General features: G+C 63.5%; 46 protein-coding genes and 2 pseudogenes (2 of these 48 only partly in view). 21 read left to right on the top strand and 27 right to left on the bottom strand.

The window, feature by feature from the left end:
- A protein-coding gene (locus tag X268_RS09600; RefSeq protein ID WP_128924713.1) for a beta strand repeat-containing protein crosses the window boundary here: on the top strand, positions 1-1,792 show its 3' portion. It extends 962 nt beyond the left edge of the window; only the last 1,792 of its 2,754 coding nucleotides appear in the window; its start codon lies off the left edge, out of view; its stop codon occupies positions 1,790-1,792.
- Positions 1,793-1,844: 52 nt separating this feature from the next.
- On the opposite strand, the gene X268_RS09595 is transcribed toward X268_RS09600, so the two are convergent.
- From X268_RS09595 to X268_RS09580, 4 genes are all read right to left on the bottom strand, one after another.
- Entirely contained in the window at positions 1,845-2,477 is a 633-nt protein-coding gene (locus X268_RS09595) for a hypothetical protein (protein ID WP_128924712.1), read from the bottom strand.
- Positions 2,478-2,484: 7 nt separating this feature from the next.
- Complete coding sequence (locus X268_RS09590) at positions 2,485-4,740, bottom strand: xanthine dehydrogenase family protein molybdopterin-binding subunit (protein WP_128924711.1); 2,256 nt, start codon at positions 4,738-4,740, stop codon at positions 2,485-2,487.
- Position 4,741: 1 nt separating this feature from the next.
- Positions 4,742-5,206 (bottom strand): (2Fe-2S)-binding protein, encoded by a 465-nt coding sequence (locus X268_RS09585; RefSeq protein ID WP_128924710.1) that lies wholly within the window; start codon positions 5,204-5,206, stop codon positions 4,742-4,744.
- 82 nt (positions 5,207-5,288) lie between these two features.
- Positions 5,289-6,224 (bottom strand): helix-turn-helix domain-containing protein, encoded by a 936-nt coding sequence (locus tag X268_RS09580; protein ID WP_128924709.1) that lies wholly within the window; start codon positions 6,222-6,224, stop codon positions 5,289-5,291.
- Between the two features lie 339 nt (positions 6,225-6,563).
- Here X268_RS09580 and X268_RS09575 point away from each other — a divergent pair, with 339 nt between their 5' ends.
- The 7 genes from X268_RS09575 to X268_RS09545 all read left to right on the top strand — a co-directional run bounded on the left by X268_RS09575 (position 6,564) and on the right by X268_RS09545 (position 16,336).
- Complete coding sequence (locus X268_RS09575) at positions 6,564-7,325, top strand: alpha/beta fold hydrolase (protein ID WP_245477828.1); 762 nt, start codon at positions 6,564-6,566, stop codon at positions 7,323-7,325.
- A gap of 52 nt (positions 7,326-7,377) precedes the next feature.
- A complete protein-coding gene (locus X268_RS09570; protein ID WP_128924708.1) occupies positions 7,378-8,391 on the top strand; it encodes an aldo/keto reductase in 1,014 nt (337 codons plus the stop codon).
- 47 nt (positions 8,392-8,438) lie between these two features.
- A complete protein-coding gene (locus X268_RS09565; RefSeq protein ID WP_245478016.1) occupies positions 8,439-8,693 on the top strand; it encodes a hypothetical protein in 255 nt (84 codons plus the stop codon).
- Complete coding sequence (locus tag X268_RS09560) at positions 8,690-8,917, top strand: putative quinol monooxygenase (RefSeq protein ID WP_245477944.1); 228 nt, start codon at positions 8,690-8,692, stop codon at positions 8,915-8,917. The genes X268_RS09565 and X268_RS09560 overlap by 4 nt, the downstream gene beginning before the upstream one ends.
- Positions 8,918-9,064: 147 nt before the next feature.
- Positions 9,065-11,995: an ATP-binding protein gene (locus X268_RS09555; protein WP_128924707.1), complete on the top strand. Its 2,931-nt coding sequence runs from the start codon at positions 9,065-9,067 to the stop codon at positions 11,993-11,995.
- Between the two features lie 109 nt (positions 11,996-12,104).
- Complete coding sequence (locus tag X268_RS09550) at positions 12,105-13,739, top strand: thiamine pyrophosphate-requiring protein (RefSeq protein ID WP_128924706.1); 1,635 nt, start codon at positions 12,105-12,107, stop codon at positions 13,737-13,739.
- Positions 13,740-13,837: 98 nt separating this feature from the next.
- Positions 13,838-16,336, top strand: a complete 2,499-nt coding sequence (locus X268_RS09545; RefSeq protein WP_128924705.1) for a GAF domain-containing sensor histidine kinase — start codon at positions 13,838-13,840, stop codon at positions 16,334-16,336.
- 3 nt (positions 16,337-16,339) lie between these two features.
- On the opposite strand, the gene X268_RS09540 is transcribed toward X268_RS09545, so the two are convergent.
- Positions 16,340-17,923: an MDR family MFS transporter gene (locus X268_RS09540; RefSeq protein ID WP_128924704.1), complete on the bottom strand. Its 1,584-nt coding sequence runs from the start codon at positions 17,921-17,923 to the stop codon at positions 16,340-16,342.
- Positions 17,924-18,079: 156 nt separating this feature from the next.
- On the bottom strand, positions 18,080-18,595 hold the full coding sequence (locus tag X268_RS09535; RefSeq protein ID WP_128924703.1) for a YcgN family cysteine cluster protein: 516 nt from the start codon (positions 18,593-18,595) through the stop codon (positions 18,080-18,082).
- Between the two features lie 293 nt (positions 18,596-18,888).
- Between X268_RS09535 and X268_RS09530 the strand changes: the two genes are divergently transcribed.
- From X268_RS09530 to X268_RS09515, 4 genes are all read left to right on the top strand, one after another.
- A complete protein-coding gene (locus X268_RS09530; protein ID WP_128924702.1) occupies positions 18,889-21,177 on the top strand; it encodes a transglycosylase domain-containing protein in 2,289 nt (762 codons plus the stop codon).
- 9 nt (positions 21,178-21,186) lie between these two features.
- Complete coding sequence (locus tag X268_RS09525; protein ID WP_128924701.1) at positions 21,187-21,765, top strand: DUF1214 domain-containing protein; 579 nt, start codon at positions 21,187-21,189, stop codon at positions 21,763-21,765.
- Positions 21,762-22,346 carry a DUF1254 domain-containing protein gene (locus X268_RS09520; protein ID WP_128924700.1) on the top strand — a complete coding sequence of 195 codons (585 nt, stop codon included), beginning with the start codon at positions 21,762-21,764 and terminating at the stop codon, positions 22,344-22,346. Before X268_RS09525 ends, X268_RS09520 begins: the two co-directional genes overlap by 4 nt.
- Before the next feature lie 294 nt (positions 22,347-22,640).
- The gene (locus X268_RS09515) at positions 22,641-22,889 is read left to right on the top strand and encodes a hypothetical protein (protein ID WP_128924699.1); all 249 of its coding nucleotides are present in this window, start codon (positions 22,641-22,643) and stop codon (positions 22,887-22,889) included.
- Positions 22,890-22,958: 69 nt separating this feature from the next.
- Here X268_RS09515 and X268_RS09510 read toward each other — a convergent pair.
- A pseudogene (locus X268_RS09510) lies at positions 22,959-23,167 on the bottom strand (IS5/IS1182 family transposase); the annotation flags it as partial.
- A gap of 422 nt (positions 23,168-23,589) precedes the next feature.
- On the opposite strand from X268_RS09510, the gene X268_RS09505 reads away from it, so the two are divergent.
- Entirely contained in the window at positions 23,590-24,507 is a 918-nt protein-coding gene (locus X268_RS09505; protein WP_164937630.1) for a phosphatase PAP2 family protein, read from the top strand.
- 79 nt (positions 24,508-24,586) lie between these two features.
- On the opposite strand, the gene X268_RS09500 is transcribed toward X268_RS09505, so the two are convergent.
- From X268_RS09500 to X268_RS09485, 4 genes are all read right to left on the bottom strand, one after another.
- Positions 24,587-26,116 carry a serine hydrolase domain-containing protein gene (locus X268_RS09500; protein ID WP_164937629.1) on the bottom strand — a complete coding sequence of 510 codons (1,530 nt, stop codon included), beginning with the start codon at positions 26,114-26,116 and terminating at the stop codon, positions 24,587-24,589.
- A 225-nt stretch (positions 26,117-26,341) separates the two neighbouring features.
- The gene (locus X268_RS09495; RefSeq protein WP_128924696.1) at positions 26,342-27,373 is read right to left on the bottom strand and encodes a methyltransferase; all 1,032 of its coding nucleotides are present in this window, start codon (positions 27,371-27,373) and stop codon (positions 26,342-26,344) included.
- A 233-nt stretch (positions 27,374-27,606) separates the two neighbouring features.
- A complete protein-coding gene (locus tag X268_RS09490) occupies positions 27,607-28,200 on the bottom strand; it encodes a DUF6647 family protein (RefSeq protein WP_128924695.1) in 594 nt (197 codons plus the stop codon).
- A gap of 72 nt (positions 28,201-28,272) precedes the next feature.
- Positions 28,273-28,458: a hypothetical protein gene (locus X268_RS09485; RefSeq protein ID WP_128924694.1), complete on the bottom strand. Its 186-nt coding sequence runs from the start codon at positions 28,456-28,458 to the stop codon at positions 28,273-28,275.
- Positions 28,459-28,527: 69 nt separating this feature from the next.
- On the opposite strand from X268_RS09485, the gene X268_RS09480 reads away from it, so the two are divergent.
- Both X268_RS09480 and X268_RS40005 read left to right on the top strand, forming a co-directional pair.
- Entirely contained in the window at positions 28,528-30,159 is a 1,632-nt protein-coding gene (locus X268_RS09480; protein WP_245477824.1) for a winged helix-turn-helix domain-containing tetratricopeptide repeat protein, read from the top strand.
- Positions 30,160-30,497: 338 nt separating this feature from the next.
- Positions 30,498-30,812: pseudogene (locus X268_RS40005) on the top strand (winged helix-turn-helix domain-containing protein); the annotation flags it as partial.
- A 1,159-nt stretch (positions 30,813-31,971) separates the two neighbouring features.
- On the opposite strand, the gene X268_RS09470 reads toward X268_RS40005, so the two are convergent.
- From X268_RS09470 to X268_RS09450, 5 genes are all read right to left on the bottom strand, one after another.
- Complete coding sequence (locus X268_RS09470; RefSeq protein WP_128924692.1) at positions 31,972-32,742, bottom strand: amino acid ABC transporter ATP-binding protein; 771 nt, start codon at positions 32,740-32,742, stop codon at positions 31,972-31,974.
- Between the two features lie 30 nt (positions 32,743-32,772).
- Positions 32,773-33,468: an amino acid ABC transporter permease gene (locus X268_RS09465; protein ID WP_128924691.1), complete on the bottom strand. Its 696-nt coding sequence runs from the start codon at positions 33,466-33,468 to the stop codon at positions 32,773-32,775.
- Positions 33,465-34,259, bottom strand: coding sequence for an amino acid ABC transporter permease (locus tag X268_RS09460; protein ID WP_128924690.1), 795 nt, complete (start codon positions 34,257-34,259; stop codon positions 33,465-33,467). Before X268_RS09460 ends, X268_RS09465 begins: the two co-directional genes overlap by 4 nt.
- Positions 34,260-34,371: 112 nt before the next feature.
- Positions 34,372-35,274, bottom strand: a complete 903-nt coding sequence (locus X268_RS09455; RefSeq protein ID WP_128924689.1) for an amino acid ABC transporter substrate-binding protein — start codon at positions 35,272-35,274, stop codon at positions 34,372-34,374.
- Positions 35,275-35,398: 124 nt separating this feature from the next.
- Entirely contained in the window at positions 35,399-36,559 is a 1,161-nt protein-coding gene (locus X268_RS09450; RefSeq protein ID WP_128924688.1) for an aminotransferase class V-fold PLP-dependent enzyme, read from the bottom strand.
- Positions 36,560-36,731: 172 nt separating this feature from the next.
- Between X268_RS09450 and X268_RS09445 the strand changes: the two genes are divergently transcribed.
- Positions 36,732-37,523 carry an IclR family transcriptional regulator gene (locus tag X268_RS09445; protein WP_128924687.1) on the top strand — a complete coding sequence of 264 codons (792 nt, stop codon included), beginning with the start codon at positions 36,732-36,734 and terminating at the stop codon, positions 37,521-37,523.
- A gap of 25 nt (positions 37,524-37,548) precedes the next feature.
- On the opposite strand, the gene X268_RS09440 is transcribed toward X268_RS09445, so the two are convergent.
- Genes X268_RS09440 through X268_RS09425 form a run of 4 tightly spaced genes read right to left on the bottom strand, consistent with a single transcriptional unit; the run spans position 37,549 to position 41,695 of the window.
- Positions 37,549-38,727 (bottom strand): MFS transporter, encoded by a 1,179-nt coding sequence (locus tag X268_RS09440; protein ID WP_128929200.1) that lies wholly within the window; start codon positions 38,725-38,727, stop codon positions 37,549-37,551.
- A gap of 55 nt (positions 38,728-38,782) precedes the next feature.
- Complete coding sequence (locus X268_RS09435) at positions 38,783-39,970, bottom strand: MFS transporter (protein ID WP_164937628.1); 1,188 nt, start codon at positions 39,968-39,970, stop codon at positions 38,783-38,785.
- Positions 39,967-41,328, bottom strand: a complete 1,362-nt coding sequence (locus X268_RS09430) for an NAD(P)-binding domain-containing protein (protein WP_128924685.1) — start codon at positions 41,326-41,328, stop codon at positions 39,967-39,969. The genes X268_RS09435 and X268_RS09430 overlap by 4 nt, the downstream gene beginning before the upstream one ends.
- Positions 41,329-41,377: 49 nt before the next feature.
- Positions 41,378-41,695, bottom strand: coding sequence for an ArsR/SmtB family transcription factor (locus X268_RS09425; RefSeq protein WP_128924684.1), 318 nt, complete (start codon positions 41,693-41,695; stop codon positions 41,378-41,380).
- A gap of 262 nt (positions 41,696-41,957) precedes the next feature.
- On the opposite strand from X268_RS09425, the gene X268_RS09420 reads away from it, so the two are divergent.
- Complete coding sequence (locus X268_RS09420) at positions 41,958-42,377, top strand: GFA family protein (RefSeq protein WP_128924683.1); 420 nt, start codon at positions 41,958-41,960, stop codon at positions 42,375-42,377.
- A 140-nt stretch (positions 42,378-42,517) separates the two neighbouring features.
- Here the strand turns inward: X268_RS09420 and X268_RS09415 are convergent, their stop codons facing one another.
- Positions 42,518-44,926 (bottom strand): 3-keto-alpha-glucoside-1,2-lyase-like domain-containing protein, encoded by a 2,409-nt coding sequence (locus tag X268_RS09415; RefSeq protein WP_128924682.1) that lies wholly within the window; start codon positions 44,924-44,926, stop codon positions 42,518-42,520.
- Positions 44,927-45,339: 413 nt separating this feature from the next.
- Between X268_RS09415 and X268_RS40845 the strand changes: the two genes are divergently transcribed.
- On the top strand, positions 45,340-45,654 hold the full coding sequence (locus X268_RS40845) for a YjiS-like domain-containing protein (RefSeq protein WP_128924681.1): 315 nt from the start codon (positions 45,340-45,342) through the stop codon (positions 45,652-45,654).
- Positions 45,655-45,715: 61 nt separating this feature from the next.
- Here the strand turns inward: X268_RS40845 and X268_RS09405 are convergent, their stop codons facing one another.
- The 4 genes from X268_RS09405 to X268_RS09390 all read right to left on the bottom strand — a co-directional run bounded on the left by X268_RS09405 (position 45,716) and on the right by X268_RS09390 (position 48,131).
- A complete protein-coding gene (locus X268_RS09405; RefSeq protein WP_245477822.1) occupies positions 45,716-46,183 on the bottom strand; it encodes a GlcG/HbpS family heme-binding protein in 468 nt (155 codons plus the stop codon).
- Positions 46,184-46,245: 62 nt separating this feature from the next.
- The gene (locus tag X268_RS09400) at positions 46,246-46,839 is read right to left on the bottom strand and encodes a hypothetical protein (protein WP_245477820.1); all 594 of its coding nucleotides are present in this window, start codon (positions 46,837-46,839) and stop codon (positions 46,246-46,248) included.
- Positions 46,840-46,968: 129 nt separating this feature from the next.
- Positions 46,969-47,856, bottom strand: a complete 888-nt coding sequence (locus tag X268_RS09395) for a DUF1259 domain-containing protein (protein ID WP_128924679.1) — start codon at positions 47,854-47,856, stop codon at positions 46,969-46,971.
- Positions 47,857-47,897: 41 nt separating this feature from the next.
- Positions 47,898-48,131 (bottom strand): hypothetical protein, encoded by a 234-nt coding sequence (locus X268_RS09390; protein ID WP_128924678.1) that lies wholly within the window; start codon positions 48,129-48,131, stop codon positions 47,898-47,900.
- A 631-nt stretch (positions 48,132-48,762) separates the two neighbouring features.
- On the opposite strand from X268_RS09390, the gene X268_RS09375 reads away from it, so the two are divergent.
- The 3 genes from X268_RS09375 to X268_RS09365 are packed head-to-tail and all read left to right on the top strand — an operon-like array spanning position 48,763 to position 53,467.
- Positions 48,763-49,041, top strand: a complete 279-nt coding sequence (locus tag X268_RS09375) for a metal-sensing transcriptional repressor (protein WP_128924676.1) — start codon at positions 48,763-48,765, stop codon at positions 49,039-49,041.
- Positions 49,042-49,054: 13 nt separating this feature from the next.
- A complete protein-coding gene (locus tag X268_RS09370) occupies positions 49,055-50,215 on the top strand; it encodes an efflux RND transporter periplasmic adaptor subunit (RefSeq protein WP_128924675.1) in 1,161 nt (386 codons plus the stop codon).
- Between the two features lie 3 nt (positions 50,216-50,218).
- Complete coding sequence (locus X268_RS09365; RefSeq protein ID WP_245477818.1) at positions 50,219-53,467, top strand: efflux RND transporter permease subunit; 3,249 nt, start codon at positions 50,219-50,221, stop codon at positions 53,465-53,467.
- A 54-nt stretch (positions 53,468-53,521) separates the two neighbouring features.
- On the opposite strand, the gene X268_RS09360 is transcribed toward X268_RS09365, so the two are convergent.
- Positions 53,522-56,710 carry an efflux RND transporter permease subunit gene (locus X268_RS09360; protein WP_128924674.1) on the bottom strand — a complete coding sequence of 1,063 codons (3,189 nt, stop codon included), beginning with the start codon at positions 56,708-56,710 and terminating at the stop codon, positions 53,522-53,524.
- Positions 56,707-57,671, bottom strand: the 3' portion of a protein-coding gene (locus tag X268_RS09355) for an efflux RND transporter periplasmic adaptor subunit (RefSeq protein WP_128924673.1). 460 nt of this gene lie beyond the right edge of the window; 965 of the gene's 1,425 nt are visible here — the last part of the coding sequence; the start codon falls outside the window, past its right edge; the stop codon is at positions 56,707-56,709. Before X268_RS09355 ends, X268_RS09360 begins: the two co-directional genes overlap by 4 nt.

Here is a 57,671-nt window from a genome sequence, read left to right as displayed (position 1 = left end):
CAATATCACCATGGACCTCGACGGCATCGAGACCATCACCATCAAAGCACAAGGTGGCAGCGACAACATCGTCGTCAAGAACTTGGCTGCAACCGATGTCAGGCAGGTCAATATCGATCTCGGATCGGGCGGCGCCGGTGACGGTGCGGCCGATAGCGTGACGCTTGAAGCCACAGGCGGCGGCGATGCGATCGAGGTGTCCGGCTCGGGCTCTTCGGTGACGGTCGCAGGGTTGCCTGCCGCCGTCGCCATCACCGATGCGGAAGGCGCGAACGATGCGCTCCTCATTCAAGGTCTCGGCGGCAACGACACGATCTCGGCCGCCACGCTGGCCGCAGGGATCGTGCACCTGACGATCGATGGCGGCGCCGGGAACGATACGATCCTTGGCAGTGCCGGCAACGACACGCTGATCGGCGGCGACGGCAATGATTTCGTCGAGGGCAACCGCGGCAATGACACTGCACTGCTGGGCGCCGGCAACGATATCTTCCAGTGGGATCCGGGTGACGGCAGCGATACCGTCGAGGGCGGCACCGGCATCGATACGCTGCGGTTCTCCGGCGCCAACATTGCTGAGACCATGACCCTTGTGGCGAACGGCGACCGCGCTCTGCTAACGCGCGATGTCGCCAACATCACGATGGACCTGCACGGGGTCGAGCACGTCGATATCCACGCCCTCGGCGGCGCCGACCATATCACCGTGGGGGATCTGACCGGGACCGACGTGACGCGGGTGAACATCGACCTCGCCGGCCCGACCGGAACGCCTGACGGGGCCGTCGATACCGTCTCGGTCGATGCGACCCAGGGCGCCGACACGTTCGGCGTCAGCGGCAATGCCGGCGGCGTGACGGTGTTCGGCCTGCATGCGGCGACCCACCTGACCGCAATGGATGGAGCCGATCAGTTGACGCTCAATGGCCTCACCGGCGACGACATCATCGACGCCAGCGGGCTCGCTGCCGGCGTGCTGCAGCTGACGATCAACGGCGGCATCGGCAACGACACCATCCGCGGCAGCCAGGGCGACGACCTCATCAACGGCGGCGACGGCAACGACGTCGCCTTGATGGGCGCGGGCAACGACACCTTCGTGTGGAATCCCGGCGACGACAACGACACGATCGAGGGTCAGGCCGGCAGCGACACCCTGCTGTTCAACGGCGCCAACATCGCCGAAACCATCAACATCTTCGCCAACGGCTCCCGCGCCGAGCTGACGCGCGACGTCGCCTCCGTGACGATGGACACGGACGGCGTCGAGACGATCGCGTTCAATGCCCGCGGCGGCGCCGACAAGATCACCGTCGGCGACATGAGCGGAACCGACGTGACGCAGGTGAAGATCGACCTCGGCGGCGTCCCCGGCGCCGCCGGCGGCGACGGCGCGGTCGACAACATCGTGATCAACGGCACCGGCGGCGACGACGTCATCACGCTGTCGCTCAACAGCCATGGCGCGCTGGTGATCGACGGCCTCGCGAGCCAGATCGTGATCGAGAATTTCGACTTCAACGACACCATCACCATCAACGGCCTCGGCGGCGACGACGTGATCGAGGCCTCGGGCGTCGGCCCGGGCGGGCCGCACTTCGTGTTCGACGGCGGCGTCGGCGACGACGTGCTCATCGGCAGCGCGGGCAACGATACGCTGCTCGGCGGGCTCGGCGACGACGTGCTGATCGGCGGCGGCGGCATCGACGTGCTGGACGGTGGTCCCGGCGACAACGTCGTGATTCAATCGTTGCTCGCCCAGGCCAGCTTGCACGCGGGCACGCTGGTCTGAGCAGGCCGATCGTGCGGCCGACACGATCGCGCGCCATCGCGGCGCGCGATCGTCAGTTCGGGCAGGGTTGTCCGGCGGCGCCCCACAGGGCCATGTCCTTGACGTGATCCTCGAAGGTGCCCGGCGGCGTCGTACGGCCCGCCCCGGGAGCCCAGCCCCGCGGAATGAAGCCGTTCAGCGAGGCATCGTGCCGCAAATGCTCGACAAGGCCGGCGGCGTCGCGGCCGCCGTTGCGCTTGGGATCCTTCAGCTGCGCGCAGATCTCGGCGCCGGACTTGCCGAACCAGATGAAAGCCACCGGCGCGAGCTGCCAGTCGATGCCGGCGCGCGGCGGCGCTGGTGCCGGCTCGTTCGCCTGGGTCGAGGTCATGTGACAGGTCGAGCACGGGATCGCTTCCGCGCCGATGCGGCTTTCGCCGCCGTGGATGTTCATGCCGTGCACGCGCGGCTTGGTTTCGCCGGCCGGGGTCCAGATCGGGATGGCCTTGGCATCGACATGGCAGTTGGCACAACGTGGATGTGTCACCACGGCCTCGATCCGCTTCCAGGCCTCCAGCCCCACGACACGGCTGACGCTGCCCGGCGGCAAGATATCTTTCGCGGTTTCGTTCTTGGCAGCGACAATTTCCGTGAGGGCTGCAATTGACGACGCGGCGAGCACCACCGCGATCAGAGATCTCTTCATCATCCCCTCACACGAAATCGATGAACTTGTTGAACGGCATCTCGCGGATGCGCTTTCCGGTCGCCGCAAAGATCGCATTGGCGAGCGCGGGCGCGGCCGGCGGAACCGGCGGCTCGCCGACCCCTCTCACCTTGGGATCGTTCTCGAGCCCGCGAACTTCAATGACCGGACATTGATAGATCCGCATCGCTTCGTGGTGATTGTAGTTGGTCTGCTGCGCCGCGCCTTTTGAATAGGTGAGCTCGCAGTTGATGGCGTGGCCGAGTCCCCAAACGATGCCGCCCTGCACCTGGTTCTCGAAGTTGACGGGATCGATCACCTTGCCGACGTCGGCTGCGACCCAGACCTTGTCGATCCGGATGCCGCGGTCCGTCGCCGTCACCTCGACGACCTCTGCGGTCGGCGTCCCGAAGGACTCCACGAACGCGACGCCACGGCCCCTGCCGTTGCCGAGCGGCCCCTTCCAGTCCGACATTTCAGCGACGGTCTCCAGCACCTTGCGATAATGCGGCACGGTGCACATCGAGATGCGCGCCTTCATGGGATCGAGGCCAGCGGCATGGATCAGTTCGTCGATGAAGCTTTCCGTGAAGAAGCCTGATGTCGATGCCCCGACCGACCGCCACGTGGTGCTCGGCGACAGTCCCTGCGCTTCGTAGCTCGTGGCCCGGAAGTTGGGGATGTCGTAGTAGACGTTCCAGAGGCCGGCCGCCAACTGCCCGTCAGGATCCTTCGATGGCGTGCCCGAACGCTCGAGCAGTCCCTTGAGCGGCGCCGTCGAAGCCAGCTGCAGATCGGCCGCGACGATCTTGCCCTTGTCGACGTTGCCTCTGTGCCGGGCGATCGCGATCTGCCGCGGGATGTCCTGGAGAAAATCCTCCTCGCGCGAGAACACCAGCTTGATCGGCGTGCCCTTCATCTGATTGGCGATCTCGGCGAGAACGCGGACGTTCTCGTATTCGATACGGTGGCCAAAGCTTCCACCGGTCCACTGATTGTGAAAGGTGACCTGTTCGGGCTTGAGGCCGATCGCGGTCGCCGCGACCCATTGCACGAAGCGCGGGCTTTGATGGCCGACCCAGATCTCCATCCCCGTATCGGTGACGAGGCCGATCCCGTTGAGCGGCTCCAGCGGCTGATGTGCCACGTAAGGAGCGCGATATTCGGCCTCGACACGCGTGCCCGTCGTCAGGCCGGCTTCGATATCGCCGATCTTGCGCCATTCCTTGCCGAGGAATTCCGGCTTGAACGAGGATTCCAGAACCTTCCAATGATCGGCTTGCTCCGCGGGATAGGCCGACGGCGCCCATTCGCATGCGATCGCGTCGACCGCCCTCATCGCGTACCAGCTGTTGGTAGCGATCACCGCAACGCCGTTCTTGATCTCGAGGATCTTCTTGACCCCCGGCATCGCCCGCGCCTTGCTGGCGTCGTAGGATTTCAGCGGCTGTCCCTTGCCGGGGTTCAGCTTAACGAAGGCGTAGAGCATGCCGTCCATCTTCATGTCGATGCCGAACTTCAGCTCGCCCATCACCTTCGCCCGGATGTCGAGGCGCTGCATCGGCTTGCCCAGCATGCGCCATTTCGAGGGATCGCGCGGCTTGGCATCGAGCACCGGCGGAATTTTTGCGGCTTTGGCCGCCAGCGCGACATAAGCAATTTTGGAGCCGTTGGGCAGAATCACGTGACCGGACTCGGTGCGCAGGTCGGCCACGGCGACACCCGAACGCCTGGCGGCAGCCGCCTTCAGCGTCTCGCGCGCCACGGCGCCCGCAACGCGCAGCTTTTCATAGGTGTCCGGCATCGAGCTTGATCCGCCGGTCATCTGCAGCCCGGACTTGCGCAACCATTCGAGCGTGGCAGCACGCGCTTCCTCAGCCGCCGGGCTCTGGTCCGCCGCCACGAAGGGCGCGAACTCGTCGGCAAAACCGGTGTTGAAGTAGGCGGGGCTCGGACCAGCGAAACGGATTTCGAACTGGCCGGGATCGAGATCCATCTCTTCGGCGATCATGATCGGCTGCACCGAGCCGACGCCCTGCCCGATGTCGGCGTGCTGGGCGATCAGCGTGATCTTGTCCGGACTGATCTCGACCCAGGGGTTGAAGGTCACGGAGTCCGGTCCGAGGCCCGCAGCGAGCGGATTGTCGCTCGCGCTCGGCGCCGCGACTCCGGCATCGCCATAGGCGCCGAAGGCGATGCCACCGGCGACGGCGGCGGAGCCGAAAACGAAGGCGCGACGCGAGAGGCTCTGGATGTGGCCCATCTCACTTCTCCGCCATCTTCTTGGACGCTGCCGCGTGGATCGCCGCGCGAATGCGCGGATAGGTGCCGCAGCGGCAGAGATTGCCCGACATCACCTGATTGATCTGCTCGTCGGTTGGCTTGGAGATCCGTGCAAGAAGTGAGATGGTCTGCATGATCTGGCCGGTCTGGCAGTAGCCGCATTGCGGGACTTGGTGCTCGATCCAGGCCTGCAGGACCGGGTTCTGCTCCTTGTTGTCCAGCCCTTCGAGCGTGACGACCGATTTGCCGGCGACCTCGCCGATATGGGCCTGACAAGAGCGCACCGCCTTGCCATCGATGTGAACGGTGCAGGCGCCGCATTGCGCAACGCCGCAGCCGTATTTGGGACTGGTGATGTCGAGCTCGTCACGCAGCACCCAGAGCAGGGGCATCTCGGGAACGACGTCGACGCTACGCTTGATCCCGTTCACCGTGAGCTCGATCATGAGGATATGTCTCCTAGCGGACTTCGTCGGTACAACAGCACTGCCTGATAGACGCTGAACCGTATTCCCGATTCCTGCGGAATCATGCGCAATCCCTGCGGAGTGCCGTATCGAAACGATCGCTCGTCACGTCGGCCTGGCCGCAGCACAATTCGCGATACTGCCCCGGCGTGAGACTGGCGGCCTTGCGGAACACGCGCGTGAAATTGGCCTGCGAGCCGAAACCGCACTCCAGGGCAATTTCGACCAGGGACAGACGGTCGCGCGCAAGTTCGTGCCGCGCCGCCTGCACGCGGCGATCGGTCACGTAGCGGTGCGGCGACAGTCCGGTCGCCTCGCGAAACAGCCGCGAAAAATGATAGGGGCTGAGGCAGGCCTGAGCCGCCAGATCCTCGAGCCTGATATCGCCGCCGAGAGAGGCCTCGATATAGTCGAGCACGCGCTGAAGGCGTCGCGGATCGAGCGATGGCGCCTTTTCGGGCGCGCGCCAGCGGTCGATCGTATAATTGCCGAGAAGATGCGCAGCAAGCGCGACCTGGATTCCCTCCACGAACAGCGCGTCGGTCGGCTGCCGGGGACGATGAAGCAGGTCGCGAAGCGGCGAGCAGATGTGGAACAGCACCTGGTCCGCCAGACCATGGGCGTAGGCGATCTCGACCTTTGCGGGATCGATATCAAAGTCCGCAAGCGCACTCTGGTCCAACAGCGCCGGGGGAAGATAGAGATGAAGACATTCCATCCTGTCGGAAAGTTCGAGATGACTCTCCTGCGTCCCTACGGGAACGAGGTAGCTCATGCCCGGCCGCGCGAAGCTCTTCTGGACTTCGCCGTTGCCGGCGCGGCAGACCATCCCGCCGCCTGACAGCACCATGACGATTTCGGTACAGGTGGGAACGGGCGTTGCCTGGCGCCCCGCCTCGAACCTGCGATGCTCGATGGCCAGCCCCGGCCAGTCGCTCGCCGCCGCGAGCTTCTCGCTGTTCTGATACTTCTGATCTCCGTGCGTCACGAGCGCCATCACGACCTCCGCTTCAGTTGCGGCGAATCCCGGCCCCCGCATCGCCGGCGAGCGATCACTGCGTCTGGTGCTGAGTTACAGCCCCGGTCCTTGCCACGCCGACCGCGAATTTCTCCCAAGCAGCGATGGCGAAGTCCAGAGGCGGCGCGGTTAAAAGAAGTAAAACGCAGGCGAGCCAAGGACTTGGACGATGCGTTCGATGACGTGGAAGAGCTGATCTCGCCGCGATGAGCAAGATGCGTCGGTCATCGCGCAGGAATCGGAAATACCGCAGTGCCGCCGCGAGCTAGTGGTGGGCTCATCAACGGCAATGCCGCCGTATCGATAATGGAGTCTGGTATGAAGCTGCTCATCTCCGCGCTTGCTGCGATGTCGATCGCAACAGCCCAAGTCGCCACCGCCGTCGCGGCCGAGAGGACCGTATCCATCGTTCTCGTCCACGGCGCCTTTGTCGACGGATCGGGCTGGAAGGACACCTACGACATTCTCTCCAAGGCCGGCTATGAAGTGCTCGTGGTCCAGCAGCCGACGATCTCGCTTCGTGACGATGTCGCGGAGACCGAGCGCGTGATCGCCAAGGCGCGGCATCCGGTCATTCTGGTCGGGCATTCCTATGGTGGAATGGTCATCACGGAAGCCGGCGACAATCCGAAGGTTCGTAGCCTGGTCTATCTCGCGGCATATGCGCCCGAGGCCGGGGAGTCGGTCGCCACGCTGTCGGAAGCCCCCGTGCCGCCCGGCGAGCACAAGGGTCCCTTGGTCACTGAGGGCAATTATCTCTTCGTCGAGCGCGATAAATTCCCGACCTCCTTCGCCGCCGGTGTCGACCAGGCCACGACCCGCTTCATGGCTGCGGCGCAATTGCCGTTTGGATTGCAGGCGGTGCAGACCAAGGTCGAGCGCGTGGCCTGGAAGACAAAGCCGACCTACTACATGGTGACGATGGAGGATCACATTATCCCTCCGAGCCTACTGCGCACCATGGCCAAGCGCTCGGGCGCGAAAGTGGCGGAGATCAAAAGCAGCCACGCGGTGATGCTGTCGCATCCGCGTGAGGTCGCGGCCTTCATCAGAAGTGCGGACACCTCCGCAACCGACTGAGATCGGCGTACCCCGCACGGATGATAATGGCTGTCACCCAAGGACTCGCAACATGGCCCTCAAAGATATTCTGCCGGGACAATTAGGCTTCGGCGCCGCGCCGCTCGGCAACATGTTCCGCGACATCCCGGAGCAGGAAGCATTCGCGACAGTGAATGCGGCCTGGGACGATGGCATCCGCTATTTCGACACTGCGCCGTTCTACGGCGCAGGGCTTGCCGAGATCCGCATCGGCGCCGCGCTCGCCGGCCGGCCGCGCAGTGACTACGTCGTCAGCACCAAGGTCGGGCGACTGATCCTGGACGAGGTCGAGGATGTCAGTGCCCGCGATCTCGGCGAAAAGGGCGGCGTCTTCCGATACGGCCGCCCGAACAGGATCGTGAACGACTATTCGCGGGACGCGGCACTGCGCTCGATCGAGGACAGTCTGAAGCGGCTCCCGACCTCCCCTGTCGATATCGTCTTCGTGCATGACGTCGCGCAGGACTTTTACGGCGACGAGTGGCTCTCGGTGTTCGAAAGCGCACGCAAGGGCGCGTTCAAGGCGCTCGACCGGCTGCGCGACGAGGGCGTGATCAAGGCGTGGGGACTCGGTGTCAACCGGGTCGAGCCGATCGAGCTGCTGCTCGCGCTCGATGAGCCGCGTCCCGACGGCTTCCTTCTCGCGGGCCGCTACACCTTGCTCGACCACGCAAGGGCGCTTCAGCGCGTGATGCCGATGGTGGCGGAACACGAGCTCGCGATCGTCGTCGGCGGCCCCTACAGTTCGGGCGCACTCGTGGGCGGCCCGAACTTCGAATATGCCCCGGCGCCTCCGGAAATCCTCAACAAGGTGGCGCGGATGAAGGCGATCGCCGACCGCTATGGCATCAGCATGAAGGCGGCAGGCCTGCAGTTCGCGCTCGCCAATCCGGTGGTGGCGGCCGTCATTCCCGGTGCGAGCCGCCCGAGTCGCATCGCTGAGGATCGCGCCGCGCTCGAGGAAGCCGTTCCCGCCGATTTCTGGCGCGAGCTCCGTTCGGAAGGGCTCGTCAATCCCGCAGCTCCGCTGCCCGCCGCCGATTGAGATCGCGAGAGCACCGCAGGTTCCACCGAACGACCAAGGAGAACGACATGACCGACGAAGCAGACAACGCCACCGACATGGGCCGCCGCACCCTGCTGCAGACAGCCGGCGCAGCCGTCGTCACTGGCCTCGTCGCCGGGACAGCGACGGATGTGCGGGCCGCGACGCGGGACAGCGGCGTGTCGCCGGCCGCGCCCAACGAGGTGCCGCTCGGCGCGCGGCTCCAGGGTGTCCAGCATTTTGGGCTGACGGTCCAGAACATGGAGCGGGCCACGCATTACGTGCGGCCACGCTTCCGCTGATTGATCTGGTCCGCGGCGATCCCAAGAACCTGGTCTATTTTCTCCAGGAAGACCGCGCCAAACCCGGTCATTTCGTCTTCTACGAGGTGTTCGCCAACCAGGCCGATTTCGACGCGCACAACGCCATGCCTTACGTGAAGGACTGGTTCGCCAAGCTTCCGGAACTCGCCGATGGCGGCGTCGAGGTCATGCGCATGGTGGTTCTTGGCGTTCCCAAGAAATAGCCGGCACCGCCTGCGAGCGGTTTTGTCGCAGCCATCCTGCGGGCAAATCCCCCGCCGCAATCGTGCGAATTCAGAACAGCTCACTCCCACAATTTCGCAGCGCATGATAATTGCAAGGCGATCTCATCGATCGATTGGCAATGAGCAATGCGGGCTGCCACGGAGACACGACAACGGGGCACAGGCCGACAGGAATTCACTTACTGTTTCGGCGCTTTTCAACTAGTCCCCCACCGCCAGCTGCTGCTTCTCGACGGACGCCCCGTCAAACTGGGCGGGCGGGCATTCGAGCTTCTGCAGCTGCTGGTGCAGCGCCGGGGCGAATTGGTCACCAAGACGGAGTTGATGGCGGCGGCCTGGCCGGGCACCTTCCTCCACGACAGCAATCTCAAGGTCAACATGTGGAGCTTGCGGCGCTCGCTGGGCGATACCCAGACCGAGCCCGTCTACATCGCGACCGTGGCGCGCCGCGGGTACAAGTTCATCGCGGACGTGCAAATCAGCATCGGCGAGATCGAGGACGATCTTGCGCTCACCGATCCGGTCCCCTCGTCCAGGCTGCCATTGTTGCGCGGCATCGTTGGTCGTGAAGCGGACATCGTCGACATCGCCGCTCTATTGGCCGACAACAGGCACGTGACCCTGGTTGGGGCGGGAGGGATCGGCAAGACGACGGTTGCCGTAGCGGTCGCCCAGGCGTTTGCGCCGCGGTGCCGCGATGGCGTCTGCTTCGTCGATCTCGCCACGATCTCCGATCCGACGCTGTTCGGCGCGGCGCTGGTAACGGCACTGGGCATCAGGGGCAATACGGACAACGGTCTGGCTGCGGCCCTCGATTTTCTGAGGCCGCGGCAGATGCTGCTCATCCTGGACAATTGCGAGCATGTGCTGCCCGCCGCCACGATCTTCGCCGGCAGGCTCATGGCGGACACATCGCCGTCCAGGCTGCTGGCGAGGAGCCGCGAACCGCTTGGCACCGCCACCGAGCACATCGTGCGGCTTGGCGCGCTGGCCTCACCGAAACCCGGCCGCACCCTGAGCGTCGACCAGGCCGTGACATTTCCGGCGGTGCAGCTGTTCGTCCGCCGCGCCGCCGAATGGTCAGACTATCGCTTCGTCGATGATGATTGCGAGGCCATCGGCTCGATCTGCCGTTCGCTTGACGGCCTTCCGCTAGCCATCGAATTGGCGGCAGCCCAGATCGGCGCGTTCAATCCTCGCCAATTGGTGGCGCTGCTCGATCAGAACCTCGGTTTTCGCGCCGCCAGCGCCGAGGGCGCCCCGCCGCGCCATGAGACCCTGATGGCGACGATCGACTGGAGCTTCCGGCTGCTGTCACAGAAGGAGGCCAGGCTGTTCGGCCTGCTGTCGGTGTTCCGCGACGGGTTCGAAGCTGAGGATGCGGTTTTCGTTGCGGAGGTGGCGGGGCTCACTCCCGTCGACGTCGTCACCGGCCTCGGTAGCCTCGTCGCCAAGTCGCTCTTGAGCACACAGGCCGGCGGAGCGACCGTTCGTTACCGGTTGCTCGACAGCACACGGCGCTATGCGGCCGAGCGACGCCAGACCGATCCCGCCTGCGACCGTGCGCTCCTCCGTCATGCGCAATGTGTCCTCGCGCTGTTCGAGCGATCCGAGGAGGAGTGGAACTGGCGTGAGCCGGCCGATTGGACCCAGCGCTACCTTGGCCGCATCGCCGACTTGCGGGCCGCTCTTTCATGGGCATTCGACGCGGAAGGCGATGCCGCCCTCGGAATCAGGCTGGCGGTTGCGGCGATCACCTTGTGGTCGGAAACCTCGATCCTGTCGGAAGCGCAGACACGGTTGGAGGACGCACTCGCCTTGGCGAAGACCATCGAGTGCGACGATCTGTCGAAGGCAAAGCTCGCCTGTGCCCTCGGATGGAGCCTGTTCTACGCCCGCAAGATGTCGAATGAGAACGAGGTCGCCTGGCTCGATGCCATCGCCTTTGCAAGGCGGGCCGGCAACCTGGAGTATCGGCAGCGCGCGCTGGTCGGTTTTGCCTTTTACCTGTTGCAGATCGGCCAGGTCCCGCGCGCCATCACTTGTCTCGAGGAGGCAACGGAGCTAGCCGACCGCGACCGCGATTTGACGGCAACGTCGGAGGCCGATCGGGCACTGGCCTGGGCGCGCGCCTTTGCCGGCGAGTTGACCAAGAGCCGCCCCGTTCTCGATCGTCTCGCGGCAACCTATTCCCTGGCCGAGGGCCGTTCGCGCAGGGATGCAAACGAAGTCTACCGGTTCATCACCGTCCGTTTCAACCTGCCCTTCGTGGCGTGGATGCAAGGGCAAGCCGACTACGCAGCGAGGCTGGCCCGCGATGCCGTCGACGCCGCGGATCGCAGTGGCCATTGGGTGTCGCAGTCGAATGCACTAGGGCTCGCCGCACTTCCTGTCGCGCTCGAAACCGGCGATCTGAATGCCCTCGAGAGCTTCACCGAACGCCTGCGTCGTAACCTCCAACGCGAGCGCATCTCGCGCTGGGTTCCGGTCGAGCGCTATTTTTCCGCTTGCCTTCGTGATCTGCATGGCGATCCGCGCGCGCTGGAGGACATTCGAGCAGCGATCGATGAACTGATCGAATGCCGATTCCTGATGCGGATCGGCAGTTATCTCGCCGTCCTCGCCCGCGCGCTTTTGCGGCAAGGGCGGATCGCGGAAGCGCGCGAGACCGTCGCGCGGGCCATCGGCCATCAGGAACGCCAGGGAGAGCGCTGGTGCCGTTCCGAACTTCAACGGGTCGAGGCATCGATCCTCTCCCGCGCCGGCGAGCCGCTGCGCGCCGAAAAGCACCTGCAGCAGGCGCTCGCGGAAGCGCGCGCCATAGGCGCGATGACATTCCAGTTGCGGATCGCCACAGATCTCGCAGCGCACTGGATCGAGACCGGTCGCGGGCCCAAGGCCATCCGACTGCTCGCCCCGATCTATGACGAGTTCACCGAAGGCTTCGAAACGCCGGATCTCGTTGCTGCCAGGCGCCTGCTGCAGCCCGTGGGGCGGACAACGTTCGGCCGCGGCCACTCTCGCCAGCCGGAGCCGGCGCACGCTCGCGGTGCATAGCTGGCCTACCGCCACACTCGCCCCGTACGCTTTACGCTTCCTGGAATTCCTGATCCTCTTTGCCCAACCGGCCGGAGCAACCGGCCGAGCCTGAAGGGAGAGAGACGCCATGAAGCTCGGCACCGCCATTGCAGAAATCATGAGGCGCGAGGGCATCGAGATCCTCTGCGGCTATCCGGTCAACCATCTGATCGAGCATGCGGCCAAAGTCGAGATCCGCCCCGTCATGGTGCGGCAGGAGCGCGTCGGCATTCACATGGCGGACGCGATCTCGCGCGTGACGTCGGGGCGCTCGATCGGCGCATTCTGCATGCAGCATGGGCCGGGCGCAGAGAACGCGATGGGCGGCGTCGCGCAGTGTTTTGGCGAATCCGTTCCCGTGCTGGTGCTGCCGATGGGCTACCAGCGCCGGCTTGCGCATATCGAGCCGAACTTCAATTCCAGTGAGGCGATGAAGCCGTTCGCGAAATCGTCCGAGCCGATCATCCTGGCCGCTGAAGTCGCCAACATCTTCCGCCGCGCCTTCACGAGGCTGAAGAACGGCCGCGGCGGGCCCGTGATCGTCGAGATCCCCTCGGACATGTGGAACGAGGAGGTGCCGGAGCCGCTCGACTACACACCGGTGCTGCGCACCCGTTACGGCGCCGACCCCGCGCATGTAAAGGAGGCCGCAAGCCTGCTCGTGAATGCAAAACGGCCGGTGATTTATGCCGGCCAGGGCGTGCATTACGCCCAGGCCTGGCCGCAGCTGAAACGGCTCGCCGAGCGGCTGGCGATCCCCGTCACCACCAGCCTCGGCGGCAAATCGTCGTTTTCGGAAACCCATCCGCTCTCGCTCGGCTCGGGCGGCCTCGCGGTGCCGCGCGCGGTGCCGAAGTTCCTCGCAGAAGCCGACCTCATCTTCGGCATCGGTTGTTCGTTCACGGAAACGAATTTCGGCATCGCGATGCCGAAGGGCAAGACCATCATCCATTCCACGCTCGATCCCAACCATCTCAACAAGGATGTCGAGGCCAAGATCGGCCTGGTCGGCGACGCCGGCCTCGTGCTGGACGCGCTGCTCGAGGAGATTGACAAGACCGTCAGCGCGGACCGGGATGCATCGGCTGTCGCAGCCGAGATCGCCGCTTCGCACAAGGAGTGGCTCCCGAAATGGATGCCAAAACTCACCAGCAACGACGCGCCCTTGAGCCCCTATCGCGTGTTGTGGGACCTGCAGCACACCGTCGACATCGACAACACCATCATCACCCACGATGCCGGCAGCCCGCGCGACCAGCTCTCGCCATTCTGGAAATCGACAAAACCCCTCACCTATCTCGGCTGGGGCAAGACGACGCAGCTCGGCTACGGCCTCGGCCTTGCCATGGGCGCGAAACTGGCGAAACCCGACAAGCTCTGCATCAATGTCTGGGGCGATGCGGCCATCGGCTTCACGGGCATGGATTTCGAGACCGCGGTGCGCGAGCGCATCCCGATCATGTCGATCCTGCTCAACAATTTCTCGATGGCGATCGAATTGAAGGTGATGCCGGTCTCGACCGAGAAATATCGTTCGACCGACATCTCCGGCGACTATGCCGCAATGGCGCGCGCCTTCGGCGGCTATGGCGAGCGGGTGACGCGGCCGGAGGACATCATCCCTGCGATCAAGCGCGGCATTCAGAAGACAAGGGAAGGCATCCCGGTGCTGCTGGAGTTCATCACCAGCAAGGAGACCGAAGTGTCGCGGCCGGGCACGTGAGACGGCCGGGCTTGAGCCGCAGGCGCTGGCACCGGCCGCGGAAGATGTGATAATCCGCCGAGGTGCCACGCCTGTCGTGGCATCGAGCCGGATGAGAAATGACCGCCCCTTCCGACGAAACCGAGAAACTCGAGCGCCGATTGCAGTCGGCCGCAGCGGAGAACGCGCAGCTGCGCAGTGCGCTGGCGATTGCGCGCGATCGCCAGAATGCCAGCGCCGAGATCTTGCGCACGATCGCAGCCTCGCCCTCCGATGCACGGCCGGTGTTCGCGGCGATTGCGTCCAGCTCCAAGCGCCTGCTCGACGGCTTTTCCGCCACCGTGCTTCAGTTCATCGGCGACGAGCTGCACCTCGTGGCGTTCACGCCCACCAGTCCGGAGGCGGATGAAGGGCTGAAGGCTTCCTTCCCGCGCAAGATCGCGGACTTCCCGACCTTTGCCCTCGTGCGCGACGGCGAGACCATCCAGTTTCCCGACAGCGAGGCTGCCGACGTCCCCGAGCTGAACCGGAATCTGGCGCGGCTGCGCGGCTTCCGCAGCGTGCTGTTCATGCCGCTGATGAACCGCGGCACGCCGGTCGGCATGATCAGCGTCACCCGTGCCGTAACAGGCGCGTTCGCGCCCGATCTCGTGCAGCTGCTCCAGACTTTTGCCGACCAGGCCGTGATCGCGATCGAGAATGCACGCCTGTTCAACGAGACGCGCGAGGCGCTGGAGCGCCAGACCGCCACGGCGGACATCCTGAAGGTGATGGCCGCCTCGCCATCCGACGTGCAGCCGGTGTTCGACGCGATCGCCGCCAATGCCAACAGGCTGATCGGCGGCTTCTCCACCGCCGTGCTGCGCTATGTCGACGGCGCCGCGCACCTGGCCGCGTTCACGCCGACCGACCCGGCCGGCGATCGCGTGCTGCAGGCCTCGTTCCCGGTGCCGTTCGCGCAGTTTCCGCCCTATCAGCTCGTCGCCAAGGGAGCGGCCGCGCAACTGCCCGACACCGAGCTCGAGCCGGCCGCGCGCGACATCGCGCGCGCTCGCGGCTATCGCAGCATGCTGTTCGCGCCGCTGATGAGCGAGGGCGAGGCCATCGGCATTATCATCGCCACGCGCCGGGCGACCGGTGCGTTCGCCGAGCATCACGTGCGGCTGCTGCAGACCTTCGCCGACCAGGCCGTAATCGCGATCAAGAATGTCAGCCTGTTCAATGCGACGCGGGAGGCGCTGGAGCGGCAGACCGCGACCGCCGACATCCTCAAGGTGATCGCGGCCTCGCCGGCCGACGTCACGCCGGTGTTCCAGGCGATCTCGGACAGCGCCAAGGCGCTGATCGGCGGGCATTCCTCCACCGTCACCCGCGCGATCGACGGCATGCTGCATCTGGCCGCCTTCACCACCGACAATGAAGCAGGCAATGCCGACCTGCTCAGCTCCTTCCCGACGCCGCTGTCCTCGTCAGGCATTCACAGCCGGGTGGCCCGAAGCGGAGAATATGCCTTCCGCAGCGACATGCAGAGCGAGCCCGACCTCACCGAGGCCATGAAGGAGCTGGCGCGGACGCGGGGCTATCGCAGCATCCTCGTGGTGCCGATGCTGCGCGACGGCGTCGCGATCGGCACCATCGCGGTCACGCGGCGGGAGCCCGGTCATTTCCCGGACAAGGCGATCAACCTGCTCAAGACCTTCGCCGACCAGGCCGTGATCGCGGTCGAGAATACGCGCCTGTTCAACGAGGTGCAGGACCGCACACGGGAGCTCGCCAAATCGCTCGACGATTTGCGCGCAGCGCAGGACCGGCTGGGGCAGACCGAAAAGCTCGCGTCCCTCGGCCAGCTCACCGCCGGCATCGCGCACGAGATCAAGAACCCGCTCAACTTCGTCAACAATTTTGCCTCCCTCTCCGCCGAATTGACCGACGAGCTCAACGAGGTGCTCGCGCCGGTCACGCTCGCAGACGACGTTCGAGCGGAGGTCGACGAGATCACGGGACTCCTGAAGGACAATCTCGGCAAGATCGTGCAGCACGGCCGGCGCGCCGATTCCATCGTCAAGAATATGCTGCTGCATTCGCGCGGGGGCGGCGGGGAGCATCGCCTGAGCGACATCAATGCGGTGGTCGAGGAAAGCCTCAACCTCGCCTATCACGGCGCACGGGCCGAGAAGCCGCAGTTCGACGTGACGCTCGAACGCGATCTCGATCCGGCCGCGGGCTCGGCCGATGTGTTTCCGCAGGAGATCACGCGGGTGCTGCTGAACCTGATCTCGAACGGATTCCATGCCGTCGCCAAGCGCAAGGCGGAGAACGAGGCGGCCGGTTACGCGCCGGTCGTGACCGCCGCGACCCGCGACCGCGGCGATCACATCGAGATCCGCATTCGCGACAACGGTACCGGCATCCCGGACGAGGTGAAGGAGAAGATGTTCAATCCGTTCTTCACCACCAAGCCGGCCGGTGAAGGCACCGGCCTCGGACTGTCGATGAGCCACGACATCGTGGTGAAGCAGCATGGCGGCACGATCGAGGTCGCGACCAAGCCTGGCGAGTTCACCGAATTCACGATTCTGCTGCCGCGGATGATCAGCTTTCCGGATGGTACGGGCTGAGCCCTACTCCGCCATCTCGACGGGCTGCTTCGCAGAGGGGCCGGCCAGCGGCCGCTCCTCCATCGCGATCAGGCACAGCGCGGCGGTGGTCATCAGCGCGGTGGCGGCGCCGAACACGTAGCGGAAGGCATGCCGCATGTCGTCGGCGGGAATTGCGACGCTGCCTGCGGCGTGATGCTCGCCGGCGAGCGGAACGTCGATGCCGAGCGCAATGAGCAGGATCGCGGCGAAGGCCGCGACCGTGAACGAAGACATCAGCGAGCGGAAGAAGTTCATCGCGCCGGTGATGGTGCCGACCTGCGGGCGCGCCACCGAGTTCTGCAGCGAGACCACGCAGACCGGAAAGGTGGTGCCGAGCCCCAGCGCGAACGCCGCCATCAGGGTCAACAGACCCCACAGCGGCAAGGTGGTGAGCGTGAGGCCGAGGCCGCACAGCGCAGCCCAGGAGGTGCCGATGATGGCGACGCGCTTGTAGTGTTTGGCACGGGCCATGGTACGGCCGGCGACGGCCGCGCCGACGGTCGAAACCGCGGCGAGCGGGATCAGCGCAAGACCCGCCTCGCTTGCGCTCAAATGATAGACTGACTCGTAATAAAGCGGGAGCTGCACGGTGAGGCCGGTGATCGCCCCGAGCCCGCAGCCGCCGGCCGTCAGCGCGAACGGCGCCACCGATCCCGTCAGCAGCGGCAGCGGCAGGAACGGCTCGTCGGCCCGCCGGGCGTGCCACACGAAGGTCACCGCGAGCGCGAGGGCGCCGCCCACCATCGCCAGCACGGTCGGCGACAGCCAGGCGAAGCGCGTGCCGCCCCAGGTCAGCACCAGCATGAAGACGACCGCGGAGGCCATCAGCAGCACGCCGCCAAGCCAGTCGACCTTGCGCTTGCGGTGGAACACCGGGATCTTCTTCATCTTAGGCAGCAACAGCGCGATCGCCGCGGCCGCAAGCGGCAGATTGATCCAGAAGATCATCGACCAGTGCAGATGCTCGGCGAACACGCCGCCGATGACCGGGCCCAAGATGCCGCCGACCATCCAGACACTGGAGAAATAGGCCTGATACTGGCCGCGCTCGCGCGGGCTCACGACGTCCGAGATCACGGTCTGCACGACGGGCATGATGCCGCCGCCGCCGAGCCCCTGAAGGCCGCGGGCCAGGATCAGCATCGGCATGTTCGGCGCGATCGCGCACAGCACCGAGCCCGCCACGAACAGGCTGAGCGAAGTGATGATCATGGCCTTGCGGCCGTAGATGTCGCTGAGCGTGCCGAACACCGGCGCGACAGCGGTCGAGGCGAGCAGATAGGCAGTGATGACCCAGGAGAGATTGGAGACGTCCTGGAACTGGCGTCCGATGGTCGGCAGTGCGGTCGCCACGATGGTCTGGTCGAGCGCCGCCAGGAACATCGTCAGCATCAGGCTGATGACGATGGTGCGGACCTCGTCCTGCGACAGCGGCGCCGGCGGCGCGATGGACGGCGCGTCATCGACGCTGATGACCTCGCTCGGCAGCCGGGACAGCTCCTCGGCGATGTCGTCGGGCAAAGTCTGGATGTCGGCAGAACTGCTCCGCCGGTCGAACTTGTTCATCTCGCTCGGACGTCGTGTGGCGGCGCAACGCCGCAAAGGATTCGTTCTATACAGCCCAATGTAGACAGCAAAGATCTTCCCAGGCAGGCACCGCGGCGCATGGGTGCATCCCGCCCCCGGGCCATCCCGGACAATTGATCGGCTGCGTGCGGCGGCTCAGTCCTTCGGGCGTCGCTTCAGGCGGGCTCGTTTCGGCAGCACGGCGGGCCATTGCACGATGTGGTTCTCAAGCTCCTCGTCCGGGATCTCCTCCTCGCTGCCCTCCACCCGGCCGCGCACGGAAACGCCGGCTTCGTGCACCGTGCTGGGATCACCGGAGACCAGCGGATGCCACCAATAGAGATCGCGCCCCTCGGCGACGAGCTTGTAGCCGCAGCTCGGCGGCAGCCAGTTCAGGGTGCGGACATTGGCCGGCGTCAGGCGGACGCAGTCCGGAACCTTGTCGGACCGATTCGGATAGTCCTTGCAGGCGCAGCTCGCCCCATCGAGCAGCTTGCAGCCGATATGGGTGAAATAGATATGCCCGGTGTCCTCGTCCTCGAGCTTGTTCAGGCAGCAGCGTCCGCAGCCGTCGCACAGGCTTTCCCATTCGCCCGCCGACATCTCTTCCAACGTCTTGGTTTTCCAGAAGAATCCTTCCTGGCCTGATGGTCGTTTGGGAGCTGCGGTCATGCGCCTCAACAAAGATTCGAAAGAGCTACGGCTAAAGTCATCTAGGGCGTGTGGCCGTGGTGGTGCAAGCAGCCCGCCCAAACGGCCCGTAATGAACCGGGGTCAATTAGGCCTGTTGTTCAAAATCGCGAGCGTGACCATTGGTTTATGGGCCCCGCTCGGCTAGAAGGAACAGCAAGTCCCTCGGATGCTGGCCGGGCGCCTTGGGTTTGCCGCAACATTCCCCCAAGACGTCTCGATGCCGCCCCGGCCGGGTGCTTGAACGCTTTCGAAGCGAGCCTCAAGGGTTCTAGGTGCGCCAGATCATACCACCGCATTGGAAGCAGAGGGTCCGGAATTTCTTCCTGGATCTCGATGCGCGCATCGACTCCTCGCTGTTCTCCTCGGCCAAGGGCATCCGCGAGCTCTATGAGCGCTACTCGACCTTCATGGACCGGTTCTATGTCGGGCGCTGGAAGCGCTGGGTGTTCATCGAGCCGCTGTCGGAGGCCGCAACCCTCGGGCTCGGCGGCCTGGTCGTGATGCTCACCCTCGCCATTCCCGCCTTCCGAGAGACCGCGGACGAGGACTGGCTGAAGAAGTCCGATCTCGCGGTGACCTTCCTCGACCGCTACGGCAGCCCGATCGGCAGCCGCGGCATCAAGCACAACGACTCGATCCCGCTGGAAGATTTTCCCGACGTGCTGATCAAGGCGACGCTGGCCACCGAGGATCGCCGCTTCTACGAGCATTTCGGCATCGACATCGCCGGCACCGCGCGCGCGCTCGTCACCAACGCGCAAGCCGGCGGCGTCCGCCAGGGCGGCTCCTCGATCACCCAGCAGCTCGCCAAGAACCTGTTCCTGAGCAATGAGCGTACCATCGAGCGCAAGGTCAACGAGGCCTTCCTCGCGGTCTGGCTGGAATGGCGCCTGACCAAGAACGAGATCCTCAAGCTGTATCTGGACCGCGCCTATATGGGCGGCGGCACCTTCGGCGTCGACGGCGCCGCGCATTTCTACTTCAACAAATCCGCGCGCGACGTGACGCTGGCGGAGGCCGCGATGCTCGCCGGCCTGTTCAAGGCGCCGACCAAATACGCTCCCCACATCAACCTGCCCGCCGCCCGCGCCCGCGCCAACGTCGTGCTCGACAACCTTGTCGATGCCGGCTTCATGACCGAGGGCCAGGTGTTCGGCGCCCGCCGCAACCCGGCCTTCGCGGTCGACCGCCGCGACGAGGCATCGCCGAACTATTATCTCGACTACGCCTTCGACGAGATGCGCAAGCTGGTCGACACCTTCCCGAAGTCGTACACCGAGCGCGTCTTCGTGGTTCGCCTCGCCATCGACACCAACGTGCAGAAGGCCGCGGAAGACGCGGTCGAGAACCAGCTGCGCCAGTTCGGCCGCGACTATCACGCGACGCAGGCGGCGACCGTCGTCGCCGATCTCGACGGCGGCATCCGCGCCATGGTCGGCGGCCGCGACTACGGCGCCAGCCAGTTCAACCGCGCCACCGACGCCTACCGCCAGCCCGGCTCCTCGTTCAAGCCTTACGTCTACACCACCGCGCTCCTGAACGGCTTCACGCCGAATTCGATCGTGGTCGACGGCCCGGTCTGCATCGGCAATTGGTGCCCGCAGAATTATGGCCATTCCTATTCCGGCTCGGTGACGCTGACGCAGGCGATCACGCGCTCGATCAACGTGGTGCCGGTGAAGCTCTCGATCGCGATCGGCCAGAAGGAGCAGCCGAAGGCGCCGAACCCCGCCAAGATCGGCCGCGCCAAGATCGTCGAAGTCGCGCGCCGCTTCGGCCTCAAGGCGCCGCTGCCCGACACGCCGTCGCTGCCGATCGGCTCGGACGAAGTCACCGTGCTCGAGCACGCGGTCGCCTACGCGACCTTCCCCAACCGCGGCAAGGCGGTGACGCCGCATTCGGTGCTGGAGGTGCGCACCGGTGCGGGCGACCTCGTCTGGCGCTGGGACCGCGACGGCCCGAAGCCACGGCAGGCGATCCCTCCCTCCGTTGCCGCCGACATGGCGGGCATGATGAGCCACGTCGTCAGCGAAGGCACCGCACGCCGTGCGGCGCTCGACGGCATTCCGACCGCGGGCAAGACCGGCACGACCAACGCGTATCGCGACGCCTGGTTCGTCGGCTACACCGGGAATTTCACCTGCGCGGTCTGGTACGGCAACGACGACTATTCGCCGACCAACCGCATGACCGGCGGCTCGCTGCCGGCGCAAACCTGGCACGACATCATGGTCGCGGCGCATCAGGGCGTCGAGGTCCGGGAAATCCCCGGCATCGGCATGGGCCAGAAGCTGCCGCCGCAGCATGTCGCCAACGCCCAGGCCAACGCAGCGCCGAAGGTGCTGGAGACCAAGCCGGGTCCACCGCCGGTGCTGACCAAGCGCGGCGCCGACATCCTGGTGCGGGTCGAGAAGCTGCTCGATGACGCGGCCAAGACTGCAAAGAAATCGGCCGATGCCGACGCCATGCCGGCCAAGCCGTCCCCGGCGACGAGCGCGCTCGCCTTCCCGCAGAACTATGCGGAAGAGAACGCCAACGCCTCCGCCCCGCGCAAGAACTGATCGAAACCCGTGCGGCTGATCCTGATCACATTGACGGCCCTTCTGCTCGCCACCGCGGTCGGCTTGGGTGCGACCTGGATGACGACGACGCGCGGCACCGAGATTGGCGCGCTCACCATCGGCGCCTGGACCGCGCGGCCGCGCACCGGCACCGCCGACGTCGATCCCTATTCGCGCGCCACCATCGTGCGCAACGGCGAGCTGCCGATCGGCACCGGCGACGGCGTCGCCTTCACCGCCACCACCGACGACAAGAAGAAGGCGCTCGACGGCCGTTGCGACGTGATCGTCTCCGGCGTGACGCCGCCGGCGCGGTTCTGGACGTTGACGCTCTACGACCGCAAGGGCCACCTCGTCGCCAATTCGCTTGCCCGCTACGGCTTCACCAGCCAGGAGATCGTGCGCCAGTCCGACGGCTCGTTCGAGATCCGCATCGCCTCGCGCTCGCGCGCCGGCAACTGGCTGCCGACCGGCGGCATCGAGCGCTACGCGCTGATGCTGCGCCTCTACGATACCCCCGTCGGCGTCGCGACGCGCACCCAGCGCGACGCGCCGATGCCCAGCATCTCGACGGTGGGCTGCTCATGATCCGCCTCGCCTTCACCATCGTTGCCGGCATCGTCCTGGGCCTCGTCGTCCATCTCGTCAGCGTGCTGGCGCTGCCGCGGATCGCGACGCAGGACGCCTATTCGCGACTGACGCCGATGACGAAGGTGAACGCCGTCACCCAGCTTCCCCTCGCCGATCCGCAGACCTCGCCGATGCCGTTTATGGACCCGGCCTTCGCGCTCGCGATCTGCCGCTATGATCTGACCAACGGGCCGCTCAAGCTGACCGTGCCGGTGAGCCAGGCCTATACGTCCGTATCGTTCTACACCCGCAACGAGATCGCCTATTACGCCATCAACGACCGCTCGGCGGGCCGCAAGGTGATCGAGCTCGATCTGATGACGGAAGCGCAGCACAACGAGCTGCCCGAGGACGAAGAGGTCACTGCGGCCGACCGCCTGATCATCGACTCCCCGACCACGACCGGCCTGATCCTGATGAAGGCGCTCGCCCCCGAGCCCGGCCTGATGCCACAGGCGCAAGGCTCGCTTCAGGCTGCGACCTGCGCGCCCCAGACCGAGCCGCCGGCGAAGGCAGAGGCGCCGCGCGGACGGCGCTGAGCGCGGCGGTTTCGGCAGTGCCAAACAAGAAAGTTGCGAAAACAACCCCATGCACAGTAGCGGGGGTGTTGAAATCACGAGACTATTTCTTTTCGGCCGGGCGCCCCGATTTGTAGGATCTGATGCTTTGCGCGGCCGTCAGCTTGATCATGTGGACAGGCGGCGCGGAGCGTCCCGTCGACGTGACCGACATTTGAGAGACGCTTCCAGCTTCCAGATCGGCGCAGCCTTGAAACGTAGCCTTGGAACAAGTCGCTTGCCCCTGCAGTTTCCTCAATCAGAGAGGAAACCCAGATGAAAACAGCGACGCTTGCTTTAGCGATCTTGCTGGCCTGCTCGACCGGCTATGCCTCGGCCCACAGCGCCAAACGCCATCACCACCACGGATGGTTCAATTCAATGAACATGATGCACGGCCCCGGCCGGACCGCGGCCAGGACTGACCCGAATGGGACGGCCGGCGGGCCGACGAGCGTCAGCGGCACCGGCCCGTCAAAGTTCGGGGGACAGATCCCCGGAGCCAGCGGCGCGGCACGACAGTAGCTCTGCGAAGTGACGCCGCGCTCCGCTGTCGCGCCAAAGGCCGAGACCTAGGCTAAAGCGCGATGCGATCTAGGGCGCGGACTCATAACGCGCGGACAGCCATAAGCGGATGGATGCGAGTTGGACGAAGGCAAGGTAGTTTCCCTCGAGCCTGTCGTGGCACATCGCCACTCGACGGCATTGCTTGATGCTGTTGAAGAACCGTTCGACGCGCCTCTCTTCATGGCAAGCTCCCTGATCCAGTCCGCGTCATAGCCACGGTCGGCAAGCAGCATTGCCGGGAGCTTTCGGCAACGGGGCCGCCTCGAGCAGCGGCTTCTTCATTCGGAGCCAGTTCTGCGTCTAGCCCATCAGCGAGGCGGCGATACACGATTCAGTGAAGGTCCGCTTAGCGGCGCTGAGCCGACCTGCTTTGCGCGTGCTGAGTTCTTCGCATTTTGACCCGAAGCGGAATCTGCAGCGTCGCATCCAAAATTGAGCATTCTGCGCGCTCCATTTCCAAGATCATTTCATTTGTCGCCCCTCTCGGTGCTGGCTGGCAAAGCCAGCGGAACAATCGGGGTCCGCATAAACCTAAGATTGTTGTAACGGTTTTCTAACTTGTGCGTGCATATATGCATCTCGCAACCTGCGATAAATGGGTGCAAGCAGTGCGGGCGTTATGTGTGAAATTGAAAGGCGGACGGCCCGGAAACTTTACTTGGTCAACTGGACTTCACTTGCCGTCCTTGCGGTTCTGCTAGCGATCTGTCTAGCGACCACCAACTTCTCGATACACGTCGATGAGCACTTTGCGGTACAGTTTGCGACGACGGCCGGAGTTGCCCTAACGGCACATTATGCGTTTTCGATGCGCTGGATCCGGCTCTCTTACATTCTGGGTGTGATGGCGCTCTTTACGTGGCTATCCATTATAGCGGCCGATCTGAGCTTTATCGTAGCGAGTCTCAACCTCCCTTTGCAAGATCGGAACCTAGCAAACTTGGATCGGATACTTGGGCTCGACTGGCAGGCTTATCAGGCTTACGTCTATGCGCACCCGTCGCTCATTCCGTACCTGGATTATGGGTACAACTGTTTAGTCACTTGGCCAGCGCTTGTGATCCCGATTGCACTCAGCCTTGCTCATCAGCATGTCCGCCTACAGCAATTCGTGTTTGCCTCCATATTGATGATCGTGCTTATCGTCCTTGTTTCTGCCGTGGTGCCAGCCATGGGCACATATTACGAGTACGGTATCGCTCCGGATCTCTCAAAGCTCAATCCCAGCGGATACGTTGCCCAAATTGACCGATTGCCATTGGTGCGCGACGGCTCGTTGCGCCTCTTCAACTCGACCTCGATCGGTGGCATCATCGCTTTTCCGAGTTTGCATGCTGCCATTCCTGTCCTGTCGTGCTGGGCGCTTTGGACCTTTCGGTGGATACGGCCATTGGTAGTGACATGCTCAGCCGACATACTCTTCGCGACACCTTTGTTCGGAGGGCATTATTTCATCGATGTGTTTGCAGGCATCCTCGTGGCCGCGGCATCGATTTGTGCGGCGCTCCAAGTCGCACAACTCTCGGTTCGTTCCACATCAGGATCGAATGTACTCACCCAATCTGCGACCGTTTGAACGAGGCGTGTGAGTGATACCGCTCCACTTAGCGGACAAGTCCGCTTATGGCCCAGAACCGACTTCGGTTCAGTTGCATTTATTCACTTCGCTCGCCGTGCAGCTCCGCCTTGAGTCCATCAGTGTTCTCGAAATTCACCGTCACTTTGTCGCCGTCGAACGTCAGCGCCCAGGTTTGGGTTTCGCTGTGGCCCAAAATCCGGCGCTCCATCACAAACGTATGTTCGCTGGTCCAGCGCCCCCTTGCGGCGTTGATGCCGTAGGGTGCCGGAGGACTTTTTCGATAGAGGCCGTCTAGTCCAACCAACCCCGAAAACCGGTTGTTCCCATTGCCGCCATAGGTTGTAATAACCCATGACGAGTCCGAACCATAAAAGTTAAGGGTGAAGCTCTTCACACGTAGCTTGTTGTCAATGAAACTGTAGACCTTGCCGGAGATTACCTTGGCCAATTCGGGTGTGTTGACGACGGCGTAAGGCTTCTCCTCCGCGGCGCGATGTACTGCCTTGGCCAATAACGCTTGTGCGACTGGATTGTCGGGCAACGGCTGATCAGATCTAACCGCGCTGGAAATATCGTCGATCAATGACGAGGCCGAATAAAATTCGGTGTCATTCAGAAAGCCGGTCATAACAACGATGATATCAAATTTGGGAATCACAAGTATCAATTGCGAATGACGGCCCCGTGCCATATAGGCGCCCTTCTCGGGATAGGACCACCACAAATTTCCATAATGGAATCCAAATGTTGCAGCGACTGGCCCGGATTTCGCTCGCTCGACCCACGATGACGGGATGATTTGCCTTCCTTCCCATCGTCCGTTGCGTAGGTAGAGATACCCGATCCTGGCCATGTCGTGGGGAGATAGGGAGAGCCCCGCTTCGCCGTCCGTCACGCCCTGCGCATCCACCTTGCCCCATTTGGCGCTCTTGATTCCAAGCGGCTCGAACAACTCCTTCGTTGCATATTCAAATGCGCTCTGTCCGGTCCTTTTGGTGATGAGCGCCGAGAGAAGATAAGGGTTGCCGCTATTGTATTGGAAAGTCGAGCCAGGCGCGTCGGCCATCGGTTGGTTCAGGACGAAGGCTGTGCGATTGGCGCTATCGTACATCTTCATGATAGTCTCGCCCGGCGTATAAAGCTTCTCGACCCATTCGATGCCCGAGGTCATGTCGAGAAGGTTTTGAACCGTCATCGCCTTTTTTCTGGCGTCGATATTCTGAATTTGTTTGTCTGAAAATAGATCGACCACCGAATGATCGACGTTATCAAGACCGCCTTTCTCTAGCAGAATAGCAGTCAACGTACTCACCACGCTCTTAGTCACGGACCTCAAATCGTGACTGACACCGGGGACATAGGGAGCATAGTAAACGTCGGCCACGATCCTTCCGTGGCGAATGATCGTAAGACTGTCTTGTTTGTAGGTGCCGACAGCCTCTACGAGCCGAGCCAAGCTGGCTGAGTCCATCCCCTGCTCTTCCGGGCTCGAAGTCTGCCAGGACTTTGTGGGCCAGAGGACTTCCTGGGTGTCTTGATTTTCAGCCGCGGCGGCGAACGAACCAAATGCTCTCAAACTCGCAACGACCACGGCAACAATCAGCATTCCGGTCCGCATTCGGCCCTCACGGTTGTAGCCAAGTTTACATGCTATCCTAGGATGGAACCCGACTGGAAGCGAGCCCGAATAAATGTCCCTGTTGGCCAATCTCCGAAGTTGCGTTTCGTCTGCGGGAGGTCCGCTCATCCAACCAGAGCAGATCATATTTGCTCAACTTGAGTTCTTCGCATTTTGACCCAAACCGGACTTCAACCAAACATCCACTCGCACTCAAGCCACCACGGCTTCCAGAATGTTCGCTGCTGAACTGGTCGGGACGACCTGCGTCAGGCGGAAACCAGCCTTGCCCAAAAGTAACGCGTATTCGGATTCCGTTCGTTCCTGACCCCCCGTTTGTACGAGCATCGTGAGATCGAGTATTTTTCCCGGATGCGGCGCATCGCCGGATGGCAGCACCATTTCGACGATCAGCAAACGACCGGCTGGCTTCATCGCCTTGCGGACGTGGCTAAGGATCGCAAGGCACTGGTCTTCGTCCCAGTCATGGAGGATGTGCGAAAGGATGTACGCATCGGCCCCGTCGGGGACACTTTCGAAGAAATTGCCGGGCTGGATCGTCACCCGATCGCTTACGCCTTTGGCATCAAGCAACGTCGGCGCGTCTTTCACGACATGCGGCCTATCGAACAGGAGGCCGCGCGGCCCGGCGTGACGGGAAAGTACGGCCGCCAGCATGTTGCCGGTGGCCCCGCCTACGTCAACAATGGTTTGGAAGATCGAGAAATCGTAAGCGGCGGCGACGGCTGGAGGCTCCTGGTCGTTGAGGCCGACCATCATCTCGCTGAACAGCGACGCGTCCTCGGGATGTTGCGCGAGATAGTCGAAGAACGCGAGGCCTCGCGCTTTCTCAAAACCGGTTTTGCCAGTTTGAACAGAATAGACCACATTGTCCCAACCACTCAGAGAGGGGTTGCCGGAAAAAATCACGGATGATCTTGCTGAGCCCGGCGCGCCGGTCTTCAGCGCCTCGCCCAGATCGGTCAGGGCAAAACGCTGCTCCGGTCGCTCGGCTAGAATGCCAAGGCTCGCTAGGGTACGCATCAATCGGTGCAAGGAAGGCGCGTGCACGTCCATGGGACCAGCAAGCTCGATGGCGCTTTTTGGTCCGGATGCGAGCTGATCGGCCAGCCCCAGCTTGGCCGCGGCGTAGACGGCCCTTGAGACGATGTGGGCCCGGCCCATCTGGATCAATTGAATGTGGGGCGGAACAACTTGCGATGTTGTCGGCTTAGGGTCTGCCATGACAATGAATTCTCACGGAACAAGCGCCGCTGGCAGTGGTCCTGTTGGTAGCGGTACAAATTGACTCTGCTGCCCCCGCGCCATCGCCAGGATCGCCAATATAATTGCAAGGACCACCAAGTGTTTGGTCATTGGTCAACCCGCTGAAATTCATGTTCGTACGCACGACACTTTAGCTTTTCGCTCCTTCGGAAAACCATTGTCGAGCAGGGACCAAAATCGACCGGCCACGATCAATACATGCATGCTGAAGAAATCAGCACCGTGAACATGTCCACGTCGAACTCTTTCTCCAGGCTCAGGCCGAACCGCTCTAACCATTTAGCCTGAGCCAGGTAGGCCGTCTTCTCTCGCGCCCGCAGGCACTCAAATTTGAGCTTTCCTAGATTCTGAAGGTGATGGACCATTTCGTGTACCAGCACCGACTGGTCCGTCGGCGAAGCCACAGCCCAATCATCAGGGAGCAGGATCGTACTCGTATTGTTGTCGTAGAGTGCGACAACATCGCGCTGAGCTACTTGCCTATCGTTTCCCATGAAGCTTTGCGAAGAACCAAGGTCCCTTGCACGCAGCCTCGCAAGCTCCGTCCTCGATGTAAATTCAATGGCAGGACGATCTTTGATGGCAGGCAGGTCAAAATTTGATGAGAGCCAAGCCACAATATCATTCAAAAGTTCTTCCGGAGGTTGATCCGCATCAGAATGCGAAGAAACAGAACGCGGCCCAGTGGACGTGCTGCGCTCCAAAGCATACTCACAATGAACTCTTGGGGATATCGCCAACGTGAGAGAGGCAACTACCGCGATCAAAAGGAATCGTTTGAACATGACCCTATCCTAGATGTTGTTCGGAATAGAGATCTCTTCAAATACCCTCGGTCAGCAATTGAATGGCTGGAACTACAGCATCCGCTTGCCGACGCCACTGTCCATAAGTTCGCCGTCCGTCAGGCAATACAGTTGCGTTTGCAGCCTTTCGCGTTTGCGCCACTCCCAAAACGGATCCCAATATGCTTTGAGCGGGCTGTAATACTGCCGCCTTGCGGTTGCCGGTCCAAACTCAGTAGTCCCGTGGATCGTGCTCATCGCGGTGTGTCCAAGCTGGGCTGTTTTACAAGCTAAAGCTGCCAGCACATCTGCTGGCGCGCTTAACTGGTGGCTTACATTCTCATTACCGGCAGCTTATTCTTTGGGTTCCTGGCGGGCTTGGTGCCACCGAAAAGGATTGGCCGCTTGCGTTATCTCTTTGAGGACTACGCATTGGATACCGACCGGCGCGAACTTTACCGCGCAACGGACGTGATTGTTGTCACACCTCAGGTGTTCGATCTGCTTGATTACCTGATCCGAAACCGGGAGCGCGTCGTCAGCAAAGATGACCTCATCAACTCCGTTTGGAACGGACGTATCGTGTCCGACACCGCGCTGACAACCCGTCTGAATGCCGTTCGGGGTGCAATCGGCGATTCCGGCGAGAAACAGCGCTTCATCAAAACACTACCGCGTAAGGGCTTCCGTTTCGTCGGACAGGTGCAGGAGGTGCGAGATGTTGCGGCCCCAAATCCGGACGACGCGCCCCAGAGCGCTCCTGCACTACCGGACAGGCCGTCCATCGCCGTGCTGCCGTTCGCGAACATGTCTGGCGATCCCGAGCAAGAGTACTTCGCGGACGGGATGGTTGATGAGATCACTACAGCGCTCTCGCGGTTCAAAGGGTTGTTCGTGATCGCGCGCAATTCGAGCTTCACTTTCAAGGGCAAAGCGGTCGACATCAAGGAGGTCGGGCGCCGGCTTGGCGTGCGCTATGTCCTCGAGGGGGAGGTGCGCAAGGCGTCGGGGAAAGTTCGCATCACGGGCCGGTTGATCAATGCGGCTACGGGCACGCACATCTGGGCGGACAGGTTCGAGCGCGACATGACGGACATTTTCGCGCTGCAGGACGAGTTTACGCTCGCCGTTGTCTCGGCTATTCGGCCGAAGCTGGTTCAAGCGGAAATTGCACTGGCGTCGCGGCGGCGACCGGAAGACCTCACCGCCTATGATCTTTTTCTCCGGGCCCTGCAGCAGGTCGGCCCATCGACCCGCGAAGGGTTGGCTGAGGGGCTCCGGCTGATCCACCGGGCACTGGAGCTCTACCCGCGGTTTGCTGCTGCAGCCGCTCTCGCTGGTGCCTGCCACGCGGAAAACGTGGTCAGGAACTACACCACCGAGCCTCAATTCGAACGCGAGGAAGCCCTTCGGCTCATGCGCCTGGCACTCGGCCTCGACGATGGCGATCCGGATACCTTGGCAAGCGCTGCCTTGGTATCGGCACTTTTGGTCGGCGGCTGCGAGACCGAGATCGAGATGTCCGATCGGGCGGTTCATCTCAACCCGAATTCATATCGCGCATGGCACTGCAAAGGCTGGGTTCTCAAGATCGCGGGGCAGCCGGAGGAAGCGATCCGGAGCTTTGAACGTGCCATGCGAATGAGCCCGGTGGACCCAGAAACATTCGCTGCGCTGACCGGTTTGGGCTTTGCGCTTATCGAGCTTCATCGCTTTGACGAGGCGATCGTTGCAGCGAAAAGAGCCCAGCGGCTGAACCCCTATTATCCGGGACCATATCGCTGCCTCGCATCCGCTTTCGCGCATCTCGGACGCGACGCCGAGGCCCGTGAGGCGGCGGCTCATATGCTCGAGGTCGATCCTGATTTCACGATATCGGCTTGGATCGACAGGAGCCAGCTATCAAAAACCGCGAAGATGTTGATTGAGGGCTTTCGCAAAGCGGGGTTGCCCGAGTAGCTTTCCAATGTCCCCGGCGTGATCGAGTGGGTCCAGAGTTGGCCCATCGCTGCCGCCTCTGACAGCCGAGGATTTGTCGGCTGTCAGGGGTAGACCGGACCTAACCCTAACATGGCCAAACCGTCGCGAAAAAAGCGGACATATCAGGAGGCCGATCTCACGTTGGATGCTCCGGGGTAAACGCGGCAGCTACGCTGACCAGTCTAACGGAATGACGTTTCCTCAGGGCGACTGGGCGCCGTTGATGCCAGTTTACATTCTGCCATCCTAGCGCTTATGGTCGGACCATATTCGCTGCCGCACTCTCTTGCGGATTGAGGCAAGCTCAGGGAGTAGTCATGCGCTATTTCTTTGAGGACTATTTATTGGACACTGAACTGCGTGAGTTGCGGCGCGGACCTGATGTTGTGCATACTTCGCCTCAGGTCCTCGATCTGCTCGAATATTTGATCCGCACCAGGGATCGCGTGGTCAGCAAGGATGATCTCATAGGCGCGATTTGGAATGGTCGAATTGTATCTGATGCGGCGCTGACGACTCGGCTGAATGCTGTCCGACGTGCGATCGGCGACTCCGGCGAACGACAGCGTTTGATCAAAACGTTTCCACGCAGGGGATTCCGTTTCGTAGGCGCCTTGCATGATACGGATCGGTGCACTGGAGCCGGGATGGCCTCTTCTACAGAAAAGCTAGAGCTTTCGAGGTGGCCCGGAAAGCAAGCGGTTCTAGTCCGAGCGTCTTCTGAACAGCTAACGGACAAACGCCGATCCCATCAGAGACAGGGTCACCTCAAAGGCCTATTGAAGCTTGCCGGCGCCGCGCTGGCATCGGTCGCTGCGGTCGGCGCAATCGCTGGCGGTCTTTCCGGCTATTGGAGTGTCTGGAAGACGCTCCGTACCGACGCAGTCGACGAAGCTCAAGAGTTCCGAGGGGCACGGACGGTCATCCCCGAAATTAAGCCTCGTCTCTCCATCGTGGTGCTGCCCTTCGCCAACCTCAACAACGATCCTGAGCAGGACCAATTTACCGACAGCATCACACGAGAACTGACGATCGAGATGGCGCGAACGCCCGCCATCTTTGTTATTAGGCATGAGACCGCCTTGATCTACAAGGATAGACCGATCGATCTGAAGCAGTTTGGATCGGCTCTCGGCATCCGCTGGGCCTTACAGGGTGCCGTGCGACGCAACGGAGATCAAGTACGGATCAACGTATCACTAACTGATCTTCAGAGCGCTCGTGCCATTTGGTCAGATTGGTTCGACGGTGACCGAACAAATCTCGTTGCGTTGCACGGTAACATCACGGCCCGGCTTCTCTGTGTTGCGCACCTGCACCTCCGGCAATATGAAGAGGCCATCGAACAGTGTAGTCGCTCGTTGAATATCGGCACAAACCATCAAGCTTACGTAAGTTGATTGCTCCTGAGGAGCGAACAGGCAGCGCGGCCCGCAATCGAGCACTGCATCTTATAAAGATCTGTTCGATGATAGACCGTTTGGTCCAAACTAACGTGGGTTCGTCACGAAGCTTGCCGGTCCGTGCCTCGAAGAGATACCTCGCACTCCGCCCGGTACTCGAGTGAGCTGCCCCCGCCGTCGGAAGGTCTGCTTCGGGGCCCTTCTCCGAAGTCCGATAACGTCCGCTTTCGCGCCGCTGCTGGGGGACAAGCGGACATCAGGTGCGCCGGCTCCTAGCGGTAGGTTTTATGAGTACCGCACTCTGGACGAAACGTCATCGCGCTTTAGGTTGTTGTTGTTTGCGCATGATCATTTCGGAAAACCGCTTCGCACTTTTCCGGATCATGCTCTAGTGGATGATCTGGCCGAGGAAATCCCTCGCCCGCTCCGTCCTCGGCGCGCGGAAGAAGGTTTCGGGATCGGCTTCCTCGACGATCGCGCCACGATCCATGAACACCACCCGGTCCGCGATCTCGCGGGCGAAGCCCATCTCGTGGGTGACGCAGACCATGGTCATGCCGTCCTTTGCGAGCTCCACCATGGTGTCGAGCACCTCCTTGACCATCTCCGGGTCGAGCCCGGAGGTCGGCTCGTCGAACAGCATGATCTTCGGCTGCATGCACAGCGCCCGCGCGATGGCGACGCGCTGCTGCTGGCCGCCGGAGAGCTGCCCCGGATATTTGTCCGCCTGGTCGTGGATGCGCACCTTGCGGAGCACACCGATCGCACGCTCTTGCGCCGCGGCACGGGACAGGCCCCGCACCTTCATCGGCGCCAGCATGCAATTCTCGACGACCGAGAGATGCGGAAACAGGTTGAAGCTCTGGAACACCATACCGACCTCGCGTCGGACGTCGTTGATGTCATCCATCCGGTTGGTCAGCTCGACGCCATCGACGACGATCCGCCCCGCATCGTGCTTCTCGATGTGATTGATGCAGCGGATCAACGTCGACTTGCCCGAGCCCGAGGGACCGCACAGCACGATCTTCTCGCCGGCCGCGACCGTGAGGTTGACATCGTTCAGGGCCGTGAAATGGCCGAACCGCTTCACCAGATTTTCCACGGTGACGATGGACGCAGACGGCTCCGTCTTATTCCCCGCAGCAGGCCGAAGCATTTTTTCTCTCCCAGGATGATGCGCGTTGCGCTAGCGGCGCATTCCCGCGATTGCATATCGCTTGCGTAAGGACGCCACGCATTGCGATGCCGCCGAGCTGATCGCGAGGTAGACCACCGCAATCACCAGATACATCTCGACCAGACGCCCATTGAGCTGGGCCAGCTTCGAGGCTGCGCCGAGCAGATCGGTGAGCGAGAGCACATAGACCAGCGAAGTGTCCTGGAACAGGATGATGGTCTGGCTCAGGATGATCGGGCTGGCGACGCGGAGCACCTGCGGCAGGATCACGGAGCGATAGGTGTCGAAGGTGGACAATGCGAGCGCCTGGCAGGCCTCGAACTGCCCCCGGTTCACCGCACGCAATCCGACGCGGATGATTTCCGAATAATAGGCGGCCTCGAACAGGCCGAAGGTGATGAACGCCGTCCAGGTGGCGCCGATCGGGACCGGCCGTCCGTTGCCACTGAGATGGCCGAGCACGATCGGCACCAGGAAGAAGAACCAGAACAGAACCAGGATCAGCGGGATCGAGCGCATCAGGGCGACATAGCCACGCACGATCTTGCCGAGCACGGGCACATCGAAGTGCTGCACCAGCGCCAGGCAAGTGCCGAGCACCAGGCCGACGACGAAGGCAACAGCGGTTAGCGCCAGCGAAAACAGCAGGCCCGACCAGAGGTAAGGCCACGCCTGAAGGACAACGGAGAAATCGAGGCTGTTCATTTCACGCCCTCCATCGCGTCAGGCAGCGAGCCGATCGGCTGGGTGGCTTGCGTCGCGGCCGGCTTGACGGCATCGTCCGCACGGTCCGTGCCCGGAATGCGCACGGCCCTGTCGATCAGCGCCATCCCCTGATAGGCGATGAGCGCCAGCGCGAGGTAGACAAGCGTCGCGGCGCCGAAAGCGGTGAACGTCTGAAACGTCGCTTCGCTGATCTGGCGGGCCTGCGCGGTCAGCTCCATCAGCCCGATCGTGAGTGCGACCGAGGTGTTCTTGTAGATGCCCATCACCTCGCTGGTCAGGCTCGGGATGATCAGGCGCAGCGCCTGCGGCACGATGACATGGCGATAGGTCAGATAGCCGCCGAGCCCGAGCGCGCTTGCCGCCTCGACCTGTCCCTTCGGCAGCGCCTCGATCCCGGCACGAACCTGTTCGGCGATCCGTGCGGCGGTGTAGAGACCGAGACACACGAGCGCCGGAAAGAACGATCCCCAGGGCGGCGGAATTTGCTTGATGGCGTTGCCGAGCGCGGCGGGAAGGATCTCCGGCAGGACGAAATACCAGAGAAACATCTGCACCAGCACGGGGATGTTGCGGAAGATCTCCACATACAGGCGGGCAAGCGCCGCGACGGCCCGGTTCTGCACGGTGCGGCCGATGCCGACGATCACCCCGACCGCGAAGGCAATCCCCCAGCCGAAGAACGCCAGCGCCAGGGTCCAGCCGAGGCCCGACACCAGCCAGTCGATATAGCGCTGGCCATCCGCGGTCTTTTCAAGAAGCACTGCAAACATGGCGAACCTTAGGGCTCGGTTTGCGGGACAGTCTTCGCCTTGGCGCGAAGTGGATTCTCGTTTTGACGCGTTTTCTTGACGCGAACCGGAATCCACTTCGCTCGAAAACGCTCTAATCGACCGCGTCGCTGGGGTGTGCGATCCGTTCCGTGAGCTCGACCGTCAGCGGGAATGCCAGGTTCTCATTCTTGGGCGGAATTGGCCTCGTGAACCATTTGGCGTAGGTCTTCTCGAACTGGCCCGACGCCATCTGCTTCGACAGGACGTCGTCGACCAGCGCCTTGAAGCCGGTATCGCCCTTCGTGAACATCAGGCCATAATAGATCTTGGCGTAGCCCTCGGGGAGAAATATCAGCGCATCCGGCTTCGGAGCCGCGGCCTTGAGGCCCGCGAGGAGAATATCGTCTTCCATGAAGGCAGCCGCGCGGCCGGTGTTCAGCATCAGGAAGGATTCGGCATGATCCTTGGCCTGCACGATGTTGAAGCCGAGCTGCTCCTTCGCATTCACACCCTGCGCGAAGCCGACGGCATTGGAGCCCTGGGTGACGACGATGGTCTTGCCCTTGAGATCGCCGGCCGTCTTCAGGCCGCTATCCGCCTTGACCAGCCAGCGCGGCTGGCTGACGAAGGTGGCGACGGAAAACGAGACCTGCTCCTGTCTCTTCTTGTCATTCGCGGTGCCGCCGCACTCGATATCGACGGTGCCGCTCTGGATCAGCGGGATGCGGTTGGACGAGTTCACCGGAACGTAATTGACCTTGAGATTGGGCAGGCCGGTCTCCGCCTTGATGCGCTCGACGATGGCCGCACAGAGATCGAGCGAAAAGCCGATCGGCTTCCGGTCGGGACCGAGATAGGAGAACGGTATCGAGGCCTCGCGGTGGCCGATGGTGATGGCGCCATTGGATTTGATCCTGGCGAGCGTGGGACTGTCGGCGGCAGCCGCGGGTCCACCGACGATGCCGACGACCGCGAGGCCGGACAGAATGCTCAAGACACGCGCAAAATTGGTCATGTACGTCTCCTTGATGGACAGCCTAAAGCGCGCTGAGATTGCGATGAATCGTCATCGCGCTTCAGGTTGTTGTTTTACGCATGATCCTTCCGGAAAACCGCTTCGCACTTTTCCGGATCATGCTTTAGGCGGCCCTCGATGATGGCTTCACGCCGCGCCGCTGGATGATCTCGATCAGGCGGTCGACGTCGGCGATCGTGTTGAACATCCCGAACGACACGCGAATGCCGTCCCGTTCCGGCGACACGCGAACCCCGTTCTGCTCGAAATGGCCGAGCCATTCGGCGGCGGGCAGTGCGATGACGTAGATGTGCGGGGCGCGATGCTGCCGCCCGCGAGGGCCGACCAGACGAACGCCCAGCGCGTCGAGCCGGGCGATGAGATGGTCCCCGAGATCGAAGCAGTGGTTCTGGATGTTCTCCACGCCCAGCGCTTCGATCATGTCGAGCGAGGCACCGAGCGCATGGATCGCCGGAAGATTGAAATTGCCGAGCTCGAAGCGGCGCGCGCTCGGGGCAAGATCGAGCTTGTCAGCTCGAGCGATAAGATCGGCCGGGACGTCCGCAAGGCTCGCGGCCGCGAGATAAGCCGGCTCGAGCTCGGTCCTGGACTTGTCCCAATACAGGAGACCCAGCCCTTGCGGCACGAGCAGACCCTTGTGACTGCCCGAACCGATGAAGGTCGCGCGCATCGCCTTGGCATCGATCGGCACGACGCCGATCGCCTGCATCACATCGACGATGAAATAGAGCCCCTTCTCCGCGCAGAGGGCGCCGATGCTTTCGACGTCGAAACGGTGACCGGCATGGAACGTCACCTGCGACATCGAGATCGCCCGCGTGCTCGCATCGATGTAGGGACGAAGACTGCCGGCATTGACGATCTCCGTCATCGGCACGAATTCGACGGTGACGCCCTTGCGCCGCAGATTGAGGAACGCGTAGGCGTTGTTCGGGTGATCGCCGTGGATCATCACGACCTTGTCGCCGGCGCGCAGCGGCAGCGCGTTCGCGGCGATGTTCATGCTTTCCGAGGTGTTCTTGGTGAAGGCGATCTCGCCCGCCGATGCGCCCAGGAGCCGCGCCAGCCTGCCGCGGGTCTGCTCGACGCGATCGAGCCAGACGCTCTTCGGGCCGGCGGTCTCGAGACCTTCGCTGAGGAAACGATCGATCGCCGCCTTGACCGGGCGCGCGAGCGGCGTCTGGAAACCGGAGTCGAGATAGGTGATCCGCTCGGCAGCTGGAAACTCCTTCCGCACGGCTTCGACGTCGTAATGGCCTGACATCCCGATCTCCTGAGCGCGTCCGCGGCGGCGCGTACTGCACAAATCCTGTTCACCGCCTCGCAACGCCAACGATATGGGCAAGGCGCGAACTCGCCTATAGAAACTTTCATATTTCAGTAGTTTTTATTCCGAAAAATGATAATTTACTGGATATCCGGATGGAGACCGCGAAATGCAGCAGCTGAGCGCCGACGGGCCGCTGGACCGCGCCTTCGCGGTCATTGGCTATGTTGCCAGCCAGACCAGGGCAGCCTCGGTCGCGGACATCGCCGCTGCACTGTCCCTGCCGCTGCCGACGGCGCACCGGCTCATCGGGAATCTGGAGCAGCGCGGACTGCTTCAGAAAGCCGTGGGAACGAAGCGCTACGTGGTCGGCAATCAACTGGTCACGCTGTCGGCCAAGGTCATCGGCGCAGCTTTCCGCACCGCGCGCCGGCACGCGGTGCTCCGCGCCGTCGCCGCCGAAATCGGCGAGCAATGCGAGATCGGGGTGGTGCGGGACAATGTCGTTGCGTATGTCGACAGTGTCCGCGTGTCACAACCGCAAGGTCTCCAGTTCAATCCCGGCGAAGCGGCCCCGCTCCATTGCACGTCGACCGGCAAGATCTACATGAGCCGCCTGCCCGTGCGGGCGCGCGAAAAACTGTGCCGCGCTCTCGCCCTGACGCAATATACCGACACGACGATCGTCGATGTCGAGCGCCTGATGCAGGTGCTTAACGAGACCCGCAAGCGCGGCTGGGCCAAGACCAACGAGGAGTATGTGCGCGGCGTCGTCGGCTGCGCCGTTCCCATCCTCTCCCCGGATCGCGAGCTGATCGCGTGCCTGGGTGTGTCCGTTCCCGTGGCGCGCGTGAGCTTCACCGAGCTGGATCGGTTCATCGCTCCACTGCAGAAGGCCGCCGCACTGCTCTCGGAGACGATCCTCGGAGATGACGCAAGCGATGCGCCAGGGAATGTCTAATCCAGCCTGATCGATACCCCCGCGTTCAAGACCCGAAGCCGTCTCGCGACTTCATCCGCGCCCACAGCAGCGCCAGCGGTCCCAGCGCGATTCCGGCCGCCAGCACGGTGAACACCAGCAGCCAGCCGCTCGCGCTCTGCGGGCCGCCGGCCATGTCGAGCGCGACGCCGGTTCCCCACGCACCGGCGGCCGACAAGCCGAAGCCAACCGTAGAGTGCAGGGCCAGCGTCGCACCGCGATGCTCGGAGACGGCCGCAGCCGACATGCCTGCGGTCAGCGCACCTGAATCCGCCGGCACGGTCAGACCGTACAGCATCAGCAGCAGCGCGAGCACCCATGCCGGAGCCGTCGCGTTGAGGCCAATCACCAGCGCGACGCAGGCCGATGCGACCATCACGACCGTGATGGCGCGATGCCGTCCAAATTTGAGAGCGGCCTCGTTGCCGAGGATGCTGGCGGGCATCGAGATCACCGCGAAGCAGAAGCTCAGCACGACGGGGCTCAGCCACGACGGCGCATCTTGATGCGCCACGACAAACGTCCAGAACCCGACCAGCCAGGTGCGAATGCCATAGAGCTCGAAGCAATGCGCGCCGTAGCCGAGGATGTAGCCGAGCGCCTCGCGATTGGCGAAGACGGGTGAAAAGTTCAACAGCCGCCCCGTCTTCGGAGCAGGTCGGCGGCCCTCGATCAGAAGACATGCGATCACCATCGCGATGGGGCCGGCGCCGGTGACGTCGAAGGCGGTCCGCCATCCCCAGCGATCAGCAAGCACTTGCGCGACCAGGAAGGACAGGCCGACGCCGACCGAGAAGCTGGAGGTGTACAGCGTCACCGCGCGCGAGGCGTCGCCGGCCGGCAAGCGGTCCGTCAGCGCCTTCAGGCCCGGCATGTAGGCGCCGGCAAAGCCCAATCCGGCGAGCGACCAGATGATGGTGCCCGACCAGAACCCTTGGGCAAAGATGCCGAAAGCTATGGTCGCCAGACCACTGATCACGGAGCCGCACAGCAGCACGATCCGTGCGTCAATGCGATCGGTCAGCGTCGTCAGCACGGGGACGGCGAGCATGTAGCCGAACGCATAGCCGCTCGCCATCAGCCCGCCTTCGGCTGCGGACAGCCCCCACGCCGGCATCAGATGCTGCGCCAAATTCGCGGACAGCGTCACGTGCGGCAGCAGATTGCCGAGCTGGCCGACGCACATCACCGCAACCAGCGGCCACCCGCTCAAGCTCCGAATGCTCGCCTCCCCTCGGTCCCTATCTTGTCTGGTCTGCACGCAGCAATAAAAGCGCAAGGAAAGCGGAGATCGAGGCCAGCGCGCTGATCCATAGCGCGCTGCTGCCGAACTGCTCCACCATCACCCCAAGTGCAAGTGGCGCAAGCGCGCCCGTAGCCCGCGACGGCAGCGCGATCATGCCAACGCGTCTGCCGAAGCCCGCGGGCCCGAACAGCGCCAAAGGAAGCGTGCCGCGGGCAATGGTGATGATGCCGTTGCCTGCTCCATACAGCACCGTGAAAGTCGATGCGAGCACGGGGCCGCCCGCGACCAAAGCAACCACGCCGATCGGGTTCATCAGCAGGGCGAGCCGCGCCGACAACAGCGGATGAAACCGGCCGAGCCACCCTGCTTCCAAAAGGCGGGCACCGACCTGTGCAGGCCCAACCAGTGCACCTGCGAGCAGGGCCTGCGCTGGCGTCGCGCCGAACGCCACCAGCATGGTCGGTAGAATGGCCGAGACACCCGAGCTGACAAAACTCGCTGCCGCAAACATGTAAGCCAGCAGCACCATCGCGAACGTCTCGCTTTGCCGGCCAGATCTCTGGCTCGCGCCCGGATCCGGCCGAGGCTGCTGGTCCCATGGAACGGCGCGCGGCAGCGACAGATTGAGCGGCAGCGCCAGACAGATATGGATCGCCGCCCATGCCTGGCAGGCGACGCGCCAGTCATATTCGGCGGCCAGCCACGTCGTGAGAGGCCAGCCGAGCGTGCTGGCAAAACCTGCGATCAAGGTGATGCCGGTGATGGTACGTCGCGCGTTGCTGCCATAGATGCGCGCAAGCGTCGCGAAGGCTGCTTCATAGAGGCCCATGCCCATGCCGATCCCGAGCAACACCCAGGCTGCAATCAGCACCGCAATGCCATGAGCTACCGACAGGAGGAGCAAGCCCGCCACGAAGACGAGGTTCGAGACGGCAAGCAGGCCGCGCCCTCCGAACGTATCGATGGCATGCCCCACGCGCGGCCCGAGCAGGCCGGAAATGATGAGCGCTCCCGAGAGCGCGCCGAACACGTAGGTCGGCGCAAGACCGAGATCGCGCGCAATCGGCGCCGCCAGAATGGCGGGGGGATAATAGCTCGACGCCCACGCAATGGTCTGCGCGGTTCCGAGTGCAAAGACAATTGCGAGCGGACCTGCTACCCGGCCCGCTGGGACCTGCGTCATGAGCAGCCGCACCCCGCACGACCTGCGGTCTTGACGGTTTCATCGGCGGCGCGGGAGGGCAAGGATTCATCCTTTGCCGGACCGCCGCAGCATCCCGCACCCGCCGCCTCGACACCGGCGCGCGTGCAGACGCCGGTCTCCGGCAGCACGAGTTCGACCCGTGCAGCAGCCTTCTTGTCGCCGGCGATGTCGGCCGCGATCGAGCGGACCTGTTCGTATCCGGTCATCATCAGGAAGGTCGGCGCACGACCGTAGGACTTCATGCCGGCGAGATAGAAACCCGGCTCGTCATGCGCGAGCTCACGCGCGCCGTGAGGCCGGACCGTGCCGCAGCTATGCTCGTTGGGATCGATCAGCGGCGCGAGCGCGACCGGGGCCTCGATCGCCGGATCGAGCCGCAGCCGCAGCTCGGACAGGAATGACAGATCGGGACGGAACCCGGTCGAGACGATCAGTTCGCCCGCCACCACACTCTGCGCGCCACAACAGCTGCCTGCCGAAATCCTGAGGCGGCCTTCGGAGTCCGAGAGATGCGTAACACCGAATCCGGTCTCGACCTTGATCTTGCCGGCGGCCACGAGCGCGGCGAAGGTGGAGCCCAGCTGGCCGCGCGCCGCCAGCTTGTCATTGCTGCCGCCACCGAACGCCTTTGCGGGATCGGTGCCGCGCAACAGCCAGATCGCCTGCGTGCCTGGCGCCTCGCCCGCGAGCTGCACGACATCGATGAGCGTGCCCAAGGCAGAATGGCCGGCACCGAGCACGGCAACGGTCTTGCCGGCGTATCTGGCACGCTCAGTGCCCCGCACATCCGGCATGCCATAGGCGATGCGCTTGGCCTGCTCGCGTTCGCCGATCGCAGGCAAACCGTTGCTGCCGGCCGGATTGGGAGAGAACCACGTGCCTGAGATGTCGATGACGGCATCGGCGCGCAGCACCTCGGGCCCCTTGCCGTTCTGATACCGGATTTCGAACGGCGCCCGCTCTCTGCCCTTCGTTTTCGCCTTGTCGAAGCCGGCGCGGCTGATCGCCGTGACCCGGCTCGAGGTCCGGATCATCTCGCGCAGCAGCGTGCGTGTTGCGAGCGGGGCGAGATATCGCTCGATCAGCTCGCCGCCGGTCGGATAGGCGTGAGGCTCCGGCGAATTCCACCCCGTCGGCGCGAGCAGCCTGGCCGCCGCCTTGTCGACATTGTACTCCCACGGCGAGAACAGCTGGACATGCTGCCATTGACGCACCGCATGGGCGGCTTCGGGCCCGGCTTCGAGCACGATGGGAGACATGCCGCGTTCGAGCACGTGAGCAGCTGCAGCGAGGCCAACCGGCCCGGCTCCGATGATGGCGACCGTCTTGCTGTTCATTCCAACTTCTCCCATCTTTCTAGAACCATCGAATAATTGAGCAAATAGATCACGCGGCCGTTTGCGCGCCCTTGCAGCCGGCTTCGTCGGCGCAGCATTCCGCTGCCAGGAAGTCGACCAGGCCCCGCATCGCGTCGAAGTTCGCGTGGCAGATCAACGTCGTCGATTCCCTGACCTGACTGACGAGCCCAACAGCGACCAGGGTCTTGATGTGATGCGAGAGCGTGGACGCCGGAATTTTCAGCTTCTCCTGCAGCCGACCGACGGGCATGCCCGAATGTCCTGCCCGGACCAGGGCGCGGTAGATTTGGAGCCGCGTCCGGTTACCCAGGGCCTCCAGACGTTGAGCTGCGTCGTCGATCTTCATGGCTTGCAAGATGCGCCTTCGCACGCCGGATGTCAAACCATATTTCTAGAATATTGGAATAATGATCCTCGCGTCGAAGGGGCGGCGCGGCTGGGCCCTCTCTGCACGCGTGCTCCGCCCTCTGCGTTCGATAGAGCATCAGCGGATGATGGCAGCAGGTGTCACGCGACAGTAGGACGCAAATCGCTCATCGATTGAGTCGTTGAACCGGCATCTTTCGAGAGCTATCGATCGGCGAACCAATCTTCGGTCGGAGGAACGCATGAGCACCATCACCGGCGGCTGTCACTGCGGCGCAATCCGCTACGAGGTCGAGGGCGAGGCGATCGTGCACGCGCTGTGCCACTGCCGCGATTGCCGACTCCATGCCGGGGCGCCGGTGGTGGGCTGGACGATGTACGCGGAGAGTGCCGTCAAGGTGACCAGGGGCAAACCGAAGGTGTACCGTTCCTCGGAACATGTCCGGCGGTATTTTTGCGGCAACTGCGGAACCGGCCTGTTCTACGACAATGCCGACCTTATGCGCGGGCTCATCGACGTTCAGAGCGCGACCTTTGACGATCCCGAGGCCGTGCCGCCGACGATGCAGGTCCAGGTCGCCGAGCGCCTGCGCTGGATGGAGCATGCGCACCAGTTGCCGACGTTCGAGCGCTTCCCGCCGCAGCCTAGCGGCGAGACGTGATCACCGGCTCGGGCAGACAAGGACGATCTTTATCTTTTCCTTAGCCGCGACCGGAACCGACGTCGTCCGGTCGCGAGTCCCGGCGGCGACGCGGCGCGGGGCGCCATGAGCGCCCTACAATTGCGCGGGGCTCGAAAAGATCAAGCCACCCTCGCGACAGGCAACTCGGTGACCCCCGGCAACACCGCTTTGATGCGAATGTTGCGGAATTGCACCTTCGAACCATCGTGATGGTTTTGCAGCGCGATATGACCCCGCAGTGATCTGGGTTTTGGATCAATAAAATCGTTCACGACGACATCGTTCAGCGTCACCTTGATGCGGCTGCCGACCGCCTCGATGACGAACGTATTCCACTGCCATGGGCCTTTCGCAACATCGGTGCGGGTCGGCGCACTGATGTTGTAGATCGCGCCGGTGCTGCGCAAAGGATCGTTCTCCTTGTTTTTTTCGGAGTTGTACCCACGCGGGTCGATCTGGATTTCGTAGCCCTGATCGATTGCGGCGGCCCAATCGTTTTGATTCGAGCTGTTCAAGTTGGGCACGCGGATGAATACACCGGAATTGTCGGTGCGATTCGCGTATTGCCATTCGAGCTCGAGCACGAAGTCGGAGAAGCTCTCGCGCGTATACCACAGCAAGCCGGGCCCCCCGACAGACTCGAGAATGTCGTACACCTGCAGGAAGCTTCCGCCTCCCGACATCTGCCAATCCGCCAGACTCCCGGCGTATAGTGGCTTGGAACGTGCCGAAGGCGCCGGCGTCAATGCCGAAACGACCGCCGCGCTCGTCAGACGCGCGAGCGCAAGGCCCGTCAATGACGGGTTCGCTGAGCCGACCGTGGGGAACAAGGCAGGGCCCGCAACGTAGGCATTCGAGACATGATGAAATCGCCCGGTGGGATCTGTAATCGACGTGGTTGGATCGTCGCCCATCCACAGCGTGCCCGCTTCATGATGAGTGTTGCCGAGTTGGTCCTTGGTGGCAGCAAACGGGTCGGGTGGCGGAGCGCTTTGCCAGCCGCCATTGTAGAGGTACTCGACATCACCGGCGGTCTTGCCGAGGCGTTCGGCCAACTTGACAGCTGCGGCGGCGAGTTTGGCCCAAGCCGCATAGTCATGCGGCGTCGGCGTGAAATTAACCCATGCACGCGCGCTCATGCCATCATTTTGAAGCGGATCGGCCGCATTGGTAAGATTGATGAAACTCGTGGCGCCGCCGGGGCCGGCCGTCCTATCGCCGTCCATCTCGCCAAGGCCGCGGAAGACGATGGCCACCCAGTCCGGGTCCTCGTTGGAAAGCAGGTTTCGCAAGAGGTCGACGTCGGGCACCATCGTCCACATCGTCGCTTCCGGATTCTGCCCCTTCTCGGCCGATGCCAGGACCTGTACATGATAGCGCCGTTTGCTTCCGTCCGGATTCGTGATCTCACCACGCACGATCGCGCCGCCCTGCTCAAGGGTTGTCGCTACGGCAAGCCCGAGCGCGCTGCGTTTAACGCGCACTGTGAGATTGGTGCGCAGATGCGCCATGAAATTGGCGCCCATGCCGTACGCGCCACGCGTCACCGGAAACGACTCGATGGCCAGTCGTGTCGATTCAATCGTTCCCGCCGCGACCACGATCTGGCAATCGGGACTGAGGTTGGACGGAGCGGAAAGCGATCGAAATTGGCCATTGTAGGTGAGATCGATCCCGGTGACCCTGCCTCCGCTATTGCGCAGCCGGATCACGTGACACCGTGGAACGAGGAAGAAGCGCCGCCGCGAGTTATCGTTCAAGGTCCAGCGCCTGGCGATATCGTCCCGAATACTTTCGAGGAGCATGGGTCCGCTGCTGAACTTGTCGAACGAAAAGAGCCCGGGGCCCGGGGAGCTCGCCTGCACCGCGATCGGTGCTTCTTCGACAACGTCCAGCGTGACGTCAGGAATGATCGCACTCGTGCCTGACGCTACGGCCTGCAACTGCGCATTGAGCGCCGCGTTGAGCGGACCCGATAGATAGTCCACTTTGTCCTGCACGCCGATCTCGCGCTCCACGTCAGCATAGGCCGCCATCAGAAAAGCGCGCACGTCTTTGGGCCACGTCGCGAGGTCGGCCGGCATGAGCCGCGGCGCCCAGCCGCCCCAGAATAGAGAGCGTCCTCCGGGGCAGTAAGCGAGGCCGGTGAACGGCTCGTTGCTGTGCCAAGGAATGCCCCAGACGCCGTTGCGCGCACCCCGATCTTGATCATTGCGGGTCACCAACACGGTATCCGGCGCATTCAGGCCCAGATGCGGCATGTTCTGCACATGCGTCGGAGCAAGATAGCCTCCCGCGTCGAGCAGGAGCACCCGGAGGTTCTGGTCGGCACCTCTGCGATAGATCTTGTTCGCCGCATAAGCGCCGAACATGCCGGCGCCGATCCCCACGACATCGAATGGCCTCCCGCCGTTGTTCATCACTTCGTCGAATGTACTGCACACATACCGGCCGAGCAGATCGCGCGTGAAATCCGTATCCTGGATATCGACGGGGGTGGAAGGGTCGTGTTGAAGAAAGGTCAGCATGGGAGAGCTCCTTTCAAGGCGTTAATGCCGCAGCAAACCGGACGTTCGTCCGGCCACGTCACGCTCCGCTGTGAGGGCGGCGCCAGAGGGCATTCACGGGGGGCAAACGGAGAGGCGCTAAAGAGATCTGCTCCGTGGGTGCGGCCGAAAGGATAGGAGCAACCTCTGTTCGATTGTATGAGCCGGTTCACACGCCGATGCGATTATCAGCGCGGTTGCCGCGCGGGCGTGGCTCGATCGTGTTTTGAGCTGCAAGGCATCAGAAGGAGAGTGGATCAGGTCGCGGGTCACGCACTGCCAGGGATCGCTTGTGCACCGAGGAGGAGCATGATAGCGGTTGGCGTCGGGCCACATACAACCGCCCGACCAGCTTTCGAGCCAAGCGTTGTTTCGCTCCATTTCGGACGTGAAACATGTCTTGCGACAGCACTACTGTCTCAACCGATACATCCCGCTCAACCTTCGACCCCTCTCCAAATCTTGGATGGTTCTGGAGATTGCCGCTCGCGCTCTTGGACGCAATAACGCGGCGCCGTGAATATGACGAGCTTCTCGAACTCGATGACCGGCTGCTCGCGGACGTTGGTCTATCGAGACCAATCGTTGCCCAAGCTCGAAGGTCTTCCTTCGCCGACTGGGCAATGCTGGTCGATTGTTCAATTTCCCTGGACCAAGCACGTCGCACCTCGCCTTGGGAGAGCGGCGCGTCTGCTCGTCTCCGCAGATAACCGCCTGCCAAGCTCGCGCCAACATTCGGCGACGGTCGAGCCGCGAGCTTGGCATCCGCTTTCAGAACTCCAGCTTGTCGCGGACGGCATCGATCCCGGCTTTGGCGCACGATTCGTCCGCGTCGCCGCTGGGCGCGCCGGATACGCCGACCGCTCCAACCAGAGAGCCGCCTGCTTCGACAATCAGTCCTCCTCCTATGATGACTGCTCCAGGAAGATTGCGAATGCCGGCCTGCATCATGCCGGGCTGGCTAATCGCATTCAGATCGGTCGTACTGGTCTTGAACGACACGGCGGTCCACGCTTTGCCGGATGCCGTCAATGGCGTGTGGGGCCCCGCAAAGCGGTCGCGCAGCATCACTTGCGTGACGCCGAAGCGGTCGACGACAGCGACGGCGACCTGATATCCACGGCTTCGACAGCTGTCCAACGCGGCGCGCGCAAGATCAAGCGCCAGTTCCGGGCCAAGCGATTTGTAGGTGACGAGGGCTTCTTCCGCCCGCATTGGACTGATGGACGCGATCAGCATGGCGGTCGCGACCGACAGACATCGAACATTCATCACAATCTCCGGCGAAGGTTGGCAAGCGCCTATTTAGCCTCACCATATGCCAGATCATCGAACAGAGTGACGCTATCTGCCTTGGTCCACAGGCCGATCATGCCGGCGTCCGTCAAGGTCGCGTCCTCCACCTCGAACAAGAGCTGTCGGTCATAGGTCACCTTGAATCGACGTCCCGCGAAATCACAGCGCAGCGCGTGCCATTGACTGGATGGCACCGGCGCGCCGACTCCGTAACCGCCCTTGCGACCGACGATCTCCAGCGAGGTTCGAACGCCCTTGATCATCTTGTAGAGCACGACGTTATCCTCCAGCGCGTTGGCCCGGACGACGTAATAATTGTCAGCATCCCTCGCGCGCCAGATAACTCCCGCGGCGCGATCCTCGGAGCCGGTCACCGCCTTGAATTTGACCTCCACGAAGCCGTCACGGATGGAGGTGTCGCTCTTGATGGCCACCGGAAACGTCGCCCGTCCGGATTGCTTGAGAACGTTCGGCTTGCTCGGCGCCGTGGCGTCGGCCTCGACGGTCCATTTCGGTTCCCCCTTTCCGGTCATCGTTAAAGTCCAGCCTTCGGGCGGCATTCCGGCAGGAGTGTTGTCAAAGTTCACGGTCTCGGCCACGGCGTTCCCTCCTGCTAGCAGGGCCAACACAGACACCAAGGCAAGCCCTGCCCGCGTAGAAGGGCGGGACGGACAGCCTGCGGCGGTGCAGGTCGTCGGCTGGTGTTTTGTGGTCATGAACACTTCGCTCTAGTTCTTCAAACTCGCGGTCTTGTCGAGCGCAGTCCGCAAGCCCTCAGCGAGCTTGACCGCATCGTCATTAGCCCAGAAGTGCATGAAGAAGAGCCGCGGCTGTTCGTCGAGCATATGGCTGTGCAGCGCCGTCACCTCGATGCCGTGCGTCCGCAGCGCCACGATGACCGGATTCACTTCATCGCTGGTCAGCACGAAATCGCCGGTGATGGCGGCCTTGCCTTCCCCGGTCGGCTGGAAATTGACGGCGGTCGCAACGCCCATCGCACCGACCGGCGTCAGCGGCATGCCGCCTTCGGTGATCGGATCCCGCCGCTTGACGTTGAACTGGTAGACGCCGCCATTGGCCTGCCCCTTGACGCCGATGATCTGATCGAGCTTCGACGTATCGAGGTCGATCGCCAGCGCCGGATTCGCCGGTGCCGCGGCGGTCAGCGGGGTTTTGCTTTCGGCGAGCGCATCATGAATCGCCGAGGCCAGCTTGACGGGATCACCATGCCCGGCGACGTGCATGTAGAACGTGGCCGGGCTCGCGCGCAGCAGATGATTGTGCACGGCGGTGATCTCGAGCCCGTTCGCGATCATCCTGGCCATGACGGGATTGATCTCGGTCTCGAGGAGCACGAGGTCGCCCATTACCATGGCACCGCCATGCACAGGCTTGAACGCGACCCAGCCGCCGAGCGCCAGCGACGGCTTGATCGTCACCCCGTCCAGGGTCACGGAGAGATCGGTGCGGGGAAAGCCGTAGCGGTGGACATCATCCGCAACGGCGGGCTTGCGGCCCAGTGTCTCGTCCACCTTCTTCCAGTCCAGTTCCTGCGCGTGGGCGCTCGCGATGAGGCAGGCACTGGCGCCGATCAGCGCCGAAATCGTCCTTCGCATTGATCTGCTCCTTGAGCTTGGATTTCAGATTCCCCTAGGGTTCACTTCTGCTCCTTGATCTGGCCGCCGCTGTCGACGACGAGCCGCGCCGGCTTGCCGTTCTTCATGGCCTTTGCGGTGGTGCCCTCCGCGGTCGACTTGATGTCACTGACCTGCGAATAGCCGGCCGCCTGCAGCCTGGCCACGAGCTCCTCCTGTGTCAGCGCGTGTGCGCTCGACAGCCCGGCTGCGATCGCCAGAAGCAGAACTGGGTGAAAGATTGCTGGTGACCGCATGATCGTTCTCCTGGTCGTGCCCCCTGCCCCAGGTGAAGCCGCTTGGTGAGGCTGCTCCGGATCACTCCCATGACGCGCGAGGGGGCCACGACGCGGAGGCGCGCCGATGGCGTGTCGGCAAGGCGTTCGTGGGATGAAGCGGAGGTGAAAGATGAGGAGTTGAAGAATGACATGCTGCGCCCTTGGTGATCAGGACGCGATGCTTGGGCATGTCGCCTCGCGGGGAGATCGCATATCCCCGTCACATCGACTAGAACCCCGGGTGAGCCAGCTGTCAACCCAGGGATGGCCGAGGCGTGTCACGAAGAGTTCACTCGTGGCGGAACCAGGCCACCCGCAGCTTGGAACGACGGGACGATCTCACATAGATCGTCAGTGTGGGGACGAAGCAGGCTCCCCGTGAGACTCCGGTCCAAGCTCTGCGCATCACGCCATTCGTGGAGCTTGCGCATGGACACCGAACGATACCCTTCCCCCCCAGACGATAGCCATCCTTTCACGCGGAGACGCCACTGCGCGGGCGGCGGCAACACCGCAAAACAGCCGCTGCCGCGGTGCGGCAATCCCGCCTGGCACGAGGGCTTGGCCGCGGGCTTCCCATGGTCTATCCCCTCCTAGAGGATAGGTCACCATGGCACAGCACATCCACGAGAGTCATCCGGAGATCGTCAAGAGGCTGAAGCGCGCCGAAGGGCATTTGCGCCGGGTCATCGGCATGTTCGACGACGGACGGTCCTGCCTGGATCTCGCCCAGCAGCTGCACGCGGTCGAGAAGGCGATTTCCGAGGCCAAGAAAGCGCTGATCCACGATCATGTCGACCACTGCCTGGACGCGGCCGCCAACGGCGGCGCCGGCAAGGCAAGCAAGAACGTTCTCGCCGAGTTCAAGGCGATCTCGCGATACCTTTAGCGGGGAGCTGTCGATGTTCTTGGCCCATCGTGCGGCTGCTGCCATCGTGTCGGCCGTCCTCGCGCTCGGCGGCGCAACTTCGCCGGTGTTGGCGGAGTCGAAGCCGGACGGCAAGCCCGCCGTGATCGTCATGGACGACGAGCGCATCAAGCTCGCCGAGATCGAGCTGCGCGATGCAGGTCCCGCGCCGATCGGAAGGCGCCTGATGGTGCCCGGCACCATCGTGCCGGATGCCGGGCGAATTGCCCATGTCTCGGTGAAACTCTCCGGCACGGTCGCCGAGCTGCGCAAGAACATCGGCGACGATGTCGTCAAGGACGAGCTTCTGGCCGTTCTGGAAAGCCGCGAAGTTGCCGATGCCAAGAGCGAATATCTCGCAGCACGGCTTTCCAACGAACTGCAACAGGACCTTGCAGCACGCGACAAGTCACTGTCGGAAGGCCGTGCGGTGCCCGAGCAGCAATACGTCAAGTCGCGCAACGCAGCAGCGCAGAGCCAGATGCGGCTCGGCATCGCGCGCCAGAAGCTCATGGCTCTCGGCGTCACCGAGGCCGAGATCACAAGCCTGCCCGAGGCGGCGGCCGGCACGTTGCGAAGCCAGAACATCCGCGCGCCGATTTCCGGACGCATTGCCGAACGAAAGGTCGAACAGGGAACCGCGGTCGGGCGGGACAATCTCGAGACCGAACTCTTCGTCATCGTCGACCTGAGCCAGGTGTGGGTCGAGCTGGCCGTCGCATCGACGGATCTGCCGCTGGTCAGGGAAGGCCAGCCGGTCGATGTCACCGTCCGGGGCGTCCCCGAGACAGGCGCCGGCAGAATCGTGTTCGTCAGCCCCCTGCTCGACAAGGAGACTCGGGCCGCCCGCGTGGTGGCCTCGTTGCCCAATCCGGACGGGCGTTGGCGGCCCGGATCATTCGTGACCGCGGGCATTACCATCGAACGCCGCGACGTCGCCGTCACCGTCCCGTTCGCCGCGATCCAGACCATCGAGGGCGGCAAGGTCGTGTTCGTCCGGATCAAGGAAGGGTTCGAAAAGCGCAACGTCGCCGTCGGACGACGCGACGGCACGGTGGTCGAGATCGTCTCGGGACTTTCCGCCGGCGAGACGGTCGCCGCCTCGAACACCTTCTCGCTCAAGGCCGAGCTGTCGAAACCCGGCGACGAGGACTGAGCGATGATCGAACGGATCGTCGAATTCTCCGTCCGGCGGCGTTGGCTGGTCCTGCTGGCGACGCTCGTCGCGGCCGCGTCCGGCTTCTGGTCGCTGACCAGGCTTCCGATCGACGCGGTACCCGACGTCACCAACGTCCAAGTTCAGATCAACGCGACCGCGCCTGCGCTCACCCCGGTCGAGATCGAGAAGCAGGTCACCGTCGCGCTCGAGACGGCACTGGCCGGCATGCCGGGCCTGGAGGCGACGCGGTCTTTCTCGCGCAACGGCTTTGCGCAGATCACCGCGGTATTCGCCGATCGCACCAACATCTACTTCGCGCGGCAGCTGGTTGCGGAACGCCTCAACGAAGCGAAGGCGGGTCTGCCTCCCGGCGTCGACGTGCGAATGGGGCCGATCTCGACCGGGCTCGGCGAAATCTACTGGTGGGCCGTCGAATACGAGAAGCCGGGAGCGTCGGCACCGGTCCGCGACGGTCGACCAGGTTGGCAGACCGACGGCAGCTATCTGACGCCGGAAGGCGAGCGGCTGACCGACGATTTCCAGCGCACGGTCTACTTGCGCACCGTGCAGGACTGGATCGTCCGGCCGCAGATGAGGACCGTTCCCGGCGTCGCCGGCGCCGACGCCATCGGCGGCTTCGTCAAGCAGTTCCAGGTGCAGCCGGACCCCGCAAGGCTGGTCGGCTACGGGCTGACTTTCAAGCAGGTCGTCGACGCCATCGAGGCCAACAATGTCAGCCGCGGCGCAAATTACATCGAGCAGAACGGCGAAGGTTTCGTGGTGCGGGCCGCCGGCCGCGTCGAGAACCTGCAAGACATCGAGCAGATCGTCGTGACGACGCGTGGCGCCGTTCCGGTTCGTATCAGGGACATCGCCGACGTCTCGATCGGAAAGGAGCTGCGGACCGGCAGCGCCAGCGTCAATGGCCGCGAAGTGGTGCTCGGGACCGCCTTGATGCTGATCGGTGGCAACAGCCGCACCGTGGCCGCGGCGGCCGATGCCAAGATCAAGGAGGTCAGCAAGACGCTGCCGCCGGGCATCTACGCCCACACCGTCCTGAACAGGACCCAGCTGGTCGACGCCACGATCACCACCGTGACCAAGAACCTGGCCGAGGGCGCATTGCTCGTCATCGCCGTGCTCTTCCTGATGCTCGGCAACTTCCGAGCCGCTCTTGTCACGGCCTGCGTCATTCCCATCACCATGCTCATCACTGCGACGGGAATGCTGCAGGGACGCATCAGCGCCAATCTGATGAGCCTCGGTGCACTCGACTTCGGCCTGATCGTCGACGGCGCCGTCATCATCGCCGAGAACAGCCTGCGGCATCTCGCCGAGCGGCAGAGAGAGCTCGGCCGGACATTGTCACTGGACGAACGCCTCGACACCGTGAAGGTCTCGACGTCGGAAATGATCCGGCCTTCGGTCTATGGCCAGATCATCATCATCCTGGTTTACACGCCGCTACTCGCCTTCACCGGCGTCGAAGGCAAGACCTTCGAGCCCATGGCCCTGACCGTGATGATTGCGCTCGGGGTCGCCTTCATCGTCTCGCTGACTTTCGTGCCCGCGGCGGTCGCGATTTCGATCAGCGGCGCGGTCAAGGAGCGCGAGAATATCATCGTAAGGACGCTCAAGCGCTGGTACGCTCCGCTGCTGTCCGGTGCGATCGCAAGACCCTTGCCCGTCGTTCTTGCTGCAGGGCTGCTGTTCGGTGGCGCCGCACTGCTGTTCATGCGCCTCGGACAGGAATTCACGCCGACCCTGGACGAGAAGAACATCGTCATGGAGGTGAAGCGCGTGCCCAGCACCGCGCTCGCGCAGTCACAGGCCATGCAGCTCCTGATCGAACGGCAGATCAGCAAGCTTCCCGAAGTCGCCTTCGTGTTCTCGCGCACCGGCACGCCCGATCTGGCGGCCGATCCGATGCCGCCCAACGCTTCCGATACGTACATCATCGTCAAGGCGCAGGACGAATGGCCCGACCCCGCCATGACCAAGGACGATCTCATCAAGACGATCGAGGCTGAGGCGGCGAAACTGCCGGGCAACAAGGTGGGGTTCTCCCAACCGATCGAGATGCGCTTCAACGAGCTGATTGCCGGCGTCCGTGAGGATCTGGCGATCAAGGTATTCGGCGACGACTTCGCGCAAATGCAGCGGACCGCGGACCAGATCGCGGGCGTGATCCGCAGGATCGACGGCGCCGAGAGCGTGAAGGTGGAGGAGACCTCCGGTCTGCCCTTCCTTGAGATCAAGATCGACAAGGCCGAGATCGCGCGGCGCGGGCTCAGCCTCGCGGCCGTCGAGGACCTCGTGCAGACTGCGATCGGCGGGACGGACGCCGGTCTCGTCTTCGAGGGGGACCGCCGCTTCAAGATCGTGGTGCGCCTGGCCGACGCGCTGCGGAACGACATCCCGACCCTGGAGGAGCTTCCCGTTCCCCTCCCCCGCGCGAACCCCGAGACTCCGGCCGCCTCGATCCCGCTGCGCACCATCGCCTCGTTCGAGCAGACCACCGGCTACAACCAGATCAGTCGCGAGAACGGCAAGCGGCGCGTCGTCGCCACCGCCGAAGTGCGCGGCCGGGACATCGGATCACTGGTCGATGAGGCGCAAGCCAAGGTCGGCAATGAGGTCAAGCTGCCATCCGGCAGCTATCTCGCCTGGGGTGGCCAGTTCGAGAACTTCGCGGTGGCGCGGCAGCGGCTGATGTTCGTGGTCCCCGGTGTCTTCGTCCTGATCTATCTGTTGTTGTTCGGCGCGTTGGGCTCGCCACGCGATGCCCTGCTGGTTTTCAGCGCCGTGCCGCTCGCACTCACGGGCGGGATCGCAGCCCTGTGGCTCCGCGGCATGCCCTTCTCGATTTCCGCCGCCGTCGGCTTCATCGCGCTCTCGGGCGTCGCCGTCCTGAACGGACTCGTCATGCTGACGCAAATCCGCAAGCTGATCGCCGACGGCGTCGAACCCCAGCGCGCCATCGGCGACGGCGCGCTGACACGCTTCCGTCCCGTCGCCATGACCGCGCTCGTCGCCTCGCTCGGCTTCGTGCCGATGGCGCTTGCGACCGGCACGGGTGCGGAAGTGCAGAAGCCGCTCGCGACCGTGGTGATCGGCGGCCTGCTCACGGCAACCTTGCTGACGCTGGTCGTGCTGCCGGCGCTGTATGCGCGGTTCGCTGCTCCAGTCCGGGGCATCCCACGTCGCCACCCGTTTCCGCCGATCGTTCACGACCACGCCGCGGAGTAGCAGCGAGGCCACGCATCGCAGCCGTGCGCAGCGCCTCTCCGCGACCAACCGATCCTATTCGGCTGCCTGCGAAGCGCGCACGCCGTGCGCCATCTCGGCGGCGTGATCGTCGGCAAGCGCCGGCTGCTCGCCATCGGGCAGTCCCCGCCCTTTCACCAGGCCGAAGATCGCCGGGATAACGACCAGCGTCAGCAGCGTCGACGAGATCATTCCGCCGATCATGGGCACCGCGATGCGCTGCATGATCTCCGATCCCGTCCCGGTGCTCCACATGATCGGCAGCAGGCCCGCCATGATGGCGACCACGGTCATCATCTTGGGCCGGACCCGCTCGACCGCGCCCACCATGATGGCCTCGTGGAGATCGCGCCGGGTGAAGACCCCGCCCGCGGCGCCGCGCCTCACCTTCATCTCGACCAGCGCGTGATCGAGGTAGATCAGCATCACGACGCCGGTCTCGGCGGCGACGCCCGCCAGCGCAATGAAGCCGACTGCGACCGCGACGGACAGGTTGAAACCGAACCACCACATCATCCAGATGCCGCCGACCAGCGCGAAGGGCAGCGACAGCATCACGATCAGCGTCTCCGTCAGCGCCTTGAAGTTGAGGTACAGCAGCAGGAAGATGATCGTGAGCGTCACGGGCACGACGATCTTGAGGCGCGCGGCGGCGCGCTGCAGATATTCGTACTGGCCGCTCCAGACCACGTAGGTGCCGGCGGGAAACTGAATGCTCTCCGTCACCGCGCGCTGCGCATCGGCGACGTAGCTGCCGATGTCGCGATCGCGGATGTCGACATAAATGTAGGTCGCCAGCTGTCCATTCTCGGTCCGGATCGACGTCGGCCCACGCGCCGGCTCGACCTTCGCCACCTCGCCGAGCGGCACGGCGCCGCCCGCCGGCATCGGCACCAGGATGTCGCTGGCGATCGCCTTGGGATTGTCGCGCAGGTCACGCGGATAGCGCATGTTCACCGTGAACCGCTGTCGTCCCTCCACCGTCGTCGTCACCGTCTGGCCGCCGAGCGCGGCCGCGATGGTGTCCTGAACGTCCTGGATCAGGATGCCGTAGCGGGCGAGCGCCTCGCGGTCCGGCACGATCTCGAGATAGTAGCCGCCGATGCCGCGCTCGGCGTAGGCAGAGGACGTGCCCGGAACGGTCTTGATCACGCGTTCGCCCTGCTTCGCCAGCCGGTCGATCTCGACGAGATCGGTGCCCATGACCTTGACGCCGACAGGCGTGCGGATGCCGGTGGAGAGCATGTCGATGCGCGCCTTGATCGGCATGGTCCAGGCGTTGGAGACGCCGGGAAACTGCAGCGCCTTGTCCATCTCCGCGATCAGACTGTCGACGGTGACGCCGGGGCGCCAAAGCTCCTTCGGCTTCAGGTTGACCACCGTCTCGAACATCTCGGTCGGCGCCGGATCGGTCGCGGTCGCCGCCCGCCCAGCCTTGCCGTAGACGGACTCAACCTCCGGGAACGACTTGATGATGCGATCCTGGGTCTGCATCAGCTCGGCCGCCTTGGTGACCGAGATGCCGGGCAGCGTCGTCGGCATGTACAGCAGCGTCCCCTCGTTCAGCGTCGGCATGAACTCGGTGCCGAGCTGGAGCGCCGGCCATGTCGTGACGGCGAGAATGGCGACCGATGCCAGGATCACAAGCGTTTTGGCGCGGAGCACGCGCTTGATCACCGGCCGGTAGATCCAGATCAAGAAACGATTGATGACGTTCCTGCTCTCCGGCACGATCCGGCCGCGGACGAAGATCACCATCAGCGCCGGCACCAGCGTGACGGACAGCAGCGCGGCTGCGGCCATCGCGAACGTCTTGGTGAAGGCGAGCGGGCTGAACAGCCGCCCTTCCTGCGACTCCAGCGTGAAGATCGGCATGAACGACACAGTGATGATCAGCAGGCTGAAGAACAGTGCCGGCCCGACCTCCGCGGCGGCATCGATCAAAACCTGCACGCGCGATTGGCCGGGCTCGGCGCGCTCGAGATGCTTGTGGGCGTTCTCGATCATGACGATGGCGGCGTCCACCATGGCGCCGATCGCGATCGCGATGCCCCCGAGGCTCATGATGTTCGAGCCGAGGCCGAGCAGCTTCATGGCGCCGAACGCCATCAGCACGCCGACCGGCAGCATCAGGATCGCGACCAGCGCGCTGCGGACGTGCAGCAGGAACACGATGCAGACCAGCGCGACGACGATGCTCTCCTCGAACAGCGTATGCTTGAGCGTGTCGATGGCCGCGTAGATCAGGCTGGAGCGGTCGTAGACCGGGACGATCTCGAGCGATGTCGGCAGGCTGCTCGCGATCTCCTTGAAGCGCTTCTTGACGTTCTCGATGACGTCGAGCGCGTTGACGCCGAAGCGCTGCAGCACGATGCCGCTTGCGACCTCGCCCTCGCCATTCAGCTCGGCGATGCCCCGGCGCTCGTCCGGTCCGAGCTCGACATTGGCGACGTCGCGGAGCAGCACCGGCGTGCCATTGCTCGTCTTCAGGACGATGTTGCCGAGATCGTTGATGCTCTTGAGGTAGCCCTTGCCACGGATGACGTATTCGAACTCGGCGAGCTCGACGGTGCGCCCGCCGACATCGGCGTTGCTGGCGCGGATCGCTTCCCGGATCTTCTGCATGCTGATGCCGCGGTCCCGCATCCGCTGCGGATCGAGCACCACATTGTACTGCTTGACGAAGCCGCCGATGCCGGCGACCTCGGCAACGCCCTCGGCCTTGGCCAGCGCGAATTTCAGATTCCAGTCCTGGATGGTCCTGACATCGGCGAGGTTCAGCTCTTTCGACATCACCGCGTACTGATAGACCCAGCCGACGCCGGTCGCGTCGGGCCCAATGGTCGGGCTGACGCCGGCGGGAAGCCGCGACGCAGCGCCGTTCAAGAACTCCAGGACGCGCGAGCGCGCCCAGTAGATGTCGGTGCCGTCCTCGAAGATCACGTAGACGAACGACACGCCGAAGAACGAGAAGCCGCGCACGACCTTCGATTTCGGCACGGTCAGCATCGCCGTGGTCAGGGGATAGGTGACCTGGTCCTCGATCACCTGCGGCGCCTGGCCGGGATATTCGGTGTAGACGATGACCTGCGTGTCCGAGAGGTCCGGGATCGCATCCAGCGGCAGATGGATCAGCGCATAAAGGCCGGCGGCGGCTGCAAACGCGGTGCCGAACAGCACCAGCAGCAGGTTGCGCGCCGACCAGGCTATGATGCGGGCGATCATTTGTGCTCTCCCCCCGCATGGCCAAGTTCGGGAGCTTGCGGCGCTCCTTCCGCAAAGCCCTTGAGCGCAGCCTTCAGGTTGCTTTCCGCGTCGATCAGGAAATTGGCCGACGTGACCACCGCCTCGCCGTCCGTAAGTCCGTCGCGCACCTCGATATAGCCGCCGCCGCGCCGGCCGAGCTTCACCTCACGCGGCTCGAAGCGCCCCTGCCCCCTGTCGACGAGGACGGCCTGGCGCGTGCCGGTGTCGAGCACGGAGCTGTCCTGGATCGCCAGGACGGGCGCGGCGTCGGCGGTGTCGATGTCGGCATCGACATACATGTCCGGCAGCAGCGCCGCGTCGGGATTGGCGAGCTCGATCCGGACCCGCACCGTCCGCGTGTCGCGGTTCACCTGCGGATAGACGACGGCGATCTTGCCGCTGAAGACACGGCCGGGAAAGCTGCGCGCGCGCACCGTCACCGGCTGGCCCACCGCGATGTTGCCGAGATCGCGCTCGGCGACGTCGACAAGCGCCCAGACCAGCGAGATATCCGCGATCCTGAACAGCACGTCGCCGGGATTGGCGCGCATGCCTTCGATCGCGTTGCGCTCGAGCACGATGCCGTCGCGCGGCGCCGACCAATGGATAGTGACGGGCGCAACACGCGTCCGCTCCATCTCAGCGATGACAGGCTCGGGGACGTCAAGATTGCCCAGCCGCTGCCGCGAGCCGCGGCCGTACATCTCGACGCCGCCCACTGTCTTCGAGGTGATGGTCGCGAGATATTCCGCCGCTGCGGAGGCGACCGCCGAACTGTAGATCTCCATCAGGGGCTGGCCCGCCTTGACGCGCGTACCGGTGGTGACGTCGGCGATCTCTCGCACGAAGCTTTCCGCCCGCATCGCGATTACCGAGACGCGGCGCTCGTCGAGCTGGATCGTGCCGGGCGCCTTGACCGTGACGCGGATCGCGCGCCGCT

The organism is Bradyrhizobium guangxiense (genome assembly GCF_004114915.1).
Taxonomy (GTDB): domain Bacteria; phylum Pseudomonadota; class Alphaproteobacteria; order Rhizobiales; family Xanthobacteraceae; genus Bradyrhizobium; species Bradyrhizobium guangxiense.
The sequence above is the reverse complement of the archived record's forward strand: the minus strand, read 5'-3'. Positions and strand labels throughout refer to the sequence as shown.

Excerpts from the sequence above, each read along its gene's own strand:
- X268_RS09595 (WP_128924712.1), bottom strand. The coding sequence starts at position 2,477 with ATGAAGAGATCTCTGATCGCGGTGGTGCTCGCCGCGTCGTCAATTGCA.
- X268_RS09590 (WP_128924711.1), bottom strand. The coding sequence starts at position 4,740 with ATGGGCCACATCCAGAGCCTCTCGCGTCGCGCCTTCGTTTTCGGCTCC.
- X268_RS09585 (WP_128924710.1), bottom strand. The coding sequence starts at position 5,206 with ATGATCGAGCTCACGGTGAACGGGATCAAGCGTAGCGTCGACGTCGTT.
- X268_RS09580 (WP_128924709.1), bottom strand. The coding sequence starts at position 6,224 with ATGGCGCTCGTGACGCACGGAGATCAGAAGTATCAGAACAGCGAGAAG.
- X268_RS09575 (WP_245477828.1), top strand. The coding sequence starts at position 6,564 with ATGAAGCTGCTCATCTCCGCGCTTGCTGCGATGTCGATCGCAACAGCC.
- X268_RS09570 (WP_128924708.1), top strand. The coding sequence starts at position 7,378 with ATGGCCCTCAAAGATATTCTGCCGGGACAATTAGGCTTCGGCGCCGCG.
- X268_RS09565 (WP_245478016.1), top strand. The coding sequence starts at position 8,439 with ATGACCGACGAAGCAGACAACGCCACCGACATGGGCCGCCGCACCCTG.
- X268_RS09555 (WP_128924707.1), top strand. The coding sequence starts at position 9,065 with ATGCGGGCTGCCACGGAGACACGACAACGGGGCACAGGCCGACAGGAA.
- X268_RS09550 (WP_128924706.1), top strand. The coding sequence starts at position 12,105 with ATGAAGCTCGGCACCGCCATTGCAGAAATCATGAGGCGCGAGGGCATC.
- X268_RS09545 (WP_128924705.1), top strand. The coding sequence starts at position 13,838 with ATGACCGCCCCTTCCGACGAAACCGAGAAACTCGAGCGCCGATTGCAG.
- X268_RS09540 (WP_128924704.1), bottom strand. The coding sequence starts at position 17,923 with ATGAACAAGTTCGACCGGCGGAGCAGTTCTGCCGACATCCAGACTTTG.
- X268_RS09535 (WP_128924703.1), bottom strand. The coding sequence starts at position 18,595 with ATGACCGCAGCTCCCAAACGACCATCAGGCCAGGAAGGATTCTTCTGG.
- X268_RS09520 (WP_128924700.1), top strand. The coding sequence starts at position 21,762 with ATGATCCGCCTCGCCTTCACCATCGTTGCCGGCATCGTCCTGGGCCTC.
- X268_RS09515 (WP_128924699.1), top strand. The coding sequence starts at position 22,641 with ATGAAAACAGCGACGCTTGCTTTAGCGATCTTGCTGGCCTGCTCGACC.
- X268_RS09500 (WP_164937629.1), bottom strand. The coding sequence starts at position 26,116 with ATGCTGATTGTTGCCGTGGTCGTTGCGAGTTTGAGAGCATTTGGTTCG.
- X268_RS09495 (WP_128924696.1), bottom strand. The coding sequence starts at position 27,373 with ATGGCAGACCCTAAGCCGACAACATCGCAAGTTGTTCCGCCCCACATT.
- X268_RS09490 (WP_128924695.1), bottom strand. The coding sequence starts at position 28,200 with ATGTTCAAACGATTCCTTTTGATCGCGGTAGTTGCCTCTCTCACGTTG.
- X268_RS09485 (WP_128924694.1), bottom strand. The coding sequence starts at position 28,458 with ATGAGCACGATCCACGGGACTACTGAGTTTGGACCGGCAACCGCAAGG.
- X268_RS09470 (WP_128924692.1), bottom strand. The coding sequence starts at position 32,742 with ATGCTTCGGCCTGCTGCGGGGAATAAGACGGAGCCGTCTGCGTCCATC.
- X268_RS09465 (WP_128924691.1), bottom strand. The coding sequence starts at position 33,468 with ATGAACAGCCTCGATTTCTCCGTTGTCCTTCAGGCGTGGCCTTACCTC.
- X268_RS09460 (WP_128924690.1), bottom strand. The coding sequence starts at position 34,259 with ATGTTTGCAGTGCTTCTTGAAAAGACCGCGGATGGCCAGCGCTATATC.
- X268_RS09455 (WP_128924689.1), bottom strand. The coding sequence starts at position 35,274 with ATGACCAATTTTGCGCGTGTCTTGAGCATTCTGTCCGGCCTCGCGGTC.
- X268_RS09450 (WP_128924688.1), bottom strand. The coding sequence starts at position 36,559 with ATGTCAGGCCATTACGACGTCGAAGCCGTGCGGAAGGAGTTTCCAGCT.
- X268_RS09445 (WP_128924687.1), top strand. The coding sequence starts at position 36,732 with ATGCAGCAGCTGAGCGCCGACGGGCCGCTGGACCGCGCCTTCGCGGTC.
- X268_RS09440 (WP_128929200.1), bottom strand. The coding sequence starts at position 38,727 with ATGTGCGTCGGCCAGCTCGGCAATCTGCTGCCGCACGTGACGCTGTCC.
- X268_RS09435 (WP_164937628.1), bottom strand. The coding sequence starts at position 39,970 with ATGACGCAGGTCCCAGCGGGCCGGGTAGCAGGTCCGCTCGCAATTGTC.
- X268_RS09430 (WP_128924685.1), bottom strand. The coding sequence starts at position 41,328 with ATGAACAGCAAGACGGTCGCCATCATCGGAGCCGGGCCGGTTGGCCTC.
- X268_RS09425 (WP_128924684.1), bottom strand. The coding sequence starts at position 41,695 with ATGAAGATCGACGACGCAGCTCAACGTCTGGAGGCCCTGGGTAACCGG.
- X268_RS09420 (WP_128924683.1), top strand. The coding sequence starts at position 41,958 with ATGAGCACCATCACCGGCGGCTGTCACTGCGGCGCAATCCGCTACGAG.
- X268_RS09415 (WP_128924682.1), bottom strand. The coding sequence starts at position 44,926 with ATGCTGACCTTTCTTCAACACGACCCTTCCACCCCCGTCGATATCCAG.
- X268_RS40845 (WP_128924681.1), top strand. The coding sequence starts at position 45,340 with ATGTCTTGCGACAGCACTACTGTCTCAACCGATACATCCCGCTCAACC.
- X268_RS09405 (WP_245477822.1), bottom strand. The coding sequence starts at position 46,183 with ATGCTGATCGCGTCCATCAGTCCAATGCGGGCGGAAGAAGCCCTCGTC.
- X268_RS09395 (WP_128924679.1), bottom strand. The coding sequence starts at position 47,856 with ATGCGAAGGACGATTTCGGCGCTGATCGGCGCCAGTGCCTGCCTCATC.
- X268_RS09390 (WP_128924678.1), bottom strand. The coding sequence starts at position 48,131 with ATGCGGTCACCAGCAATCTTTCACCCAGTTCTGCTTCTGGCGATCGCA.
- X268_RS09375 (WP_128924676.1), top strand. The coding sequence starts at position 48,763 with ATGGCACAGCACATCCACGAGAGTCATCCGGAGATCGTCAAGAGGCTG.
- X268_RS09370 (WP_128924675.1), top strand. The coding sequence starts at position 49,055 with ATGTTCTTGGCCCATCGTGCGGCTGCTGCCATCGTGTCGGCCGTCCTC.
- X268_RS09365 (WP_245477818.1), top strand. The coding sequence starts at position 50,219 with ATGATCGAACGGATCGTCGAATTCTCCGTCCGGCGGCGTTGGCTGGTC.
- X268_RS09360 (WP_128924674.1), bottom strand. The coding sequence starts at position 56,710 with ATGATCGCCCGCATCATAGCCTGGTCGGCGCGCAACCTGCTGCTGGTG.